This is a genomic window from Micromonospora sp. WMMD967 (assembly GCF_029626165.1).
GTDB lineage: Bacteria > Actinomycetota > Actinomycetes > Mycobacteriales > Micromonosporaceae > Micromonospora > Micromonospora taraxaci.
Genome location: NZ_JARUBK010000001.1, coordinates 7,003,198 through 7,060,868, shown reverse-complemented (window position 1 = coordinate 7,060,868; position 57,671 = coordinate 7,003,198). Strand labels below are relative to the sequence as shown.

Here is a 57,671-nt window from a genome sequence, read left to right as displayed (position 1 = left end):
CCGGGGCGGTGGTCCGCGACGCGGACTTCCTCAGCGACGCCCAACGCGACAAGATCCAATCCGGCAACGCCCTGCGTTTCCTGCATGGCTGAAGGGCCGCCGCGCCCCTGCCATGAGCAGATCTTGGACAGTTTCCGTTCTGGCGTAACGGAAACTGTCCAAGATCTGCGGGTAGCGCTGTCCCGAGGTCCGGCTGGTCCGTTTTCGGCAGGCAGCGCGTGTCGGCTGCGCCGAGGGCCGGCGACCGGCAGGATGGCGGGATGGCCGAGCCGCACGACCTGACCGCGTTGGAGCAGGCAGCCGCCGTCGCGCGTGGCGAGTTGTCCAGCGTCGAGCTGGTCGAGCATTGCCTGGGCCGGGTGGCCGCGCTCGGCGACACCGTGGGGGCGTTCGTCACCGTCACCGAGGACCTCGCCCGGCAGGCCGCCCGCGCCGCCGACGCAGTGCCGGTCGAGGCGCGCGGCCCGCTGCACGGCGTGCCGACCGCCATCAAGGACCTGACCCTCACCGCCGGGGTGCGCACCACCTTCGGTTCGGCGGCCTTCCTCGACTTCGTCCCGCCGGTCGACGCCGACGTGGTCCGGTTCATCAAGGCCGCCGGCCTGGTCAGTCTGGGCAAGACGACGACTTCCGAGCTGGGTTGTTCCCTCTACTCGGAGGGTCGGGTCGCCCCGCCCGCCCGCAACCCGTGGCAGTTGGCGTACACCGCTGGCGGGTCCAGCGGCGGCGCCGCGGCGGCGGTGGCCGCCGGGCTGGTCCCGGTCGCCCAGGGCTCCGATGGTGGTGGCTCGCTGCGCATCCCGGCGTCGCTCTGCGGCCTGGTCGGCTACAAACCCAGTCGTGGCCTGGTCTCCGGCGGACCGGTCGGCTCCGGCGCGTTCGGCCTGCCCACCGGTGGCCCGCTCGGGCGGACCGTCACCGACGTCGCCGCGCTGCTCGACGTCATGGCCGTGCCGGTGCCCGGCGAGCCCTACCTGTCGCCGACGGCGCCGCCGGAGGGCTATCTGGGTGTGGCGCGCCGGGCCGAGCCCGGCCCGCTGCGGATCGGCCGGTTCACCACGCCGATGCTCGCCGACGAGCCGGTGCACCCCGACTGCGTGGCCGCCGTGGACACCGCCGCCGCGCTGCTCGCCGCGGCCGGGCACGAGGTGGTCGAGGTGCCGCCGCCGCTCACGCCGACGGTGTGGCCGCTGTTCGAGATCCTCTGGTACGTGTTGGCGCTCGCCCCGGTGCCGCCGCAACGGGAGGCGGAGCTGCTGCCGTTGACGCGGCTGATGCGCGCCCGGGGCGCTGAGATCAGCGCCGGCACGCTCGCCGCCACCCTGGGGGAGTTGCAGGCGCAGGTCCGCCTCGGCACCCGCCGCACGGCCGGGGTCGATCTGCTGCTCTGTCCCACCCTGGCCGCCCCGCAGGCACCGGTGGGCTGGTTCACCGCCGATGGTGACCCGGCGGCCGACTTCGACAGGCAACGCCGCTTCTCGCCCTACTGCGCCGTCTTCAACGTCACCGGCGATCCCTCCGTCTCCCTGCCGGTGGGCAGCACGACCGACGGACTGCCCGTCGGGGTGCTGCTCACGGGCCGGTACGGTGACGACGCGCTGCTGATCGCGACCGCTGCGCAACTGGAGAACTCCAGTGACGGATGGGATCGGCACCCCGCAATCTGGCGGGCCGCCGACTCCGCTAACGTGAATGGTGACGGCGTCGGGTGGTCGGCATCATGATCGTCCATTCGACCCGGCTGTTCGAGGTCGTCCTTCTTCCGCCTGGGGGCGTTGGGATTGTCTGTTACCGAGACGTTGCTGGTCTTCGTCGGCATCCCGCTGGCCGCGGTGCTGGTCATCACCGGTCTCACCTACGCCGGCAGCCGTGGTGGTGCCACCACCGGCGGGGGTGGCCACAAGCGCTACCGCCCGGGCCGGCCCTTCGACTTCACTCCGGTCTGGTTCCTGGGCCGCCCGGAGCAGCTGGCCGACTCGGCCGGCACCGCGCTGACGGCGGGGGCGCAGGCGCCCGCGCTGACCAGCCGCAAGCTTGAGCAGGCCAGCGTCGAGGCGCCGGCCGGTGGAACCGGAGGCGCAAGTGACCGTTGGTGAGAAGCAGACCGGGTCGGAGAATCCGCCCGAGGTGCTGGACGGGCCTTTCTCGACCCGCCAGTTGCTGCGCATCGACGAGGCGTTGCGCCTCGCCGACCAGGGCACCGGCCTGGTCTTCTCGGTCTTCGTCGGTGGTCTCGACGAGCCCGTGCGGGAGCACGCCCAGCGGCTGCACCGCCAGCTCGCCGACCCCGACAAGTCCGTGCTGATCGCGGTGTCGCCCAACCAGCGGCAGCTGGAGATCATCACCGGGCGGTACGCCCGCAAGCGCATCCCGGACACGTACGCGAAGCTGGCCGCGCTCTCCATGGCCGGCGCGTTCAGCGGGGGCGACCTGGCCGGCGGCATCATCAACGGCCTCGACCAGCTCGCCAGCCACGCCGGCAAGGGCTGATCCAGACATACGACGAAGCCCGGCCCGCTGGAAAGCGGGCCGGGCTTCTCGCGTTCAGCGGGGCCAGGCGGAGGGATCGAGGCGCATCGGCCACGGCTCGTCGATTTGCACCGGGTCGTCCGGGCCGACCGTGCCGAGCAGGTTGTAGTGAACGCCCTTCACCAGCTCGTAGCGGTATACGACGGGGCCGAAGTCGCCGCGCTCGACCCGCCAGTAGGCGGGGATGCCGGCCTCAGCGTAGAGCGACGGTTTGGTGAACCGGTCATGCCGACGGCTGCTCGGTGACTCCACCTCGACGACAAGTGCGACGTCCGCTGCTTCGATCCAGGTGCCGTCCCTCGGGGCTGTCGGCTTCAGCACCGTGACATCGGGGATGAGGTTGCCCTCGACGGCTCGAAGCCCCGCTTCCCGGATAACCCGCCAACCGGCCGGCGCCGCCGATCGAAGGGCCGCCCGTAGCTCATCCGCCAGTTCCTGATGCCCATAACCCGGGGGTGGTGTCACGTGCAGGCTCCCGTCGATGATCTCGTAGCGGTTCCCGTCCTCGGGCAGGTCGGACAGGTCCTGCTCGCGCCAGCCCCGCTCCGGGGGTTGCCACTGGTAGGTCGGCTGTGCCATCGCGTCCACCTCCTTCCGCAACCATAACGGCCCGGGCCGGCGTGAGCTCTCAGCCCACACCGGCCCGGGCCATGTACTCGCTGGTCAGCTCTGCTGGGCGTCCTTCGCGCGGGCCTTCAACGCCCGCACCACACCGTCGCGACCCTCCGCGACCAACCGGCGCAGCGGGCCGGGGTGCCCGTCGCCGGCCAGCCACGCGTCGGTGGCCGCCACAGTGTCGTCCTCCACCAGATAGGTCGGGTACGCCAACTGCGCGAACTCCTGCGCCGGCTCGCTGTCCCGAGTGGCCCACACCTGGGCGACGTTCGCGAAGTACCGCTCCCGGTACGGGGCGACCAGCTCCACCTGCGTCGGGTGCGCGAAGCCCTGCAACAGAGCCCGGTGCCGCCAGTTCGGCAACGCGTCGGGGCCGGTCAGCAGCGCCCACAGGGCGGCCTTGTTCTCCGCCGTCGGCACCAGAGCCTGGGCGTACGCGGCCTCCCGCTCACCGCTGGCGGTGCGGTCGCCGGCCAACTCCGCCTCGATCTCGGCGGCACCCGCCGCGCCGTTCGCCACCAGAGCGGCGAGGACCGACCACCGCAACTCGGTGTCCACGGTCAGCCCGGCCGGGATGCCGGTGCCGTCCAACCAGCCCCGCAACGTGGCCAGGTCCTCGTCGGAGCGCGCCGCCGAGGTGAACGCACGAGCCCAGGCGATCTGGAAACCGCTGCCCGGCTCGGCGTTGGCGAGCGCGTCCCGGGCGGTCCGGGCCAGGTCGGCCCAGCCGGTCGGCGCCCACGCCGGGTCGGCGTACACGGTGAGCGTGGTGGTCGCCTGCCGCAGGGTGGCGGTGACCAGGTTGATGTCGGTCTCGGCCGGCAGCCCGCTCAGGGTCAGCGCCACGTAGTCGCGGGCGGACAACTCCGCGTCGCGGGTCATGTCCCACGCGGCCGTCCAGCACAGCGCCCGGGCCAGCGACGACTCGAAGCCACCGATGTGCTGCACCACGTTGGCCATCGACCGCTCGTCGAGGCGCAGCTTGGTGTAGCTCAGGTCGTCGTCGTTGAGCAGCAGCACGTCGGCGGCGCGCACACCGCGCAGCTCGGCGAGGTCGGTCCGCTCGCCGGTCACGTCCACCTCGTACCGCTCACGGCGGACCAGCCGCCCGTCGGTCAGGTCGTAGAGACCCACACCGATCCGGTGCGTCCGCAGCGTCGGGTACGCGGTCGGCGCCTCCTGCAGGACCGCCACCTGCTCGTACGTGCCGTCCGCGCCGATGGTCACCTCGGGGCGCAACGTGTTGACCTGCGCGGTCTCCAGCCACTGTGCCGCGAACTTGCGCAGCTCCCGGCCGGAGGCCGCCTCCAACTCGGTGAGCAGGTCGTCGAAGGTGGCGTTGCCCCAGGCGTGCTTGCCGAAGTAGGCCCGCAACCCGGCGACGAACGGCTCCTCACCCACGTACGCGACGAGCTGCTTGAGCACGCTCGCGCCCTTGGCGTACGTGATGCCGTCGAAGTTGACCTCGACGGCCTCCATGTCCGGCATCTCGGTGTAGACCGGGTGGGTGGAGGAGAGCTGGTCCTGCCGGTAGCCCCAGTTCTTCCGGATGGACAGGAACGTCGTCCACGCCTCGGTGAACCGGGTGGCGTTGGTGTTGCACCAGTGGCTGGCCCACTCGGCGAACGACTCGTTGAGCCACAGGTCGTTCCACCAGCGCATGGTGACCAGGTCACCGAACCACATGTGGGCCAGCTCGTGCAGGATCGTGTTGGCCCGCTGCTCGTACTCGAAGTCGGTGACCTGCGAGCGGAACAGGTAGTGCGACTCGGCGTGCGTGACGCAGCCGAAGTTCTCCATCGCGCCGGCGTTGAAGTCGGGCACCCAGAGCTGGTCGTACTTCGGCAGCGGGTAGCGCACACCGAACTTCTCGTGGAAGAAGTCGAAGCCCTGCTTCGTGATCAGGAACAGGTCGTCGGAGTCGAGGTAGCGCGCCATCGACGCGCGGCAGAACACCCCCAGGTCGATGCCGTCGTGGCTGTCCCGCACCTCGTGGTACGGCCCGGCGCACATCGCCGTGATGTAGGTGCTCATCCGCGGCGACTCGGCGAAGTGCAGCGTCTTGAGCGCCTCACCCGCCGGCTCCTCCCGCTGCACCGGCATGTTGGACACCGCCCGCCAGTGCGCCGGCACCGTGGCGTGCCAGGTGTAGACGCTCTTGAGGTCGGGCTGGTCGAAGCAGGCGAACACCCGCTGCGCGTCGGCGGTCTCGAACTGGCTGTAGAGGTACGTCTCGCCGTCCACCGGGTCGACGGTGCGGTGCAGCCCCTGACCACTGTTGGAGTAGGCGAAGTCGGCGTCGACCACCAGCGTGTTGTCGCTGTCCAATCCGGACAGCACCAGGCCCTTCTCGGCCGACCACTCGGAGAGGTCGACCGGGGTGCCGTTCAGCGTCGCGGACCGTACCGAGTCGGCGGCCAACTCGATGAACGTGCTCGCACCTGGTTCTGAACAGCGGAAACGAACCTCGGTGACGGACCGGAACGTACGGCCGTCCGCCGCCAGCACGGCGCTCGACAGGTCCAGCCTGATGTCGTACCCCGTCACGTTGAGCAGGCGGGCCCGCTCGGTCGCCTCGACCTGCGTCAGGTTGCGCACTCCCGGCACTGTTCGTCTCCATCCCACATCACGCCAACGCCCGGCGGCGTCCGTCTCCCAGCCACTCGTGGCGGCCGGCCCGATTCGAGTCTTCCACGTGCGGGCAGCCCGCGGTGGCCGAGGTCACGCTCTCATTCAGGTGCCGCTCGACGTGCCGTGGGGTGAAGATTCCGGTGAGACGCCGGAGCGCCGGCGCCCCTGTTGAGAAGGGACCTCACCGTGACCGATCGCGTCACCGCCGACATGTGGTTCGACCCGGCCTGCCCGTGGGCGTGGATCACGTCACGCTGGCTCCTCGAGGTCGAGCAGGTCCGGGACGTGGACATCCGTTTCCACGTGATGAGCCTCGCTGTGCTCAACGACGGCCGGGACGAGCTGCCCGAGGAGTACAAGTCGTTCCTTCGCACCGCCTGGGGCCCGGTCCGGGTCTGCATCGCCGCCGAGCAGCGGTACGGCAACGACGCCCTGCGCCCGCTCTACACCGCGCTCGGCACCCGGATCCACCTCGGCAAGGAGGAGCGGCAGCGTGAGCTCTACGTCGCCGCGCTGACCGACGCCGGCCTGGACCCGGCCCTGGCCGACGCCGCCGACAGCACCGACTTCGACGAGGCGTTGCGGGCCAGCCACGAGGCCGGCATGCGACCGGTCGGCCAGGACGTCGGCACCCCGGTCGTGCACGCGCCCGGCCCGGACGGCAGCCCGGTCGCGTTCTTCGGCCCGGTGATCACCCCGGCCCCGAAGGGGGAGGCCGCCGGTCGGCTCTGGGACGGCGTCCTGCTGGTCGCCGGCACGCCCGGTTTCTACGAGCTGAAGCGCACCCGCGAGGAGGGTCCGATCTTCGACTGAGCGGTGCGGAAGGGCCCCGGTACGGACCGGGGCCCTTCGTGTACGCCGCACGGCGTGTCGGGTCGCGGCCCTGCCCGTGCCGTCACCGGGACACCGCTGCGCTCGTTGGCCTGCATGTCCGCCGCAGCGACCCGCAGGGTCGCAAGCCGCAGTCCGTGGAGGCAATCCCGATGGCCAAGCACCGTGCGTCCGGTGACGATCAGCTGACCCGGCCGGGGGTGATCGACAATTCCGGAGCGGCCTACTGGTCGGTCGACGACTCCCGCTGGCCGGCGGTCCGTCCGGACCTGCCCGCCCACCTGGTCGATCTGCTCGCACCGCCCATCGTGGTGGGTGTGGCCCGGGTGCCGGTGACCTCCCGGCTCACACCGCCCGCCCCGGCCGACCCGCTGTCGGCGGCCGCCGACTCGGATCGGCCGGCCCTGCCGGATCTGCCGGCACTGGCGGCGCCCGCGGAACCCGCGCCTCCACCCCCGGCGCCGGCCGCGCCGCGCCCGGTGCCGACGCCGCCGCTGAACCCGCGGCCCGTCCCGTCGCCGCCCCCGGACCGTCCCGTGCCGGGGCCGCCCGCCTCGCCGCGCCGCAGCGTGAACAGCGGCCCCGTCGGTACCGTCCGACGGGGCAACAACGGGCCGGTGAGCGCGGGTCGACACCGTCGGGGCGTGTCCGACCGCGCCGGCTGACCGCCGCGCCGGGCCTGGTGCTTTCATCTGGTGGACGCCCTGCGGGTCCCCGTCGGCGGCGACATCGTCGCCGGTAGCGTCACGGGTATGACGGTCGTGCATCCGATCTCCCGGGCGTGGGTCACCACTGGTGGCACCGGCGCGCAGAACTACGACGAGTTCGCCGACGACGCGGAGATCACCGCGATCATCGAGTCGAACCCGCACAGTGCCCTCGGCATCGAGATGCCGCACCGCGCTCCGCAGAGCCTGGGAAAGCCGTTCCTCGACGCGCTGCCGGACGCGGTCGCCCGCCTCGCCGAGGCCAAGGCGGACGGCAGCTACACCCCCGCCGAGCAGGTGGTGGTTCTCTACCGGATCACCGCAGCGGGCGAGGCGCCCGCCTACGGGCTCTTCGCGATGGTGGACACCGACCAGATCTCCACCCGGGCCGACGAGCCGGGCCTGGTCATCCGTAACGAGGACGTGTTCATCGCCAAGGTGCGCGAGCGGGTGGCACTGGCCGAGGCGCTGGGTCACCTGCTCTCACCCGTACTCCTGCTGCAGACCGGGCGTGGCGACGAGCTGCACGCGGCGCTCGCGACGGCGACCGAGACGGCCGGCGCGCCCGCCGCGACGGACACCGACCAGGCCGGCCGCACGCACGCCATCTGGTTGCTCGGCCCCGGCCCGGAGCAGACGGCGTTGACCGCTCTCGCCGGTGGCGGAGAGCTGGTCGTCGCCGACGGCAACCACCGCAGCCTGGCCGCCCAGACCGGCGGGCTGTCCCGCTTCCTGGCCGTGGTCACCACCCCCGCGTCGGTGGCCATCCAGCCGTACAACCGGCTGATCAGCGAGCTGACCACGACGCCGGCCGAGCTGCTCGACCGGCTGCGGGCCGCGGGCGCCGCTGTCGACACGATCGACGGCCCGGTCGAGGTCCCGACGGGCGGCGGCACCGTGCACCTCCGCCTCGACGGCCAGGGGTACGCGGTGCGCCTGCCGGCCACGGCCTCCGCCCGTCTGGATAACCTCGACCACGCCCTGGTCGAGCGGCTGCTGCTGCGCGACGCGCTCGGTCTGGACCCGGGCGACAAGCGGATCACCTACGTCGGCGGTGACTACCCGGCGAGCTGGCTCACCGGTGAGGTCGACGCCGGCCGGGCCGAGCTGGCCATCCTGATCGCGCCGGTGACCGTGGAGGACTTCGTCGCGGTGAACCTGGCCCGGGAGAAGATGCCGCGCAAGAGCACCTGGTTCACCCCGAAGGCGCGCGGCGGTCTGGTCGTCGCCGAACTGCCCCACTGAGTGGTCCACCGCACGACCGTGTGACGAACCCGGCTCTCCGACGCCGCCGCTGCGACGTCGGAGAGCGCGGCCTGACAGACTGCCCGGTATGCGCGTCTACCTGGGATCCGATCACGCCGGTTTCGAGTTGAAGGTGCACCTGGCCAATCACCTGGCCAAGCAGGGGTACGAGGTGATCGACGTCGGGCCGCACGCCTACGACCCGGACGACGACTACCCGACGTTCTGCCTGCACACGGGCACCCAGGTGGTGGCCGACGAGACGGGCCTCGGCGTGGTCATCGGCGGGTCCGGCAACGGTGAGCAGATCGCCGCGAACAAGGTCGCCGGGGTTCGGGCCGCGCTGGCCTGGAGCGTGGAGACCGCTCAGCTGGCCCGCCAGCACAACGACGCCAACGTGGTGGCGGTCGGCGCCCGGCAGCACACGCTGGACGAGGCCACCGGCATCGTCGAGGCGTTCCTGAACACGCCGTTCTCGGGCAACGAGCGGCACGCCCGTCGGATCGCCCAGATGGCCGAGTACGAGCAGACCCGGCAGCTGCCCGACCTGCCCTGAGCCGGGCGGTCAGCGCGGCGAGCGGGGCAACTCCTCGCGGGGCACCCAGTTACGTCGGACGACCACCACCCGGGCCTCCGCCTCGGCCAGGTCGTCCTCGGTCGGTCGGGCCGCGTCCCGGGCTCGTAGGGCGGCGCTCAGCCCCACCTGGGACGAGCCGGACCCGACCAGCCCGCGTAGCCCTCGCTCGCCGTCACGCTCGTCGCCGCCCGGGCCCCTGCGGCGCGGCGGCGGGTCGTCCCCGTCGTGCACCCCGGCGGTGCTTGCCGTCGGGGTGTCCGTGCCGCGTCCGGCCGTGTCGGAGTCGGGGTGGTGGCGTAGCCGTCGCCGCCGTCGGTCCGGGTCACCCATCAGCCGACCGTACCCTGCCCGCTGTCGGTTCCGGCACCGTCGGGCCGTCCCGTGTCTCGGGCGGGGTCGGCGACCGATTTGCCGGGTGGCTACCCTCGGAATCAGGCGGTGGTGATGCCGTCGGTCAGGGGGAGGACAAGATGGCAGACCAGACGCAGCCGTGGGCGGAGCGGACCGTGGAGGTGCCGCCGCAGGCCGGTGTCGGGGTGCCGCAGCAGCGGGACGGGTTCCGCCGCGGCGTGGCGCCGGTCGGTCAGCCGCGCACCCCGCGGACCGAGCCGTTCCCGGTGGTCGAGCAGGAGCCGACCGGCACCGGCTGGCCCGGTGGGCCGGTCCCTCGCCAGTCGCTGAGCTCCCGGATGGCGCAGCTGCGTCGCGGCGGTGAGTGGAGTGCGGCGGCCGGGCTCTTCGCGTTCGTCTGCTGGGGGATCTGGGCGCTCTCCGGCCAGGGTGACCTCAGCGGCCCGCTGCTGGTGCTGGTGCTCAGCGGGCTGGTGGCCGTCGGCCTGTTCTCCCTGTCGCGGTTGGTCGGCCGGGTGGTGCTGGAACGGCAGATGGGTCGGGTCCGGCGCAGCGCCCGAGGGGCGCACCTGGCGACCGCGGTGTTCCTCGCCGGCCTCGGCGTGGCCTGGCTCCAGCAGACGGCGTGGGTCGTCTCCGCCTGGAACTGGATCTCCTCGAACTGATCCGGAGCGCGTACGGGCGGGTCGACCCGAGGGCCGACCCGCCCGTACGCCCGGTCGCGGCACCCCGCGACGTCGGTCGTCTCCCCACCAGGCAGTGTCGGTGCTTACCCGGCCGGCCACGGTTCATCCGTGGCCGGCCGGTCCGTCTGATACCCCGTTCGGGCCGCCGCCGGTGCGGCGGTCAGTGGGTGCCGCCGTGTCCCTCGGCATCGGCGTAGTCGCGGGCCACCCGCACCATCTCGACAAGCCCGCCGGCGTACTCCTGCGACTCGCCGTGCGCCTCGTCGAACGGCGGTTGGAAGCCGACGCCCTCCCACTGGCCGGTGGCCGGGTTCCACCGGTCGTTGCCGACCTCGAAGTCCCAGGCGAAGATGCCCAACTCGTAGTAGAGCTGGTCGGCCGAGTTGCCGGCGGCGGAGTAGAGCACGTCGGCCACCGGCCCGGTCTGGGACGGCCAGGTGACGGTGCCGCGCTCCTGGGCGATGGCGCCGACGATCCGCCGGGCGCTGTCGAGGAACAGCGTCGACTCGTCGATCGACGGTCGGGGCAGTGTGACCCGGCCGTCGGCCCGGTACGCCCCCGGCGGCCACATGAAGTACCCGCCGTAGGAGTGCACGTTCATCGCGAACTTGATGTTCGGGTGGTCCTGCGCGAGCGCGATCACGTTGCGGCTCTCCGCCTCGGACAGCTCGGCCGTGCCCGCGTAGTTGCCGGACAGACAGTTGGCGCTGGCGCCGACGTAGCCGTCGAAGTACGAGCCGACCGTGTAGTTGCGGTTGATGTCGACGCCCCACGACGTGCGGTTCTTCGGGTCGCGGGCCGGCCCGGTGCAGTGGTTGACCAGGTTCTTGCGCTGGAAGTTGTAGTCGTTGAACGAGTAGTTCGCGCCGTCGGGGTTGACCGTCGGGATGACGAAGATGTCGACCTGCTCCAGCAACTCACGGGTGGCCGGGTCGGTCCGGGCGTTGGCCAGCATCCGCTCGGCGAACTCCAACGTCACCAGCGGGGTGGCCCACTCCCGGGCATGCTCCTGGGAGTACGCGAGCACACCCACCCGGGAGCCGTCGCGGTGTACGCCGAGGCGCAGCGCCTGCACCGTCCACGGCCGGGCCGGCACCTCGGTGCCCTGCAGACCGTCGTCGAGTCGGACCGGCCCGGCGACGGGCATCGGCAGCCCGGTCGAGCCGTCCTCGACGGTGGCCCGGAACCGGTCCGGTTGGCGCGCGTTGATCGCCGCGGCGACCTCGTCGGTGGTGCTCACCGTCTTGCCCCCGGTATCGGTGGCCAGCGACACGGTCAGGACGCGGTCGCGGTAACCGACGGTCAGCGGTCGGTTCGGACGACCCGGGTCGACGGTGCGTACCTGCACACCGTTCATGCCCTGGTCGCCGAAGCGCACCGAGTCCACGACCACGGCGGCGACGGTCGGGTCACCGAGGTACGCGGCGGCGGTGCGTCGGTAGCCCTGGGTTTTGTTCGGCAGGTCGATCACGTCGACCAGGTCCCGGTACTGGCGGGCCAGCCGCTTGATCCGTGACTGGATGTCCACCGGCGTCAGGTACGCGTCGATGAAGTCCTTCTGGTAGCCGGTCGGCAGCGGTGGCGGGGCGGCGTTGGGCCAGAGCGTCGGCGTGATCGCCCGACTGACCCCGCCGAGGCTGGAGGTGGCGGTCAGCTGCACCGGTCGACCGGGCACCGGCTGGGGGAGCGCGTAGTGGTACTGGTACTCACCGGAGTCCTCGAAGCGGTAGAGCGGGAACGAGCCGGTCGCCCCGTCCGCCGTCCGCCAGCTGACGGTGATCTCCACGTCCGGGTCGTCGGTGGCGGTGGTGGCCACCTGCGCCTGGAGGAACGTCTGGCCGGTCGTGGTCCACCAGTACGCCTGCTGGACGTGGAGGGTGTCGGTGTTGGTGGCGGTGCGCTGGCCGGCCGGAGCGCGCAGTCCGGTGGCGGTGCGGGCCTGCGCCGCGCGGACGCTCTCGGCGTAGTTCCGGCTGCCGTCCCCGGCACGCTGCACGATCTGCACGGCCGTGGCGCCCTGTGCGGTCAGGTCGGCGAGTTGTGCGCCGTTCAGCACGAGGTCGGCGAGGATCCGCCCGTCCCGCGTGCGGGGCCGGTTGGCCAGGTCCGCGCCGGTGGCGACCAGCCGGTCGAGCTGCGCCTGATCGCGTAGCTGCACCCGGACCACTGCGGTTTCGGTGGCGCTCAGTGTGATCTGTGGGGCGGGGTCGGCTGGTGCCGCGGTTCCCGGTGCGGGGTGGGACAGCACTGCGCTGAACAGGATTACTGTGCTGGCGGCAGCTGTCCACCGTCGTCGGACGATCATGTGCCCTCCTGACGGATGTCGATGTCTCTGGTCCTCACACCAGTCCATAGATCGACACCTGTCAAGGTTGTGCCTGCCGCACCCCAGGCTTGACCCGCTCCGAGCTGCTGAACGCGGCAGTCGGTCGTTGACTCCCCTGAAACGAGTGCGAGTTCTGGAGCAACCCGCTGCGCCCGACCCCGCGTGACTACCTCGAAACGGGGATCGGAGGCCTGAATGAGCGATCGCGACACGGCGTTCGCCGAGTACTTCGCGGCTCGGTCCGGTGCCATGCGCGGCACCGCGTACCTGCTGTGCGGCGACTGGCACCGTGCCGAGGACCTGGTCCAGACCGCGTTCGTCAAGCTCTACCGGGTCTGGAACCGGATCTCCCGGCACGAGGTGCTTGACAGCTACGTGCGCCAGATCCTGGTCCGCACATTCCTCGACGAGCGACGGCGTGGCTGGTGGCGGCGCGAACGGGTGGTAGGCGAGGACGCCGAGCAGGTGGCCCCGCCGGACGCACCGGAGAGCCGGCTGCTGCTGCTCCAGGCACTGGCCCGCGTGGCACCACGCCAACGTGCCGTGCTGGTCCTCCGCTATTGGGAGGACCTGTCGGTCGAGGACGTCGCGGCGTTGCTGGAGTGCTCTCCGGGGACGGTGAAGAGCCAGGCGGCACGCGGTCTCGACACGTTGCGTGGCCTCCTGGCACCCACCTACAACGAGATCGGTATGGGGGAGCGATGAACGAGGACGAGTTGCGCGCGGGGTTGCGCGGGGAGATGGCGAGCCTCACCCCGCCACCACCATTGAGTACGGCAGCCACGCTTGGCGTGGCCCGGCGGGCGAACGTCCGCCACCGTGCGGTGTGGGCGTCGGTCGGGACTGCGGCCGTCGTGTTGGCGGTCACCGGCTTCGCCGCCGTCGCCACACCGGACGGCCGTGTCTACCAACCCGCGGGTCCTGGTCCGCAGGTCGCGCCGGATGCGTCGGGCGACACCGCGAAGCCGTGGCCGACCGGTCCCGACGGTCGACCCCAGGAGGACCGGACGGCACGGGCCGGCACCAGGTACGACCAGGGGGCCAAACTGCTCCGAGATGTCGTCGCGATCGTGCCCGCCGGCTACAGCACCCCGGACGACCCGCCGAACACCCTCTACGACCAGCGGACCCTGCGGACGCACCAGGCGCAGTTCGAGGACACTGTGAACGGTGTCGACAGGTGGAGTTACATGACCTCCGTGGCCGTGGCGCAGGGCGAGGCCACCGGGCGTGTCATCGTCGAGGTGCACGAGGCGGGCGCCCGCGAACTGCCCACCGAACCGTGTGCCCTGGCCCAGACGTTCTGGGGCATGGAGGGCGAATGTCAGGTCGAGACAGTAGGAGCGGCGCAGGTCGGCGTGGTGGTTCGACCCGGCAGGGACGAGCGGCTGGACCAGTGGTCGGCGTACCGGCACCCGGATGGCGTGGTGGTGTACGTGGCGCAGGGCAAGACGCTCGACGAGCTTCGGCCAGGGCTGACGAAGCTGCCGTTCTCCGTGCCGCAACTGGCGGCCCTCGCGATCGACGAGCGGTTCCACCTGAAGTGACACGGTGATCCCGGCCGCACCGGGTGGGCCCAGGTGCCGCGACCACGCGGTCCACCTGGGCCTTCGTCGTCCCGGTTGACGGGCACCCGTTCGTGGGCCACGGGGACTACGCTCAGCTGCACCGAGCCAGAGGAGGGCCAGTGCGGCGTCGGCTGCGGGGCGTTGCCATGGTGTTGCTCGGCGCGGTGCTGCTGGGCACGCCGGGTCTCGCTCTCGGCTCCTGGTACGGCGGTCGGGGCACCGTGCCGCTCAGCTTCGAACGGGCGACGGGTATCGCGGCGGAGCTTCTCCCGCAGGCCGAGTCGGCCGGCATGCGGTTCGAACGCGGCTTCGGGTACGGCGTTTTCCTCGCTCCGGACGACTTCGGTTCGTCGCGCGCGACATTCCAGTACGGCATCCCCCGCGCCGACTGCGCGCTCTCCGATCAACTGCGCAGCAACGCCGCGGCGAAGGGGTGGCCGACCCTGCACCGGGTCTCGGGCGGCCCGTGCGACGGATGGCGCACCGAGGCGGACGGACTGAACGTCACGCTCAGCCACCGCGACACCGTCTCGACGCTGACCATCGCCCCGGCCGCGCCGGACGGTTTCCTCGCCACCGCCCTTGCCGGCGCCCTGCTCGGCGCAACCGCCGGCGCGGCGCTGTTCTGGTGGGTGGCGCGACGACGTCCACCCGTACCCCGGGTGACGCGCACACTGCTGACCGTCGCCCTGCTGCCGGGCACTCTGCTCACCTGCCAGGGCCTCGCCTCGCACGGGCTCGCCGACCCGGTCTGGCCTCTCTGGCGGGCACTTGCGCCACTGCTGTGGCCGCTGTCGCTCGCGACAGTGCTGGCCGTGTTGATCATCGGCGTGCGACGACGCAGGCAGCCGGATACCGCAGCCCCGTCGGCAGTCGCTCCGGACGGGGTCGGCCCACCCGTAAGCACCACGTGACAGGGGAGTGGTCGACCGGCCAGGGGCCGGGGATGAAGCCTCCGACCTGGGTCGGTGGCCGTTGGAGCGGGCGACGAGAATCGAACTCGCGTAGTCAGTTTGGAAGACTGAAGCTCTACCATTGAGCTACGCCCGCGTGCGCCTCGCCGAAACAAGGTGCACCCACATCGTACCCAATGTCGAAGCCCGACGCGTAACCGCGCCACCGCCTCGCGGTGCCCGGGCACGTCGTGAGGCCCGCCCATCGGCGACGGCGCCGTCTTGATCCACTCGGGTTCGCCGATATCGCGGTATCCGAGCGCCCGGGATACCCCGACTTCGCCGACACGGAGTGGATCAACCCGCAGCGCGGCAGCGTGCGGTTCACAAGTGGGCGGTCTGCGCCCTTTCGGGAGATCTGTCCGGGTGGCGGATGCCCCGGCACCGCCTGGGGCGCGACGACGGCATAGACTGCTCGTCGCCACGGGGTGTGGCGCAGCTTGGTAGCGCACTCGCTTTGGGAGCGAGGGGCCGTGGGTTCAAATCCCGCCACCCCGACTGTCGTCCGCGGCCGGGCCGACCCGGGTGCCGCCCAGTGCGGTCCCCGGGCGATGCCGGAGCGTCAGGCCGGCTCGCCTACACTCGATGGGCTGAATCACGCCCAGACTCAACTGAGATCCGTCAAGGAGTACGCCTGTGAAGAGCACCGTCGAGACTCTGAGCCCGACGCGCGTGCGGCTCGCCATCGAGGTGCCGTTCGTCGAGCTCGAGCCGAGCCTCAAGAAGGCGTACCGGGAGATCGGTTCGCAGGTCCAGGTTCCGGGCTTCCGCCGGGGCAAGGTGCCGACCGCCGTGATCGACCAGCGGGTCGGCCGGGGCACCGTCCTCAACGAGGCGGTCCAGGAGGCCATCCCGGAGAACATCCTCGCCGCGGTGCGTGAGCACGACCTCAAGACGCTGGGGCGCCCCGAGGTCGAGATCACCGAGTTCAACGACGGTGACTCGCTGAACTTCACCGCCGAGGTCGACGTTCGCCCGGAGATCACCATCCCGGACGCGTCGACCATCGAGGTGGTCGTCGACGAGCTGCAGATCGACGAGAGCGAGATCGACGAGCAGGTGAAGAACCTGCGGGAGCGGTTCGCCACCCTCAAGACGGTCGAGCGGGCCGCCGCCGAGGGTGACTACGTCCAGATCGACCTCAACGCCACCGTCGACGGCGAGGACGTGCCGGGCGGCCAGGCCAGCAACATCTCCCACGAGGTGGGCAGCAAGCAGCTCCTCCCGGGCCTCGACGAGGCAGTGGTCGGCCTCGCCGCCGGCGACGACACCACCTTCACCACCCAGCTGGTCGGCGGCGACTTCGCCGGTCGCGACGCCGAGGTGGCGGTGACCGTGCGCACGGTCAAGGAGAAGGAGCTGCCCGAGCTGAACGACGAGTTCGCCCAGATGGCGAGCGAGTTCGACACGATCGAGGAGCTGCGCGGCGACCTGCGTTCGCGGGTCACCCAGGGCAAGCAGGTCGAGCAGATCTACGCCGCTCGGGACAAGGCCCTGGCGCAGCTGGTCGAGGCCGCCGAGATCCCGGCCCCGGAGGGTGTCGTCCGCGAGGAGGTCGAGAGCCGCAAGCAGGCGATGGTCGACCAGCTGGAGCGGATCGGCGCCTCGATGGAGGAGTACCTCGCGGCCGAGGACAAGACCGAGGAGCAGATCGACGCCGAGCTGACCGAGGCGGCGACCGAGGGCGTCAAGGTCCAGCTCCTGCTGGACACGCTGGCCGACGCCGAGGACGTGCAGGTCTCCGACGACGAGTTCGGGCACGAGATCGTGCACCGGGCGCAGCGCGCCGGCATGGCCCCGCAGCAGTACTACGACCAGCTGGTGCGCTCCGGCGCGGCCGCCGCCGTCTTCGGCGACGTGCGGCGGGGCAAGGCGCTCGCGTCCGTCATGGAGCGGATCACGATCAAGGACGCGGCCGGCAACGGCATCACCCTTGACGCGCTGCGCGCCGCCAACGAGGCCGAGCACAACCACCAGCACTGATCGTCGGGTGCGGCCGCCGTCCGCCGCTGTGCGGTGGACGGCGGCCGAATCCTTTCCCCGGGTACGCCGGGAGCCCGCGCCGCGGGTGTGCCCGACACAGCTGCGCTGAGAGCGAACAGTGCCCCGACCGGGACTCTGCCGCCCCGCACACCGGTTAGTGTCGGGAAAGACGGTACGGAGAGCGAAGGGCTGCCATGACCGACATGCACATCCCCAAGAAGTCGCTCCGGGCGATTGACGCGCGCGGTGGCGACTCCATTGGCAACCTCGACGACTCGGTCTACAACCGGTTGCTCAAGGAACGCATCATCTTCCTGGGCAGTGAGGTGACCGACCAGGTCGCCAACCGCATCTGCGCGCAGCTGCTGCTGCTCGCCGCGGAGGACCCGGACCGCGACATCAACCTGTGGATCAACTCGCCGGGTGGCTCGGTCTACTCCGGCATGGCGATCTACGACACCATGCAGTTCATCGACAACGACGTGTCGACCGTGGCGATGGGCATGGCGGCCTCGATGGGCCAGCTGCTGCTCTGCGCGGGCACCAAGGGCAAGCGTTACGCCCTGCCGCACGCCCGGATCATGATGCACCAGCCGTCCGGCGGCCTGGGCGGCACGGCGTCCGACATCGCCATCCAGGCGGAGCAGATGCTCTACACGAAGCGGATGTTCCAGGAGCGGGTCGCGCACCACACCGGCCAAGACCAGTCGCAGATCGAGGCGGACTCGGACCGGGACCGTTGGTTCACCGCCCAGGAGGCCATGGACTACGGCTTCATCGACAAGGTGATCATCGGGGCCGCTCAGGTTCCGGATGGCGCCGGGACCCTGAGCTGAGGAGCTGACGATGACTGATCTGAGCCTGCCGCCCCAGTTCGCGGCCGTGCACAACCGTTATGTGTTGCCGTCGTTCGTGGAGCGCACGTCGTACGGGGTCAAGGAGTCCAACCCGTACAACAAGCTCTTCGAGGACCGGATCATCTTCCTCGGCGTCCAGGTGGACGATGCGTCGGCCAACGACGTGATGGCCCAGCTGCTGACGCTCGAGGGCACCGACCCGGACCGCGACATCATCATGTACATCAACTCGCCGGGTGGCTCGTTCACCGCCATGACGGCGATCTACGACACCATGCAGTACGTCCGTCCGGACATCCAGACGGTCTGCCTCGGGCAGGCCGCCAGTGCGGCGGCGGTGCTGCTGTCGGCGGGCACCCCGGGTAAGCGGATGGCGCTTCCGAACTCGCGGATCATCATCCACCAGCCGGCCACCGAGGGCGGCTACGGGCAGGGCTCGGACATCGAGATCCAGGCTCGGGAGATCCTGCGGATGCGGACGCAGCTGGAGGACATGCTGTCCCGCCACTGCAACCGGCCGATCGAGCAGGTTCGCAAGGACATCGACCGTGACAAGATCATGACGGCCGAGGAGTCCAAGGAGTACGGGCTGGTCGACACGATCCTGACCAGCCGCAAGAAGGGTTTGCTGGCCGCGCAGGCCGCCAGCTGAGCAGTACCGGGTCAGAGGTTGGCCGGGGCGTGAAGTTCCCGGCCGACCTCTGACACACCCGTTTTGGGGGTCGGAGATTGCCCCGGCAGCGGGTAACGTCGGGTCCGTACCGCTTCGCCGGTCGGGCCGGTGGGGTGAACCAGCCGGGCGGCGCGCAGCGTCAGCAGGTCAGGGGCCGGGGTTCCGGCCGATGAGTGCAGGGAGAACGTAGGTGGCACGGATCGGTGACGGCGGCGACCTACTGAAATGCTCCTTCTGCGGCAAGTCGCAGAAGCAGGTCAAGAAGCTCATCGCGGGCCCAGGGGTCTACATCTGCGACGAGTGCATCGATCTCTGCAACGAGATCATCGAAGAGGAGCTGGCCGAGTCCGGCGAGGTGAAGTGGGAAGAGCTTCCCAAGCCGATGGAGATCTGCCAGTTCCTCGACAACTACGTCGTCGGGCAGGATCAGGCCAAGAAGGCCCTCGCGGTGGCGGTCTACAACCACTACAAGCGGATCCAGGCCGAGGCGGCCAACGCTCCCGGCTCCGGCAGTGATGCCGTCGAGCTGGCCAAGTCCAACATCCTGCTGCTCGGCCCGACCGGGTGCGGCAAGACCCACCTGGCGCAGACCCTCGCCCGGATGTTGAACGTCCCGTTCGCCATCGCCGACGCCACGGCGCTGACCGAGGCGGGCTATGTGGGCGAGGACGTCGAGAACATCCTGCTCAAGCTGATCCAGGCCGCGGACTACGACATCAAGCGCGCCGAGACCGGCATCATCTACATCGACGAGGTCGACAAGATCGCCCGTAAGTCGGAGAACCCGTCGATCACGCGCGACGTCTCCGGCGAGGGCGTGCAGCAGGCGCTGCTCAAGATGCTCGAGGGCACCGTGGCCAACGTGCCACCGCAGGGTGGGCGCAAGCACCCGCACCAGGAGTTCATCCAGATCGACACGACCAACGTGCTGTTCATCTGCGGTGGTGCGTTCGCCGGTCTGGATCAGATCATCGAGTCCCGCACCGGGCAGGGCGGCACCGGCTTCGGTGCCCGGCTCCGGTCGGTGTCCGAGCGGTCGACCGATGACATCTTCAGCCAGGTCATGCCGGAAGACATGCTCAAGTTCGGGTTGATCCCGGAGTTCGTCGGCCGGCTCCCGGTGATCACCAACGTGCGCAGCCTGGACCGTAGCGCCCTGGTGCGCATCCTCACCGAGCCGCGCAACGCGCTGGTCCGGCAATATCAGCGCCTGTTCGAGCTGGACGGGGTGGAGCTGGAGTTCGACGAGCCGGCGTTGGAGGCGATCGCCGACCAGGCCATGCTGCGGGGCACCGGTGCCCGTGGTCTGCGGGCCATCATCGAAGAGGTCCTGCTCTCCGCGATGTACGAGGTGCCGAGCAACCCGGACGCCGCCCGGGTGCTGATCACCCGCGAGGTCGTGCTGGAAAACGTCAACCCGACGATCGTGCCGCGCGAGTTCACCGGGCGACGGGCCCGGCGCGAGCGCGAGGAGAAGTCGGCCTGATCCTCCCCGTCACACGCCACACGCCGGCCGCTCAGTCCTGACGCGGCCGGCGTGATCGCGTTCGGCGGTCCCACTCGCCCGACGGGGTGACGGTCACCATCATCAGCCGAGCCGGTTCGGTGGTGTCGTTGCGATAGCCGTGTTCCCGGTCGGCGTGGAACTCAATGGTCTCCCCGGCCCGTACGCCGTGGTCCTGGCCGTCGACGCGGACGACCACAGCGCCGGTGAGGACGTGCAGCACCTCCCGTGTGCCGCGCGGGTGGTCGGCGGACCGGTGATCCTCGCCCGGCGCGAGCTGCCAGTCCCACAGTTCGACGAGGTCCGGCTCGCCCAGGCCGCTCAGCAGGCGGGCGGTGCCGCCGTGCTCACCCTGCCAGAGGACCGGCGCCTGGGCCGCTGAGGTGATCTTCACGGCCTGTTCCTCGGCCGGCTCCAGAAGTTGGGCGATGTTGACGCCGAAGGCGTCCGCGACCCGGCACAGCGTGCCGACGCTCGGGTTGGTGCGCGCGCCCTCGATCTGCACGAGCATTCCCTTGCTCACCCCGGACCGGCCGGCCAACTCCTCGAAGGACCAGCCTCGGGCGGCCCGTAGGTCGCGTACCTGTCGGGCCACCGCGGCGGTCACCGCGCCCACCCGATCCGTTCCCGCCTCGGTCATTAAACTATCCCTCACGGTCACTATTATGGTACGACAATGGCATGCTCCCCATTGTCCTGGCAACGGTGGCCGCCGTCGCGTTCGGCATCGCCGACTTCTCCGGCGGCAAGGCGTCCCGTCGTGCCAACCCGATCGCCGTCACCGTCGTCTCCCAACTCCTGAGCGTCCCACTGCTGGTCATCCTCGTCGTGGCGGTGCCCGGCACCCCGACCGCAGGTGACATCGCCTGGGGTCTGCTCGCCGGGGTGGCCGGCGCCGGCGGGGTCATGCTGCTCTACCGAGCCCTCGCGGGCGGGATGATGGCCGTCGTGGCGCCGGTCACCGCCATCACCGCCGCCGTGGTACCGATCATCGCCGGCCTGTTCACCGCGTCCTTCCCCGGTGCCCTGGCGCTCGCCGGTGCGGGTCTCGCGGTGCTGGCGATCGCCCTGGTCAGCCTGGGGGAGAGTGGGGGAGGGAAGGGTGTCCCGGCACGCCTCGTCGGGCTCGCCCTCGCCGCCGGCGCGCTCTTCGGTGTCTTCTTCACCCTCCTCGGCCAGGCCGACGAGAGCGCCGGGATGTGGCCGGTGGCGGCGGTACGGGCCAGCTCGATCGCCGTCGGCCTCGCGCTGGCCGCCGGCGCCGGCGTGCGCCTGCGACTCGAACGACGGGTGCTGGGTTGGGCGGCGGTCGCCGGTCTGCTGGACAGTGCCGCCAACGGGCTGTTCCTGGCCGCGGCTGCCCGGGGTCACCTGAGCATCGTCGCGGCGATCGCCGCGCTCTACCCGGCCAGCACCGTCCTGCTGGCGTTGGCCGTCGACCGGGAGCGACTGCGCCCGGTCCAGGTCGCCGGGCTCGGGTTCGCCGCCGGGGCTCTGGTGTTGGCCAGCCTCTGACGCTGTCCACGCCGGCCCCTCCGGTCGTACCCTGTGCTCATGCGTGTCGCCGTCTGCCAGCTGAACGCCCGGGACGACCGCAAGGCCAACCTGGCCGCCGCGGAGGTCCTGCTGGAACGTGCCGCGGCGGGTGGCGCCGACCTGGCCGTCCTACCCGAGTACGTCGACTACCTCGGCCCGGCCGCCGGGTTGCCCGACCCGGAGCCCGTGGACGGAGAGGTCGGCAGCTTCTTCGCCGGAATCGCCCGGCGGCTCGGGATCTGGTTGGTGGCCGGCTCGTTCCACGAGGCCGGTCCCGACCCGGAGCGCACCTGGAACACGTCGCTGGTCTTCGACCGCACCGGCAGCCTGGCCGCGAGCTACCGAAAGATCCATCTGTACGACGTCGAGATCCCCGGTCGGGTCTCCTATCTGGAGTCCGCAACCGTCGCGCCCGGGGTCCAACCGGTGGTGGTGGACGTCGAGGGTCTGCGGGTCGGTCTGTCGATCTGCTACGACCTGCGCTTCCCGGAGCTGTACCGGCTGCTCGCCACCGATGGTGGAGCGCACCTGCTGGTGGTGCCGGCGGCATTCATGATGCACACCGGGCGGGACCACTGGGAGGTCCTGCTGCGGGCCCGGGCGATCGAGAACCAGTGCTTCGTGGCAGCGGCAGGTCAGACCGGCGACCACGAGCCAGGCCGTACCTGCTTCGGTCACAGCATGGTGGTCGACCCGTGGGGGACGGTCCTCACGCAGCTACCGGACGGCCCTGGTGTGTCGGTCGTCGACCTGGACCTCGACCGCCTCGCCACGATCCGGGCCGAGCTGCCCAGCCTGGCGAACCGTCGGCTGTAGAGCCTCAGCCCTCCAGCAGGACGCCGATCACCGCGAAGCCGACGATCGCCGCAGCGGTGACCAACAGCGCCGTGGTCATCCGGGACCTGCCCCGCCGGGCGAGCCGTCCGACCGACAGCACAAGGACGACGAGCACGACCGCGCCGATCACCACCTGCCAGAACGGCAGGAGGAGACCGAGCAGCGCCTCCTCGGCGAACACCCTGGCCCCGCGCCCGGACTCATCCATGCCTGACACTCTGGCACGTCGGCGCAGCCTGCGTCCCCCGGCTGGCCAGGGCCTGTCGCCCGAGCTGCGTCCGAGGCCGCGTGAGCCGCTCGGCCAAACCAGTGATGAACCCTGATTTGCCTTCTCCGGGCCGTCCGCGTAACTTTCTCTCTGCACGGGGGAGGCCGGACAAACCGGCTGAGAACGGGCGCCGGGCTCGTGGCGGCGACGCCGAGCGAGACCGAGGATCGGGCGGTGCGGAACACTCCGGATACGGAGTTGCGAACGCGAAGCCGACCGGGTAGAGTTCTGAAGCCGGTAGGAGCCGGGCGGAGAGCCGCGAAGCGGCGATCGGCCGGTCTGCGGCTTCCCACGACAGTAGCGACCGCCGGATACGGCGTGCGTCATCGTGGAATCGGACGAGCCACATTGATCGCCTCGAACATGAGGTTGACAATGAAAGTTCGACCAAGTAAGTTTGAGCGGTTGCCCCGGTTGGGGTTCCACTGAGTGTGGGGCTTCTGGTCGGTGTGTGGTTGTTCTTTGAGAACTCAACAGGGTGCTTGTAAAGCCAGTGCCAATTATGATTTATACCCCGGACTGGTCAGGCCTTTGGTTTGGCTGGTTGGGATTCCTTTGGCAACAATTTGTTTGTTGCCGGGATTGCTGTTCAACTAATTTTTTGTTGGAGAGTTTGATCCTGGCTCAGGACGAACGCTGGCGGCGTGCTTAACACATGCAAGTCGAGCGGAAAGGCCCTTCGGGGTACTCGAGCGGCGAACGGGTGAGTAACACGTGAGCAACCTGCCCCAAGCTTTGGGATAACCCTCGGAAACGGGGGCTAATACCGAATAGGACCTGGCCCCGCATGGGGTTGGGTGGAAAGTTTTTCGGCTTGGGATGGGCTCGCGGCCTATCAGCTTGTTGGTGGGGTGATGGCCTACCAAGGCGACGACGGGTAGCCGGCCTGAGAGGGCGACCGGCCACACTGGGACTGAGACACGGCCCAGACTCCTACGGGAGGCAGCAGTGGGGAATATTGCACAATGGGCGGAAGCCTGATGCAGCGACGCCGCGTGAGGGATGACGGCCTTCGGGTTGTAAACCTCTTTCAGCAGGGACGAAGCGAGAGTGACGGTACCTGCAGAAGAAGCACCGGCCAACTACGTGCCAGCAGCCGCGGTAAGACGTAGGGTGCGAGCGTTGTCCGGATTTATTGGGCGTAAAGAGCTCGTAGGCGGCTTGTCGCGTCGACCGTGAAAACTTGGGGCTCAACCCCAAGCCTGCGGTCGATACGGGCAGGCTAGAGTTCGGTAGGGGAGACTGGAATTCCTGGTGTAGCGGTGAAATGCGCAGATATCAGGAGGAACACCGGTGGCGAAGGCGGGTCTCTGGGCCGATACTGACGCTGAGGAGCGAAAGCGTGGGGAGCGAACAGGATTAGATACCCTGGTAGTCCACGCTGTAAACGTTGGGCGCTAGGTGTGGGGGGCCTCTCCGGTTCCCTGTGCCGCAGCTAACGCATTAAGCGCCCCGCCTGGGGAGTACGGCCGCAAGGCTAAAACTCAAAGGAATTGACGGGGGCCCGCACAAGCGGCGGAGCATGCGGATTAATTCGATGCAACGCGAAGAACCTTACCTGGGTTTGACATGGCCGCAAAACCTCCAGAGATGGGGGGTCCTTCGGGGGCGGTCACAGGTGGTGCATGGCTGTCGTCAGCTCGTGTCGTGAGATGTTGGGTTAAGTCCCGCAACGAGCGCAACCCTCGTTCGATGTTGCCAGCGCGTTATGGCGGGGACTCATCGAAGACTGCCGGGGTCAACTCGGAGGAAGGTGGGGATGACGTCAAGTCATCATGCCCCTTATGTCCAGGGCTTCACGCATGCTACAATGGCCGGTACAATGGGCTGCGATACCGTGAGGTGGAGCGAATCCCAAAAAGCCGGTCTCAGTTCGGATCGGGGTCTGCAACTCGACCCCGTGAAGTCGGAGTCGCTAGTAATCGCAGATCAGCAACGCTGCGGTGAATACGTTCCCGGGCCTTGTACACACCGCCCGTCACGTCACGAAAGTCGGCAACACCCGAAGCCGGTGGCCCAACCCTTGTGGAGGGAGCCGTCGAAGGTGGGGCTGGCGATTGGGACGAAGTCGTAACAAGGTAGCCGTACCGGAAGGTGCGGCTGGATCACCTCCTTTCTAAGGAGCACCTTCCACCGAAAGGTGGTAAGGAGCCCGCGGCCTACGAATGTTGGGTCGGGGTGCTCGAATGGCGGAGACACTGGCAAGTTTTGCCCTGGCAACGGCCGGCGGCGCCTAGTACAGCCACCCTCGGGTGGTGGGAACGGATGCTTCTGGTGCGGCTGAGGGAGAATGTAAGCACCCTGTTGGGTCCTGAAAGAACAACCATCGTGTTGTTGTTTCAGAGACGTCGCTGGCCCTCCGTGGTGGGGGCTGGGAGTCTGCCAGGCATGGCCTGGCCTCACATACCGCTAACCGTTGGTGTTGGGTTTGGTGTGGGGCTGTTGGGGTTGTGGGTTGGTCGTTTGTTGAGAATTGCACAGTGGACGCGAGCATCTTTGTGGTCAAGTTGTCAAGGGCGAACGGTGAATGCCTTGGCACCAGGAGCCGATGAAGGACGTGGGAGGCCGCGATAGGCCTGGGGGAGCTGTCAACCAAGCTGTGATCCCAGGGTGTCCGAATGGGGAAACCTGGCACCAGTCATGTGGTGTCACCCACACCTGAACACATAGGGTGTGTGGAGGGAACGCGGGGAAGTGAAACATCTCAGTACCCGTAGGAAGAGAAAACAAATAGTGATTCCGTGAGTAGTGGCGAGCGAAAGCGGATTGAGGCTAAACCGGCTGCGTGTGATACCTGTCAGGGGTTGCGTGGTCGGGGTTGTGGGACCCTGCTGAACAAGCTGACACTTGTTCGAGGAGTTACAAAGTTGGTGGCTAGTCGAACAGTCTGGAATGGCTGACCGTAGACGGTGAAAGTCCGGTAGGTGAAAGTTGCTGACCTTCTGTGGGTGTTCCCGAGTAGCGGCGGACCCCTGAAATCTGCCGTGAATCTGCCAGGACCACCTGGTAAGCCTAAATACTTCCTGGTGACCGATAGCGGACGAGTACCGTGAGGGAATGGTGAAAAGTACCCCGGGAGGGGAGTGAAATAGTACCTGAAACCGTTCGCCTACAATCCGTCGGAGCCTTGCGGGGTGACGGCGTGCCTTTTGAAGAATGAGCCTGCGAGTTAGTGGCATGTGGCGAGGTTAACCCGTGTGGGGGAGCCGTAGCGAAAGCGAGTCTGAATAGGGCGATTCAGTCGCGTGTCCTAGACCCGAAGCGGAGTGATCTAGCCATGGGCAGGCTGAAGCGCGGGTAAGACCGCGTGGAGGGCCGAACCCACCAATGTTGAAAAATTGGGGGATGACCTGTGGTTAGGGGTGAAAGGCCAATCAAACTCCGTGATAGCTGGTTCTCCCCGAAATGCATTTAGGTGCAGCGTCGCGTGTTTCTTGCCGGAGGTAGAGCACTGGATGGTCTAGGGGGCCCACAAGCTTACCGAAATCAGCCAAACTCCGAATGCCGGTAAGTGAGAGCGCGGCAGTGAGACTGCGGGGGATAAGCTTCGTAGTCGAGAGGGAAACAGCCCAGATCACCAGCTAAGGCCCCTAAGCGTGTGCTAAGTGGAAAAGGATGTGGGGTCGCATAGACAACCAGGAGGTTGGCTTAGAAGCAGCCACCCTTTAAAGAGTGCGTAATAGCTCACTGGTCAAGTGGTTCCGCGCCGACAATGTAGCGGGGCTCAAGCACACCGCCGAAGCTGTGGCATTCACATTTTAACCACGCGTGCCCTTGATGGTGCGTGCAGGTGTGTGGATGGGTAGGGGAGCGTCGTGCCGCGAGTGAAGCAGCGGGGTGACCCAGTTGTGGACGCGGCACGAGTGAGAATGCAGGCATGAGTAGCGAAAGAAGGGTGAGAAACCCTTCCGCCGGATGACCAAGGGTTCCAGGGCCAGGCTAATCCGCCCTGGGTGAGTCGGGACCTAAGGCGAGGCCGAGAGGCGTAGTCGATGGACAACGGGTTGATATTCCCGTACCCGCGAAAGAGCGACCCTGACGAACCTCGTTGTGCTAACCACCCAAACTGACGGAGACCTTCGGGTTGATGTTGGGGAGCGTGGGAACCTGGCGGGTAGTAGTCAAGCGATGGGGTGACGCAGGAAGGTAGCTGAGCCCGGCCGGTGGTTGTGCCGGGGTAAGCGTGTAGGCCGTGGTGTAGGCAAATCCGCACCGCATGAAGGCTGAGACGTGATGCCGAGCCGATTCAGGTGAAGTCAGTGATCCTATGCTGCCGAGAAAAGCCTCTAGCGAGTTCTTAGCGGCCCGTACCCCAAACCGACACAGGTGGTCAGGTAGAGAATACCGAGGCGATCGGGCGAACTGTGGTTAAGGAACTCGGCAAATTGCCCCCGTAACTTAGGGAGAAGGGGGGCCGGAGACGTGAAGCCCCGCGCGGGTGGAGCGTTGTATGGCCGCAGAGAGCAGGGGGAAGCGACTGTTTACTAAAAACACAGGTCCATGCGAAGAAGTAATTCGATGTATATGGACTGACGCCTGCCCGGTGCTGGAACGTTAAGGGGACCTGTTAGCTCTTCGGGGCGAAGCGGAGAACTTAAGCGCCAGTAAACGGCGGTGGTAACTATAACCATCCTAAGGTAGCGAAATTCCTTGTCGGGTAAGTTCCGACCTGCACGAATGGCGTAACGACTTCCCCACTGTCTCAACCACAGGCCCGGCGAAATTGCAGTACGAGTAAAGATGCTCGTTACGCGCGGCAGGACGGAAAGACCCCGGGACCTTTACTATAGCTTGACATTGGTACTCGAATTAGCTTGTGTAGGATAGGTGGGAGCCGGTGAAGTCCATACGCCAGTATGGGTGGAGGCAATCTTGAAATACCACTCTGGTTGATTTGGGTATCTAACTTCGGACCGTTATCCGGTTCAGGGACAGTGTCTGGTGGGTAGTTTAACTGGGGCGGTTGCCTCCTAAAAGGTAACGGAGGCGCCCAAAGGTTCCCTCAGCCTGGTTGGCAATCAGGTGTTGAGTGCAAGTACACAAGGGAGCTTGACTGTGAGACTGACAGGTCGAGCAGGGACGAAAGTCGGGACTAGTGATCCGGCACTTGCGAGTGGAAGCGGTGTCGCTCAACGGATAAAAGGTACCCCGGGGATAACAGGCTGATCTTCCCCAAGAGTCCATATCGACGGGATGGTTTGGCACCTCGATGTCGGCTCGTCGCATCCTGGGGCTGTAGCAGGTCCCAAGGGTTGGGCTGTTCGCCCATTAAAGCGGTACGCGAGCTGGGTTTAGAACGTCGTGAGACAGTTCGGTCCCTATCCGCCGTGCGCGTAGGATACTTGAGAAGGGCTGTCCCTAGTACGAGAGGACCGGGACGGACGAACCTCTGGTGTGCCAGTTGTCCTGCCAAGGGCACGGCTGGTTAGCTACGTTCGGAAGGGATAACCGCTGAAAGCATCTAAGCGGGAAGCCTGCTTCAAGATGAGGTATCCCACCCACTTTGGTGGGGTAAGGCCCCCAGCTAGACGACTGGGTTGATAGGCCGGAAATGTAAGCCCGGTAACGGGTTCAGTTGACCGGTACTAATAGGCCGAGGACTTGACTACTAAGCTGCTACGCGTCCACTGTGCAACTCTGAACAAGCGAACACCCACGTGTGTGTGCCGGGGTTGTTTGATATGTTCATAGAGTTACGGCGGTCATGGCGGAGGGGAAACGCCCGGTTACATTCCGAACCCGGAAGCTAAGCCCTCCAGCGCCGATGGTACTGCACTCGTGAGGGTGTGGGAGAGTAGGACGCCGCCGGACAATCTTCCAGAAAAGGCCACCCCCGTTCGGGGGTGGCCTTTTCTGCGTTCCCGCACCCTTGTGCAGGCGGTCGACACCCCGCCGGGGGCGTACCCTCGACGTGATCCACTCCAGGTCGCCGGTATGGCGGTATCTCCCGCGGTGGATACCGCCGTATCGGCGAAACGAAGTCGATCACCGCGACGCGAGCTCGGCCACCGCGCGCGAGGCTCGGCCACCGGGCGTGAGGTTTGGCCACCGGGCGTGAGGTTTGGCCACCGCGTGTGAGGCTCGGCGCCGCTAGGTTGGACGCGTGGACGACGTTCTGATCGCTCTGGTGGTCGCAGCCTGCGTGGCGGCGATCCTGGGGGTCCTCACGTGGCTGGGAGTGCGGGTACGCCGTCGTGGCATCGGTGGTGAGGTCATGGGCCCGTTCGAGGAGATGTGGCATCCCGCCGCGCGCCGGTTCCGCGCCGAGATCCGCGTGCAGGAGGCGCGTACGGTGCCGATGCCACCGCAGGGTGCCAGGAAGCGCCCGGGTCAGGGCGGTGACCTGACGGGCACTGGGGCTCGGATCAGCCCCGGGTCTGCATCTCGCTGCGGAGGTTGCGCATCAGGCCGCCGGCGTCGCTGACCGACCGACCCGGGAACATGGCCATCACGACGCTGCCGTGGTCCGCCCAACCGCACACCGCGAAGTCGCCACCCTCGCCACTGGTGCTGCCGCACTTCATCACGCCACCGAGATCGCCGGCGGGTGACTCGCGCAGGCCGTCCACCGAGCCGGTCTCGTCCGACATGAGGCGGAAGAGGCTGTCGAGGTCTCGCTCCGGCTGCCACAGCAGTGTGGTGCCCCCGAAGATGAGCACCGAGCGCTTGTCGTCGGCCGGGTCGCGGTAGACGGTGCCGAAACTGCGGTCCAGCTCGATGTTCGCGGCCAGGCCACTGCGCAGGTAGTCGGCGGTGCTCTTGGCTCGCTCGCTGTCGTCGCGGGTCAGACCCGCCACCCGATCGGGTGAGGTCAGTTGGGTGTCCTTCTGCTGCGCCACCCGCCACCCGCCGACGCCCAGCACACCGGCGCCCGCGAGGCCGACCACCAGCGCGATCGCCCAGCCGATCTTGCGGCGCCGGGACCAGCCGCCGGACCGCTCGTCGGGGTCGCCCCCGGAGTCCCGGGTGCTGAGCTGGATCGGCTCCTCGCTCAGCTCGACCGGCTCGTGACTGCCGTCGAGCGAGCGGTCGGTGAGATGTGCGTCGGACATAGCCGACACCGTACGCGAACGAGAGGTGGCGCACGTCAGGTCCGGAGAAGCCCTCCGTAGACTTGTCAGGTGACCGAGAGACTGGATGCCCACCGCCCCGACGCCCCGACCCTTGCCGGCCAGTACCAGCCGGGTGAGGTAGAGCAGCGACGGTACGAGCAGTGGGTAGCCGGCGGGCACTTCCGGGCCTCCGCCGACAGCGACAAGCCCCCCTTCACCATCGTCATTCCGCCGCCGAACGTCACCGGCTCGCTGCACATGGGCCACGCGTTCGAGCACACCCTCATGGACGCGTTGACCCGGCGTAAGCGGATGCAGGGCTTCGAGGCGCTGTGGCTGCCCGGCATGGACCACGCCGGCATCGCCACCCAGAACCTGGTCGAGCGTCAGCTCGCCGCCGAGGGGTTGTCCCGGCACGACCTCGGCCGGGAAAAGTTCGTCGAGCGGGTCTGGCAGTGGAAGGCCGAGTCCGGCGGCAAGATCCTCGGCCAGATGCGCCGCCTGGGAGACTCCGTCGACTGGGACCGGGAGCGCTTCACCATGGACGCCGGCCTGAGCCGTGCCGTCCAGACGATCTTCAAGAAGCTCTTCGACGACGGCCTCATCTACCGGGCCAACCGGATCATCAACTGGTGCCCACGCTGCCTGACCGCGCTTTCGGACATCGAGGTCGAGCACACCGACGACGACGGCGAGCTGATCTCGATCCGCTACAGCGACGAGGTCGTGGTGGCCACCACCCGGGCCGAGACGATGCTCGGGGACACCGCCGTGGCGGTGCACCCCGACGACGAGCGCTACCAGCACCTGATCGGCACCGAGGTCGAGCTTCCGCTCACCGGCCGACGGATCCCGATCGTCGCCGACGCGCACGTCGACCCGTCCTTCGGCACCGGCATGGTCAAGGTGACGCCCGCGCACGACCCGAACGACTTCGAGATCGGGCAGCGGCACGACCTGCCCTCGCTGACCGTCATGGACGAGCGCGGCGTCATCACCGTTCCCGGCCCGTTCGAGGGGCTGGACCGCTTCGAGGCGCGGCCTGCGATCGTCGCGGCGTTGCGTGAGCAGGGTCTGATCGTCGCCGAGAAGCGGCCGTACGTGCACGCGGTGGGTCACTGTTCGCGCTGCAAGACGACCGTGGAGCCGCGGCTGTCGTTGCAGTGGTTCGTCAACACCGCCCCGCTGGCGCAGGCCGCCGGTGACGCGGTGCGCGACGGTCGGGTCCGTATCGAGCCGGCCGAGTTGGCCAAGCGTTACTTCGCCTGGGTCGACAACATGCACGACTGGTGCATCTCCCGCCAGCTCTGGTGGGGGCACCGCATCCCGGTCTGGTACGGCCCGGCGGGTGAGATCGTCTGCGTCGGCCCGGACGAGGCGCCGCCGACCGGCGAGGGCTGGCACCAGGACGAGGACGTCCTGGACACCTGGTTCTCCAGCGGCCTGTGGCCGTTCTCCACCCTGGGCTGGCCCGAGCAGACCCCGGACCTGGCGAAGTTCTACCCGACCAGTGTGCTGGTCACCGGGTACGACATCCTGTTCTTCTGGGTCGCCCGGATGATGATGTTCGGCCTCTACGCGATGGACGGCCGGCCGCCCTTCGACGTGGTCGCGCTGCACGGGATGGTCCGCGACCAGTTCGGCAAGAAGATGTCGAAGTCGTTCGGCAACGTGGTCGACCCGCTGGACTGGATCGACCGCTACGGTGCCGACGCCACCAGGTTCACCCTGGCGCGGGGCGCGAACCCCGGCCAGGACGTCCCGGTCAGCGAGGAGTGGTGCCAGGGCTCCCGTAACTTCTGCAACAAGCTCTGGAACGCCACCCGGTTCGCGCTGATGAACGGCGCGCACACCACCGGTGACCTGCCGCCCGTCGAGCAGCTCTCCACCGTCGACCGGTGGATCCTGTCCCGGCTGGCGCACGTCACCGCCGAGGTCGACGAACAGTTCGAGGCGTACGAGTTCGCGAAGGTGTGCGACCTGCTCTACCACTTCGCCTGGGACGACGTCTGCGACTGGTACGTGGAGCTGAGCAAGCCGGTGCTCGCCGAGGGCGGCGAGCGGGCGGACGTCAGCCGCCGGGTGCTCGGGCACGTGCTCGACCAGCTGCTGCGGCTGCTGCATCCGGTCATCCCGTTCGTCACCGAGGAGCTGTGGCTCGCGCTGACCGGCGGCGAGACGGTGCAGGCCGCCTCCTGGCCGGTGGCCGACCGAGCGCTCATCGACGATGCCGCCGAGGCCGAGCTGGTGAGCGTGCAGCGGGTGGTCACCGAAATCCGCCGGTTCCGCTCCGACCAGGGGCTGCGTCCGACGCAGCGGGTGGCAGCCCGACTCGACGGGCTGGCCGGTGCGGGCATCGCCGCCCACGAGCCGCTGATCCGTTCGCTGGTCCGGCTGGACCCGGCCGGTGACGACTTCCAGGCCAGCGCCACGCTGGCCATGCCCGGCGCGGTAGGTGTCGCGTTGGACACCCGGGGGTCGATCGACGTGGCCGCCGAGCGGGCCCGGCTGACCAAGGACCGCGCGGCGGCCGAGAAGGAGGCGGCGCAGGCGCGGGCGAAGCTCGACAACCCCGCCTTCATCGGTAAGGCCCCCGAGCCGGTGGTCGCGAAGATCCGCGACCGGCTCGCCACCGCCGAGGCCGACCTGGTCCGGATCGACGCTGCTCTGGAGACACTGTCCTCGTGACCGACCGTACCGATTTCGCCGCCGTCGAGGCGGAGCTGAACGCCCGTGGTTTCACCCGCATGGTCTTCGAGCTGGACCGGATCGAGTCGCTGCTGGACCTGCTCGGCAGCCCACAGCGGGCGTACCCGGCGATCCACCTGACCGGCACCAACGGCAAGACCTCCACCGCGCGGATGATCGACTCGCTGCTGCGGGCGTTCGGGCTGCACACCGGCCGCTACACCAGCCCGCACCTGGAGACCGTGCGGGAGCGGATCAGCCTGGACGGGGAGCCGGTCAGCGAGGACCGGTTCGCGTCGGTATACCAGGAGATCAAGCCGCTGGCCGAGTTGGTCGACGCGCGGTCGGACGAGCCGCTGACGTACTTCGACATGACCACGGCGCTGGCGTTCGCCACGTTCGCCGACGCGCCTGTCGACATCGCTGTGGTCGAGGTGGGGCTCGGCGGCGCCGAGGACGCCACCAACGTGATCCAGGCGGGCGTCTGCGTGATCACCCCGATCGGGCTGGACCACACGGAGTGGCTCGGCGACACGATCCAGGACATCGCGCTGGCCAAGGCCGGCATCATCCACCCGGGCGCCACCGTGATCGCGGCCGCCCAGGAGGAGGAGGCGGCGCGTCCACTTCTGGATCGTTGTGCCGAGGTCGGGGCCACCATCGCTCGGGAAGGCGCCGAGTTCGGCGTCCTGAGTCGCGCGGTCGCGGTCGGCGGCCAGGTGCTCAGCATCCAGGGCCTCGGCGGTGTGTACGACGACGTGTTCGTTCCGCTGCACGGCGCCCACCAGGCACAGAACGCCGCGGTGGCGCTCGCGGCGGTGGAGGCGTTCCTGGGCGCCGGGGCTCGCCGGCAGCTCGACATCGAGGCCGTCCGGGAGGGCTTCGCCTCGGCCAGTTCCCCGGGGCGGCTGGAGCGGGTTCGTAGCGCCCCGACCGTCCTGCTGGACGGCGCGCACAACCCGCACGGCATGGCCGCGACCGTCAACGCCCTGCAGGAGGAGTTCGCGTTCAGCAAACTGGTGGCGGTGGTCGGCGTCCTCGCCGACAAGGACGCGGAGGCCCTGCTCGAGCTGCTGGAGCCGGTGGCCGACCTGGTGGTGGTCACCCGCAACAGCTCGCCACGGGCGATGCCGGTGGCGGAACTCGCCGCGCTGGCCGCCGAGGTGTTCGGCGAGGAGCGGGTGGAGTCGGCCGAGGAGATACCGGACGCGATCGAGCTCGCGGTGGCATTGGCCGAGGAGGACGTCCCCGGTGAGCTCAGCGGCGTCGGGGTCCTCGTCACCGGGTCGGTGGTCACTGTCGCGGACGCCCGCCGGTTGCTGAAGCGATGAGCGGTCCGGAGCGGGACCCGCACGCCACCGACGACCCGGCCGGGGCGGGCGTGCCGGCTGACCAGCCGGTGGAGGAGCCCGTCGCGGGGCAGCCGCGCCGCTCCGGGTTGCGCAACCCGGAGGCGGCGGTACGTGGGCTGGGCGCGGGGACCCTCGCCCTGGAGGCGCTGGTGCTGTTGCTGGCGATCCAGCCGGTACGAGTGGTCGGCGGTGACCTGAGCGGCGCCGCGATCGGTGTGGTGGTGGCACTGGCGGTGGCCGCCGTCGTGCTCGCCGGCATGATGCGGCGTCCGTGGGCCTGGAACGCCGGCACCGTGCTCCAGGGCCTGCTGATCCTGGGAGGTCTGCTGCACTGGTCGCTGTTCGGGCTGGGCATCATCTTCGCCCTGGTCTGGGCGTACGCGCTGCACGTTCGTCGGGTCATCCTCGGCTGACGCGGGCCGCGTCAGCCGAGGCGAGCGCGGGCGGGTCAGGCGTCGGCGCGTTCGCGCCACTGGGTGAGGGCGATGCCGTGGCCGTCGGGGTCACGGAACGCCGCCGCCCACACCTCCAGCTTGGTGCCCCGGTTGACCACCCGGGGCGCGTAGGTGAAGCGGACGCCCGACTCACGGAGGCGCTCGTACGCCGCTTCGATGTCGTTCACCTCGAGGTTGACGTGTACCAGCCGGCGGCTGATCGGCGCCGCCCCGGTCACCTCGCGGAGGACGAGCCGGGTCGTGCCGGAGGCGAGTACGGCGTTGTGGGCGCCCTGGTCGACCTCACTGAAGCCGAGCATGTCGCGGTAGAAGCCGAGCGACCGGGACAGGTCGGTCACCAGCAGGGTGAGCCCGACCCCGCTGATCGGCGCGGTCGGATCCGTGGCCGACGCCGTGTCGAACCCGAAGATCGCCCGGTCGAGGTCCTCGTCGCTCACGGTCTCGCGGCCCGCCCGAGCTGTGGAGGGGTCGTCCAGCGGCAGATCGAGTGGATCCAACGGGTCGGTGGTGCCCGTACCGGACCGCTGCGCCGGCGGCGGATCGGCGTGCTGGGCACCGAGTGGGTCGGTGCGCTGCGCGGGCGGCGGGTCCCCGGGATCCGGGGACGAGAGGTTGTCCCGCGGGGGGCCGTAACGGTCGGCGTCGGGCTCGTCGAAGCGCTCCTCGGGGGCGGTGCGTGGTGCCGGGGTGGCCCTCCGGGGCAGACCGCTGGCCTGGGGTTCGACGAGGACACCCTCCAACACCGGGCCGCCCGGGGTCTGGTGCACGACCACCGGCTCGCGCTCCTCGGATGCGACGGCCGGGTCGTCCCGCAGGGGATCGGCGCGCAGGGGATCGGCGCGTACCGGGTCGCCGTGCGGATCACGGAAAGGGTCGCCGTGCGGATCGCGGAAGGGATCTCCGTGCGGGTCGCGGAAGTCGTCCCGGAAGTCGTCGTCCGGCGCGCGGTCGGCCCACGGCGGGGCGTCCTGCTGGATCAACACCTCGTCCACCGCGTCGACGTCGGCGAACTCCGGCGGGAGGTCGGCGACGGCGGCGGCGGTCTCGGCGTGGGTCGGCACCTCGTCCCAGAGGACCTTGACGTGCCGCTGGTCGTCCAACGCGACCCGGATCGGCAGGGTCTGGCCCAGCGACGGCCACTTGGAGACCGGCACCCGAGGTTCGATGATCTTCTTGGATCGCGGTGGCAGGCCGGGCGCGTCGATGACCAGTTGGAGTTCGCAGCGGCCGAACGCGTACTGGGTGGGTGGTTCGGAGGCGCTGTGCACGTGCCCGACGCCGACCACCCAGGTGCGCCCGCCGCCGCGCACGGTCGCCAGGGCGATGGCCAGCACCAGCAGGGCGACCCCGAGAGCCACGATGGCCCAGCTGGTCATGCCCAGCCCGAAGAGGACGACGAAGGTGGCCACGGTGCCCAGCACCGTGCCGATCAGTTTGCGTACCGGCGCGATGGGCCGGTTCCCGCCATTCGCCACAGTGGACCTCCCGGGGGTCAGGGCCAGGCTAGGCCGGATCGGCCACCGGGGGAAAGACCGGCCGCCGCGCCGGCGCCGGGACCGGGTCGCTAGGCTGACCGTACCGATCTCGAGCGTTCAACGCGTACAGGAGGAACCCAGCGTGTCCAGCAACAGCCCGGATGAGCGCAGCCTCGTTCTGATCAAGCCCGACGCGGTACGCCGCGGCCTGGTCGGCGAGGTCCTCTCCCGCTTCGAGCGCAAGGGGCTGCGGATCGACGCGATGGCGCACCGGACGATGGACGCGGCGCTCGCCGACGACCACTACGCCGAGCACGTGGACAAGGCGTTCTACCCGCCGTTGAAGGACTTCATGACCGGCGGCCCGCTGGTCGCCCTGGTGCTCTCCGGCGACCAGGTCATCGACGTGGTCCGCGGGCTGGTCGGCGCGACCGACGGCCGGAAGGCCGCCGCCGGCACCATCCGGGGCGACCTGTCGCTGTCGAACCGGGAGAACCTGGTGCACGCCTCCGACTCGACGGACAGCGCCAAGCGCGAGATCGCCCTCTGGTTCCCCGAGCTGGGCTGACGCTCACCGTCAGCCGGTCGGCGGCAGCTTCGCCGGGTTGCCCACCACGTAGATGCCGGTGATCCGGCCGTCGGCCGCGGCGACGGTCAGCGCGTAACGGCTGCCGTCGGCGCGGGTGAGCAGGGCGGCGGGTTCGCCATTCAGCTCCAGCCGGCGAAACGACCATTCCCGGGCGGGGCCGTAGATCCCGGCGAAGAAGCGGGCGATCCGCTCCGCCCCGTTGACCGGGTTGCGGGCGGCCCGCGCCCGGCCGCCGCCGTCGTTCCACGCGGTGGCGTCCGCGGCGACCAGGCTGGTCAACGTCGCCAGGTCACCGTCGCGGGCGGCGGCGAGGAACGCGTCCAACAGGCGCTCCCGCTCCGAGCGGCTGGCGGTGAACCGTCGTTGCTCCTGGCGTACCCGGGAAGCCGCCCGGTGGTGCAGCTGCCGGCAGTCCTCCGGGGTCCGGCCCAGGATCTCGGCGATCTCCGCGTACGGCAGGTCGAAGGCGGTGTGCAGGACGTACACGGCACGCTCCGGCGGGGTGAGCCGTTCCAGGACGTGCAGCAGCGCGGTGGAGAGCGAGTCGCGCAGCTCGGCGCGGTCCAGCGGCCCGAACGGCGAGGGCTCGGTCGGTACCGGCTCGGGCAGCCACGGCCCGACGTACGTCTCGCGGCTCGCCTGCCGCGCCCGCAGTCGGTCCAGGGCCAGCCGGGTGACGACCCGGGACAGGTAGCGGCGTGGCTCGGCCACCGTCGAGCGGTCCACGCCCAACCAGCGCAGGTACGCCTCCTGGAGCACGTCCTCGGCGTCGTGACGGCTGCCGAGGAGGCGGTAAGCGAGCCCGAGCAGCATCGGCCGGTGCGCCTGGAGCGCACCGGCCGCCTGCCCCGCTTCGGTCGTCACACCTGCGCCGGAGGCTCCGAGCGCGTCGTCACGGCGATTCGGTTCCACACGTTGATTGTGGCAATGGCCAGGATCAGGTCGGCGAGTTCCTTCTCCGACCAGACCTTCGCGGCGGAGTCCCACACGTCGTCCGGCACGCCGTGCTCACCGAGCTTGGTGACCGCGTCGGTGAGTGCCAATGCGGCCCGCTCCCGCTCGTCGAAGAACGGCGCCTCCCGCCAGGCGGCCACCGCGAAGAGCCGTCGGCTCGACTCGCCGGCGCCGAGCGCGTCCCGGCTGTGCATGTCGACACAGAACGCACAGCCGTTGATCATCGACGCCCGCAGCTTGACCAGCTCCAGCACGGTGTGGTCGACGTTCGCCCGGACGTACTTCTCCAGCCCCAGGACGGCCTGGTACCCCTGTGGCGCGACCTCGGCCGCGTTCATCCGCTGCATAGCTACCTCCCTGATCGGTCCGACACCGTCACGACGTTCGGCCGGGGCGCGCCGTGACAGTCGCGGGTGTGACCCCGCTCATGCCGGGCGGAGCGAGGGAGGGTCAGCCGCGGGCGGCCGGCACGGTGTCGGGCAGCACCTCGCGGGGACGGGGGATCTGGACGTTCTCGACGGGCGCCTGCGCCGGGGCCGGCGTCGTTTCGCCGCCGTCGCGCGGGCCGGGCCGGCTCACCCGGGCGGCCAGCCGGCGGCCCACCTCGATCATGGGCAGCTCGACCCAGCGGTAGAACACGTCCGCGATGACCAGCCCCACCACAGTCACCGCCAGGAAGAACGCGGTGCTCTTGCCCGGGATCGCGGGCACCAGCCCGGCCGCCGCCCGCGCCGCGATGGCCTGGACGAGATACAGCGAGTACGAGCGTTCGCCGACGAAGACCAGTGGCCGCACCCCGAGCCCGCGGGCGAGCGGGCTGCGGGAGAGCAGGGCCGGTAGCAGTACCGCCGTCGCGGCGGCGTAGCTGCCGATCAGCGCCTCCTGGCCGAAGCGGGTGGGCCAGAACTGCACGCCCACCTGGACCACGACGAACGCCAGGATGACGACGGTGGCGACCACCGGATGGGTCAGTGGCCGGACCAGGGCGAAGCCCCGGGGGTTGTGCATGACGATCGCGGTCAGGCAGCCGAGCAGGATCGCCACGTAGTGGATCGGCCAGCTCAGCCAGGCGATGTCCGGCGGAATCATCGCAATGAAGAGCACCAGGAGGCAGAGCGTCACCAGCAGGCGGCGACGGAACAGGCCCGCGACCGCCACGAAGGCGATGGCCGGCCAGAACAGGTAGAACTTCTGCTCGATGCCGATCGTCCAGGAGTGCAGGAACGGTGCGTTCGGCTCCAGCAGCTCGTTGAGGAACAGCAGGTAGTACTTCATGCCGCGCTCGATCGACCCGGCGGTGCCGTTGATCCGGGCCAGCCCCCAGTACAGGAACAGCACCAGGAAGTAGACCGGCAGAATCCGGAAGAACCGCCGCAGATAGAAGGCGCGCAGCGAGACCCGGCCGTAACGGTGCTCCTCGCGCAGCAGCAACGTCGTGATCAGAAAGCCGGAGAGCACGAAGAACAGGTGTACGCCGATCCAGCCGGTCAGCCACTTCCAGGACGGGCCGCCGTAATGGAAGGCGATGACCATGACAGCGGCCAGCGCCCGCAGCCCGTCCAGGGCGGGGAATCGACGCATGGCTTGGAATTCGTCGTACCGAAGCGAACGCACCGGCGAAGTTTGCGCGAGCGCGCCATTCGGGTCAAGCCAGCGGATCCCGGGTTGGTGAGGGGATTACTCGGCGGCGGGCCGGCCGATGGGTCTTGTATCGTGGACAGCCGTAAGGCGTTGACCCGGCCATCACCGGTGAGCCTCCGGAAGAACGGCCGGGCTACCGGCTCAGTAGAACCGGACGGGTGCGGCCCGTCACAGCCGGTAATGAGCGGGCGGTCGATCCTGACCGCCAAGCGGGGTGGTACCGCGGGCCACCCGGGGAGCGTCGTTCGAGGCGTACCCCGGAAGGTTTCGTCCTCGCAGACCCACGAAGAGTGAGCTGCGAGGAGAGCGACAGCCGATGGCCTATCCGTTGCACGACCCGACCGCCGCCGGTGTCCCGGCGAGCCCGGACCTGCCCGCGGTCGAGCGCCGGGTGCTGGAGCACTGGACGGCCGACAAGACCTTCGAAGCCAGCGTCGAGGCCCGTCCCGCCGGAACCGACGGCAAGAACGAGTACGTCTTCTACGACGGCCCGCCGTTCGCCAACGGCCTGCCGCACTACGGCCACCTCTTCACCGGGTACGTCAAGGACGTGGTGCCGCGCTACCAGACCATGCGTGGGCGGCACGTCGAGCGGCGCTTCGGGTGGGACTGCCACGGCCTGCCCGCCGAGGTGGTGGCGGAGAAGCAGCTCGGCATCACCAGCAAGGCGGAGATCATCGACCTGGGCGTGGCCCGGTTCAACGAGGCCTGCCGCACCTCGGTGCTGGAGTTCACCCAGGACTGGGAGCGGTACATCAACCGCCAGGCCCGCTGGGTCGACTTCGCCAACGACTACAAGACCCTCGACCTGGACTACATGGAAAGCGTCATGTGGGCCTTCAAGACCCTGCACGACAAGGGTCTGATCTACGAGGGCTTCCGGGTGCTGGCGTACTGCTGGCGGTGCGAGACGCCGCTGTCGAACACCGAGACCCGGATGGACGACGTCTACCGGGACCGGCACGACCCGACGCTGTCGGTGTGGTTCGGGCTGACCGCCGACGAGTCCGCCCCGGAGCTGGTGCGCGGGCCGGTCAAGCTGGGTGTCTGGACCACCACGCCGTGGACCCTGCCGTCGAACCTGGCGCTCGCCGTGGGCCCCGACATCGAGTACGCGGTGCTGGAGCGCGACGGGGACCGTTTCGTGGTCGGTGCCGCGCGGCTGGCCGCGTACGCCAAGGAGCTGGACGGGTACGAGCAGGTCGGCACGGTGTACGGCCGGGACCTGGTCGGACGCCGCTACACGCCGCTGTTCGACTTCCTCGTCGAGCAGGCCGGCGACAACGCCTACCAGGTGCTCGGCGCGGAGTTCGTCACCACCGAGGACGGCACCGGGATCGTGCACCTGGCCCCGGCGTTCGGCGAGGACGACCAGAACGTCTGCAACGCCGCCGGCATCCCCACCATCGTCACCGTCGACGACCACACCCGGTTCACCGCGCTGGTGCCGCCGTACCAGGGTGAGCAGGTCTTCGACGTCAACAAGCCGGTGATCCGGGAGCTGAAGGACCGGGGGGTGGTGCTCAAGCAGGACACCTACACCCACTCGTACCCGCACTGCTGGCGTTGCGACACCCCGCTGGTCTACAAGGCGGTGTCGTCGTGGTTCGTCGCGGTGACCCAGTTCCGGGACCGGATGGTCGAGCTGAACCAGGAGATCAACTGGACGCCGGGGCACATCAAGGACGGCTCGTTCGGCAAGTGGCTGGCCAACGCCCGCGACTGGTCGATCAGCCGCAACCGGTTCTGGGGCTCCCCGATCCCGGTGTGGAAGTCCGACGACCCGAACTATCCGCGCCTGGACGTCTACGGCTCGCTCGCCGACATCGAGAAGGACTTCGGCGTACGCCTGACCGACCTGCACCGGCCGGTGGTGGACGAGTTGGTCCGCCCCAACCCGGACGACCCCACCGGTCAGTCGATGATGCGTCGGGTGCCGGAGGTGCTGGACTGCTGGTTCGAGTCCGGGTCGATGCCGTTCGCCCAGGTGCACTACCCGTTCGAGAACGCGGACTGGTTCGAGCACCACTACCCGGGTGACTTCATCGTCGAGTACATCGGGCAGACCCGTGGCTGGTTCTACACGATGCACGTGCTGGCCACCGCGCTGTTCGACCGGCCGGCGTTCCGCAACTGCCTCAGCCACGGCATCCTGCTCGGCTCGGACGGGCGCAAGATGTCCAAGAGCCTGCGCAACTACCCGGACGTCTACCACGTGTTCGACTCGTACGGGTCGGACGCGATGCGGTGGATGCTGATGTCCTCACCGGTGCTGCGCGGCGGCGACATGGCGGTGACCGAGACGCTCATCCGCGACGCGGTCCGGCAGGTGCTGCTGCCGCTGTGGAACGTCTGGTACTTCTTCACGCTCTACGCCAACGCCGACGGGCACCAGGCGCGGCGTCGGACCGACTCGACGCACCTGCTGGACCGGTACATCCTGGCGAAGACGAACGAGCTGGTGTCGACCGTCAGCGCGCAGATGGACGCGTACGACATCTCCGGCGCCTGCGCCACCGTCCGCTCCTACCTGGACGCGCTCACCAACTGGTACGTGCGCCGCTCCCGGGACCGGTTCTGGTCCGGTGACGTCAACGCGTTCGACACGCTCTGGACGGTGCTGGAGACGCTCTGCCGGGTGGTGGCGCCGCTCGCGCCGCTGACCGCGGAGGAGATCTGGCGCGGCCTGACCGGCGAGCGGTCGGTGCACCTGACCGACTGGCCTTCGGCGGAGGAGTTCCCCGCCGACCACGATCTCGTGGCGGCGATGGACAACGTCCGGGCGGTCGCGTCGGCGGCGCTGTCGTTGCGCAAGGCCAAGGGGCTGCGGGTGCGGCTGCCGCTGTCGACGTTGACAGTGGCCTCGCCGGCGGCGGACCAGCTGCGCCCGTTCGCCGACCTGGTCGCCGACGAGGTCAACGTGAAGGCGGTGGAGTTCAGCGCGGAGTTGTCCGCGTACTGCGAGCAGGTGCTGACAGTGGTGCCCCGGGCGCTCGGCCCGCGGGTCGGCAAGCAGGTGCAGCAGGTGATCAAGGCGGTCAAGGCGGGCGACTGGGAGCTGGTCGACGGCGCCCCGGTGGCCGCCGGCGTCACCCTCGCCGAGGGCGAGTACGAGCTGCGGCTGGTCGCCGCCGACGCCGAGCATTCCGCCCCCCTGCCGGGCGGTGAGGGTGTGGTGGTGCTGGACACCGAGGTGACGCCGGAGTTGGCTGCCGAGGGATTGGCCCGCGACGTGGTGCGGGTGGTGCAGCAGGCCCGTCGGGACGCCGACCTGGACGTGTCGGACCGGATCGTGGTGTCGGTGTCGGCCTCCGACGAGGTGCGCGCGGCCGTGTCGGCGTACGTCGACTTCGTCTCCGGCGAGGTGCTGGCCGACTCGGTGGACTTCGCCGAGGGCCTCGACGGCTTCGCCGGTGAGGTCGGCGAGGGTGAGCAGATCACGGTCACCGTCCGCCGGTCGTAGCGCGCGGACGCGGACGCCTCCTTACCTCCGTCTGCGGGGTGTGGAGGCGTCCGCTACGGTGACACCGCCTGCTCGCATTTCATCTGCCGGAGGACCAGTGCCGCTGCTCTACACCATCGGCAAGCTGACCGTGGGCCCCACGCTGCGGGTGGCGTTCCGCCCGACCGTGGAGGGTCTGGAACACGTGCCGGAGACCGGCGGCGCGATCTTCGCCGGCAACCACCTCTCGGTGGCCGACGAGTTGTTCCTCGGCACGGTCGTGCCCCGACACCTGGCGTTCTGGGCCAAGTCGGAGTATTTCAACGGCACCGGAGTGAAGGGCGCGATCTCCAAGTTCGTCCTCACCGGCCTCGGCGCCATTCCCGTCGAGCGGGCCGGCGGCCGTGCCGCGCTGTCCGCGTTCGACGCGGCGATCCCGGCGCTCAAGGGCGGTGACCTGGTGGTGGTCTACCCGGAGGGCACCCGTTCGCCGGACGGCAAGCTCTATCGGGGACGCACCGGCGCGGCGCGGCTGGCGATCGCCGCCGGTGTGCCGATCATCCCGGTCGGCATGATCGGCACGGACAAGGCGCAGCCGATCGGCGCCCGGGTGCCCCGCCCCGGCGCTGCCAAGATCACCGTCCGGTTCGGCAAGCCGTTGGACTTCACGGGCCGGCCGGACGACCGCACCTCGCTGCGGCAGATGACCGACGAGATGATGAGCGAGATCCAGAAGCTCACCGGCCAGGAGTACGTACCCCGCTACGCCCCGCCCCGCGCCCACCCGGACCCGACCCGCGACGCCTGACCCGTCGGCGGCCCGACCACCTGCGGTCGGCCGTTCGTGCTCGGCCGCCAGCGTTCGGCCCACACCCGGTCCAGAAGGCGATATACCTCTGAGTCATAAATATGACTCAGAGGTATATCGCTCGATGAGGTCTGTCGTTCCGGCGCGGCGTCACGCGGCGTCACGGACATCACCGCCGGAACCCCGGCGGCCCTGGTCGACCGCCCGTGGTGTGGCTCAGCCTCGCTCGGGTTGGACGATCTGGATACGCAGAGTGTTCAGCAGGGTGGCGCTGTCCGTGACGGACAGCCGGGTGAACACCCCGGTGGCGATGCTGCCGTGGTCGACCGAGGTGCAGACCACCACGTCGCTGCCGTCGGCCCGGCCGACGGCGCAACGCTCGTGCCGGCCCCGGACACCGGTGTCGACGGTCTCGGCCGTCGCCAGCGCATACCGGTCGGCGAGTCGGCTGATCTCGGCCTCCGCGTCCGCCTCCGGGGTCAGCCGGAACCCGGTGCCGCCGAAGAGGGTCACCCGCTTGCCGTTCGTCGTGGAGTAGACGCCGGCGAACGTGTCCTCCGCCAGCAGGTGCTCGTTGCGTACCTCGTTCTCCAGTTGCTTCGCGGTCTCCGCGCTCCGGCTGTCCTGACGCAGGGTGAGGTCCTCGATCTGCTCCGGCAGCGCGGCGCGGGCCGGGTACTGGGCCGAGATCGGGAAGCCGTAGTAGGCGGGGCAACCACAGCAGCAGGCCAGGGTGAGCAGCAGCAGCCACGGCCAGCGGCGGCGCCGGCGGGTCGGCGCGTACCCCTTGGGGGTCTGCCGTCCCGGCGGGGGCGCCGCCGGTGGGGTGCTGGGCCGGCCGCCGCGGCGCTGCTTCGGAGGTCTGGCCGGTGCGGGCGGCGGCGGAGGCGGCGACATCGGCCGGCTCGGCATCGTGGGCCGGGCAGCCGGCGGCGACACCGGGGCGACCGGCGGCGGCAACGGGGCGACCGGCGGCGGCACCGGGTGCGACCCGACCGGGGGAGCGGGCGGACCGGACCACTGCCGAGTCGCGGGCGGCACCGGGTAGGGCGTCGTCGGGGGCAGCGGAGGTAACTCGGCGGAGGGTAGGTCCCAGCCGCCGGTGTCCACCCCGGCCCACGGGTCGACCGGGGTCTGGTGCTCCGGCAGCCCGACGGGCACGGCTTGCGGCGGCGTCGGCTCGGCCGACTCACCCCAGGCGGGTCGGCGCGGCAACGGGGGCGGCACCGCGGCCGAGCCGCTCCACCGGGGCGCGGGGACGTCCTCGGTGGCGGTGGCCTCCGGCTGGTCCGACGGCTCCGGTTGGTCGGCAGCCGCGGGCTGCGTCGAGGGTTCAGGCTGGTCCGACGGTACGGGTGGGGAGGTCGGCTTGTCAGCGGCCACCGGATCGCGGTCCGGCGGTGTGCCCGGGGTGCTCCCGTCGGCCGGCCGTGCTCCCGGCTGAGGCTCGGGCATCGCGGCAATCTCCTCTCGCGCCGGTCCGAGGTTAGTACCGCGTCGCCACCGCCGGACGGGCGCGTACCCTTGGGCATCATGAGTGCCCCGTCCTTGACGCCGCGCGCGGCCGCGACCAATTCGGTCTGGCCCCAGCTCGAGCCGCTGCTGCCCCAGGTCTCCAAGCCCATCCAGTACGTCGGGGGCGAGTTGGGCGCGGTCACCAAGGACTGGGATGCGGCAGCCGTGCGCTGGGCGTTGATGTATCCCGACGCGTACGAGGTGGGCCTGCCCAACCAGGGCGTGCAGATCCTCTACGAGGTGCTCAACGAACTGCCCGACACCCTCGCCGAGCGGACGTACGCGGTCTGGCCGGACCTGGAGAACCTGATGCGTACGCACGGGGTGCCCCAGTTCACCGTCGACGCGCACCGGTCGGTACGGAACTTCGACGTGTTCGGCCTCTCCTTCTCGACCGAGCTGGGCTACACCAACATGCTCACCGCGATCGACCTGGCCGGCATTCCGCTGCTGGCCGCCGACCGCACCGACGCCGACCCGGTGATCGTGGCCGGTGGGCACGCGGCGTTCAACCCGGAGCCGATCGCCGACTTCATCGACGCCGCCGTCCTCGGTGACGGCGAGGAAGCGGTTCTGGAGATCACCGCGATCGTCCGGGAGTGGAAGGCCGAGGGCTCCCCGGGTGGGCGTGACGAGCTGTTGCTGCGGCTCGCCCGCACCGAGAGCGTCTACGTGCCGCGCTTCTACGACGTCGACTACCTGCCGGACGGGCGGATCCAGCGGGTCGTGCCGAACCGGGCGGACGTGCCGTTCCGGGTGCACAAGCGCACGACGATGGACCTGGACGCCTGGCCGTACCCGAAGAAGCCCCTCGTGCCGCTGGCCGAGACGGTGCACGAGCGGTACGCGGTGGAGATCTTCCGGGGCTGCACCCGGGGCTGCCGGTTCTGCCAAGCGGGCATGATCACCCGTCCGGTGCGGGAGCGGTCGATCACCACGGTCGGGCAGATGGTCCGCGAGGGCTTGGAGTTCTCCGGCTTCTCCGAGGTGGGCCTGCTGTCACTCTCCTCGGCGGACCACTCGGAGATCGGCGACATGTGCTCGGGCCTCGCCCAGCAGTACGAGGGCACCAACGTCTCGTTGTCGCTGCCCTCGACCCGGGTGGACGCCTTCAACATCGACCTCGCGCAGGAGCTGTCCCGCAACGGGCGGCGTACCGGTCTGACCTTCGCCCCGGAGGGCGGGTCCGAGCGGATCCGCAAGGTCATCAACAAGATGGTGTCGAAGGAAGACCTGATCCGCACCGTCGTCACCGCCTACAGCAACGGCTGGCGGCAGGTGAAGCTCTACTTCATGTGCGGCCTGCCCACCGAGACCGACGAGGACGTCCTCGAGATCGCGGAGATGGCGCACGAGGTGATCAGGGCCGGTCGGGCCGCCACCGGTTCCAAGGACATCCGCTGCACGGTCTCGATCGGCGGTTTCGTGCCGAAGCCGCACACCCCGTTCCAGTGGGCCGCCATGGAGCGTCCCGAGGTCATCGACCACCGGCTCAAGATCCTCAAGCAGGCGATCAACTCGGACCGCTCGTTGGGCCGCGCCATCGGCTACCGCTACCACGACGGCGAGCCGTCGCTGATCGAAGGGCTGCTGTCCCGGGGCGACCGACGGGTCGGCTCGGTCATCCGCAAGGTGTGGGAGAACGGCGGCCGGTTCGACGGGTGGAGCGAGCACTTCTCCTACCAGCGTTGGGTGGACGCGGCAGCCGAGACGCTGCCCGCGTTCGGGGTGGACCTCGACTGGTACACCACCCGGCAGCGCGAGGAACTGGAGGTCCTGCCCTGGGACCACCTCGACTCGGGGCTGGACAAGGACTGGCTCTGGCAGGACTGGCAGGACTCGGTCAGCGGGTTCGAGCAGGACGACTGCCGGTGGACGCCCTGCTTCGACTGTGGCGTCTGCCCGTCGATGGACACCGAGATCCAGATCGGCCCCACCGGTAGGAAGCTGCTGCCGCTCACCCCGCTGGGCGGCAACGGCATGAAGGTGCCGGCCAGCGACCACTCCGCCTGACCTCGCCATCGGGGCTGCGCCCGGTGGCGTTGCCCACTACTCTCCACTTCCGATGTCACCCGACGGGTCCGCGTCTCGCGGGCCCGTTGGCGTTGGTCGGGTTCCACCTCACGTCGCGGTTCCGTCGCATCGACATCTGTCGGTGTGCGCCGACGGCGAACGGGGGCTGCCCCGACGTGGTCAGACTTCGATACGCTGCGTCCGACATGGACCGACCCGGCGGGTCGGGAACGGGGGAGGAATCGCATGGGGAGCATCCCGCCGCCGAGCACCGGCGATCTGCACGTCAGCGTCGAGGACCTGGACGCCGCAGCTGAGTACGTCGAACGGCTGAAGCAGTACGTCGAGGACACCCTCAAGTACGAGATGGAGCGCATCAAGGAACGGATGAAGGGCGACAGCAACAACGCCCAGACCGTTCCGAACGGCACCCCGTTCGGCGCGTACGAGGACGCCCGCATGCAGTGGGCGGCACTGACCACCTCCACCGGCAACATGGAGGCGCACCTCACGACGCTCGCGCAGAAGCTCGCCGCGCTGAAGCAGGGCACCGAGGAGATCGCCAAGGCCTTCCGCGACACCGAGGCGCGTAACGCCGCCAACGGCAAGGAGATCGAGCGACTGCTGGAGTCCGCCGCGCCGCCGCCCACCGCCGGCGGCACGCCCACCTACCCGTACACGGCCTGAGGGGGACGGTCATGGCTGGAGGAACCTGGGAGCGGTGCGTCCGTGAGGTGACGCTGTCCGCGGACCCGGAAACCGTCGGTTCGGTCGGAGCGGGGTGGAACAACCTCTCCACCGGCCTGCAACACCTGCGCGACGCGCTGGTCGGCCGATCGTTCGTCGGGCCGGTCGCCACGGGTCAGGAACGCCCGCACGTCGGCGGTCTGCCCGGGATGCTCGCCGGTTGGAAGGGCAGCGGTGGTGACGCTTACCGCGAGCATCTGAGCACGATCGGTAAGCAGATCGAGGATCTGATCACCGACGCGACCAACGTCAGTGGTGCCCTGATCCGGATCGAGGGCGACATCCGCAAGTCGGTCACCACCATCCCGATCCCGCTGATGGACGATTTCGGCATCAACGAGTGGAGCCTGCCCAACGGCACCGAGCTCGACGACGCCCGCGACGGTGAGAGCTCGTCGGGGTTCCTCGCCGCCCTGCGCCAGGACTACCAGAACAACCCGGCGTCGTACGCCGACGGCGCGTTCCGCGACAAGGCCGACGACCTCGAAGCGACGATGAAGATCGACGGCCAGGCCGGCGACCAGAAGCGCGGCGGGTGGTGGGACACCAAGTCCCACCTGGACAACTGGTACCGGGACAACCAGCAGGCGGCCCACGCGGCCATGTCGCCGCTGCCCGCAGCCGTGTACGCAGAGCGTCCGAAGCTCACCGTTGTCGCACCCGACAACGACACGAGGGGCGACGACCTCCGTCGCGACACCCGGATTCCGCCGACCGGGCGGCCCGACATCGGTGGAGGCGAGTTCGGCGGTAAGCCCGACATCGGTGGTGGCGGCCCGTCGATCGGCAGCCGGCCACCGGGCATCGGCGAGGTGGGGGGTCCGACGTCCGGCGTCGACCCGTTCTCGCCGACCAAGCCCGGCGGGATCGGCGACGGTCCGGTCCCCGGCACCGGTCAGTTCACGCCCCCGTCGACCGGCTCCGGCTATCCGGATGGCGACGACGGCTACAGCAGCGGCCTGGCCGGTGCAAGCCCGAGCAGCATCGGCGGCCTCGGTGGCGGCCTCGGTGGCACCGGGGTCGGTAGCGCCGGTCTCGGTGGCGCCGGCGGTGGTTTCGGAGGCGGGCCCGGCGTGGGCTCGGCCGGTGGAATCGGCGCCGGTGGCGGGCTGGGCGCGGGCGGGATCGGCGTCGGCGGCATCCCCGGCATGGTGGGTGGCGGCAACGGCAAGGTGCCACCGATGACCAGTGCGGCGAACGCACTCCGCACCGCTGCCGGCGCGAGCGGCGCCGGGATGCCGGGCGGCGCGCGTGGCGCCGGCGGCATCGGCGGTGCCGGGATGATGGGCGGCGGCATGATGGGCGGCGCGGGCGGGGCCGGGCACGGCGGCGGTGGCGGTTCCGAGCACTCGTCGTGGTTGACTGAGGACGACGATCCGTGGGGTCCCGGTGACGGGGCGTCCCCGGGTGTCCTTCGTTGAGGACGGACTGATGACTGTGAACGTCGGAAGCCTCCGACCGGTGATCGCCAGCCTGCTGGCCGGGTTCCTGGTGGTGGGGGCCGCCCAGCCGGCGGCCGCCGCCCCGCGGCGGGCCGAGCAGTGGTATCTGGACGAGCTCCGCATCGACCGGGCGCACGACATCTCGACCGGGCAGGGTGTGGTCGTGGCCGTGCTCGACACCGGCGTCGAGGCCAGCCACCCGGACCTGCGTGGTCGGGTGCTGGCCGGTGGTCGCAGCTACGGCGCTTCCGGCGACGCCCGATCCGACGAGAACGGCCACGGCACGCACATGGCCGGCATCATCGCCGCGAAGGCCAGCCAGGACGGTGTGGACGGCATTGCCCCCGGGGCGAAGATCCTGCCCATCAAACTGAGCAAGGACGGCGGGTCGAACACCGACGCGGCGATCGCTCTCGGCATCCGGATGGCCGTCGACGGCGGCGCCAAGGTGATCAACATGTCGATCGGCCGCGCCGGCGCCGCCAGCGCGGAGGAGAAGAGCGCGATCCAGTACGCGCTGGATCGCGACGTCGTCCTGGTCGCCTCCGCCGGCAACACGGCCAAGGGCGACACCACCGTCATCAGCCCGGCCAATAACCCCGGTGTGATCGCGGTGACCGGTACGACCCGGGGCGGCTCGTTCTGGTCCGGCTCCGTCAAGGGGCCGGAGGCGGTGGTCGCCGCTCCAGGCGACGGCATCTACAACGTCGCCAACGAGGGCGGGTACGGCTGGGGCGACGGCACCTCCGACTCCAGCGCGATCGTCTCCGGTCTCGCCGCGCTGATCCGGGCGAAGTACCCGGACCTGAATGCTCCGAGCGTGATAAACCGGATCATCCGGACGGCGCGGGACGCCGGCCCGGCCGGGCGGGACCCGCAGTACGGCTTCGGGGTGATCGACCCGGTGAAGGCGCTGACCGCGGACGTGCCGCCGGTCACCGCCAACCCGCTGCTCGCCCCGGCCGCGGCTACCGACCCGGGTCCGGCTCGCACCGGCGGCGCGGACGAGGAGTTCGACGTCACCCAGCACGGCGACCGCGGTGGCCCCACCGACCAGCAGGTCATGGTGGTGGGTATCGGGATCGCCGTGGTGCTGGTGTTGCTGCTGGGGCTGGCGGTGTTCCTGATCTGGAACCGCCGTCGCTACCGTCGGGACGCCGCACGGGCGGCCGACATCCCGGACCACCTGCTCGACCAGGCGGCTCCGGGCGCGTACCCGTCACCGGAGACCGGTTACGCTCCTCCGCCCGGTTACGCCCCTCCGCCCTCCGGGTACGCGCCCCCGCCGGGGTATGCCCCGCCCTCGAACTACGGCCCGCCGGGCGGTCCGCCGCCCCCGCCGCCGCCACGGCGGTAACCACGTGACGGCCGGCTGGTGACCTCCGCGTCGCTGGCCGGCCATCGGCCTTCGTGGGGGCGGTAACGTCCCTGGCGACCGGTCTGCCCCAGTCCGTCGACGCCAACCGACCGCCCCGGTCGCGTACCGTCACGACGCCTGCGCCAGGATGGGTGGACACGCAGGTACCCCCGAGGAGCACACGATCGCCAGAAAGCCTCAACCCGAGGGCGGCCAGGCGCCGGTCGTCCAGCGCGTCCGCATCCGCTACGCCAAGCGCGGGCCGCTGCGGTTCACGTCGCACCGGGACTTCGCCCGGGCGTTCGAACGCGCGCTCCGCCGGGCCGCCGTGCCGATCGCCTTCTCCCAGGGTTTCACCCCGCACCCGAAGATCTCCTACGCCAGCGCCGCGCCCACCGGGGTGGCGAGCGAGGCGGAGTACCTGGAGATCGGCCTCCAGGCGCCGGTCGACCCGGAGGCGCTGCGGGCCGCGCTGGACGCCGCCCTCTCGCCGGGGCTGGACGTCCTGGACGCCGTGATCGCCGAGGGTGGCAATCTCCCGGACCGGATCGAGGCGTCCCTCTGGCACATCGAGATGCCCGAGGTGGAACCGGCGGTGCTGCGCGCCGCCGTGGATGCCTTCGTCGCCGCCGACGAGGTGTTGGTGGAGCGGATGACCAAGCAGGGCCGACGGACGTTCGACGCCCGCGCGGCCGTGATATCGATCGATGCCTCGGCGCCGACGCCGACGCCTTCCGGGGCACCGGACGTCCCGTGTGCGATACTCGAACTGGTCGTGCGGCAGGTCACCCCGTCCGTACGGCCCGATGACGTCCTTTCCGGCCTCCGCGTGGTGGCCGACCTGGAGCCGCCGGTTTCGCCGAGGGTGACCCGGCTGGCTCAGGGCACGTTGACCGCGCAGGGTGCGATCGTGGATCCGTTGGATGCGGACCGCGACGGGGCAGCCATCGTTGGGCACTGACCGACGGTCGGTGCTCTGGCAGGCAGACTTCGGCGGTCGCGCACCTCGCGCGCCCGGCGGAAACACTTTTGCGGCGACCCTGCGTGGCAGCGCTCACCCGCGCCCGGGGTAGCCAGAACTGGAGAACGTCCATGCTCGAGAACGAGCCCGAGGGCGGCGAACGGACCGGTTCACAGCCGGCCGGCGAGACCGCCGATGACAGCACCACGGCAGTCGGTTCGGCTCCGGTGGGGCCGCAGGACGCCGCCGGCGCGGAGAGCGTCGAGCCCGCCGCCCCGGTGCGGCGCACACGGGCGGCCCGCCGCCGGGCCGCCCCGCTCAACCAGCCGGAGCAGACCGACGCGCCGGTCGAGGCGACCACCGGTGGGGCCGGCAGTGTCGAGTCACCGCAGGCGGAGGTGTTCGCTCCGGTCTCCGGTGACCTGGACGTCGCCCCGAAGACCCCCCGACGCCGCCGCAAGGCCACTCCCGTCGAGACCACCGCCGACGAGCCGCTGGTCGCCGCCTCGGCGGAGACGGCGTCGGCCGAGGTGGTTCCGCCGGTCAAGGTGACCCGGACGCGGCGTAAGAAGGCCACACCGGCCGCCGTCGAGGAGCCGCCCGCGACCGAGCAGCCGGCCGCCGTCGAGGAGCCGGCCGCCGTCGAGGAGCCGCCGGCGACCGAGGAGCCGGTCGTCGCCGAGGAGCCCGCCGAGTCCGACCTGCGCGAGGCCGAGGCCGAGCTGGACGACACGGACACCCTTCCCAGTGCGACCGCCGCCGAGGCGGCCTGGACCAGCGGTGCTCAGGACCGCTCGGGCGAGGTTCCGCCGGGTGTGGCAGTTCCCGGTGTCGGCGACGAGCCGAACGAGCCGGCCGAGGTAGAGCCGGAGCAGCCGCGTACCCGTCGTCGGAGGGCTGCCCTCTCCGCGCCCACCGTGCTGTTCATGGCGCCCCAGCCCGACGCCGTGCCGGTGACCCGGCCGGTGGAGCCCGCTCCGGTCGCCGAGGAGCCGGCCGTCGAGGAGGCCGCCGAGCCGTCCCGGCGCCGCCGGCGCGGTCGCCGGGACGCCGAGCCGGTTGAGCCGATCGAGGCGGTCGAGGCCGAGGAGGCGCCGGTCGAGGAGGCCGAGGAGGCCACCGAGGCGGATGAGGACGACGAGGACAGCGCCGCCGCGCGCCGTCGCCGCCGGCGTGGTCGCCGTGGCCGTGGTCGGGGCAAGGGCGGGGCCGACGACGCCGAGGACGAGGAGTCCGAGGAGGCGGCGCAGGCCGACGAGGAAGAGACCGCCGAGGCCGAGTCCGAGGGCGACGAGGACGAGGAGGCCGAGGGTGGCGACGGCCTGACCCGTCGCCGCCGGCGGCGTCGTCGTCGCGGCGCGGGCGACACGGAGGGCGCCGCCGACGACGGTGTCCCGACCGTGGTGAAGATCCGCGAGCCGCGCCGCACTGTCGACGAGGTGCAGGGCGTCTCCGGCTCGACCCGCCTGGAGGCCAAGCGTCAGCGCCGCCGGGACGGCCGGGAGCAGCGGCGTACCCGGCCGCCGATCCTGAGCGAGTCGGAGTTCCTGGCGCGCCGGGAAGCCGTCGACCGGGTGATGGCGGTCCGCCAGCGCGGTGACCGCACCCAGATCGCGGTCCTGGAGGACGGCGTCCTGGTCGAGCACTACGTCACCCGTAACTCCTCCGGCACGATGGCCGGCAACGTGTACCTGGGCAAGGTGCAGAACGTGCTGCCGAGCATGGAGGCGGCGTTCGTCGACGTCGGCCGGGGCCGCAACGCGGTGCTGTACGCCGGCGAGGTCAACTGGGACACGTCCGGCCTGGAAGGGCGGGCCCGCTCGATCGAGCAGGCGCTGCGCTCCGGCGACTCGGTGCTGGTCCAGGTCACCAAGGACCCGATCGGGCACAAGGGTGCCCGGTTGACGAGCCACATCGCGCTCTCCGGCCGGCACCTGGTCTACGTGCCCAACGGCAACGCGTCGGGGATCAGCCGCAAGCTGCCGGACAACGAGCGCAAGCGGCTGCGGGACGTGCTCAAGAAGCTGGTTCCGGACGGCGCGGGCGTGATCGTCCGTACGGCCGCCGAGGGCGCCACCGAGGACGAGCTGGCCCGTGACGTCAAGCGTTTGCAGGCGCAGTGGGAGGACATCCAGGCCAAGGCCGCCGAGGGTGGCGCTCCGGTGCTGCTCTACGGTGAGCCCGACCTGGTCATCCGGGTGGTCCGCGACCTGTTCAACGAGGACTTCCGCGAGCTGGTCATCGAGGGCGAGCAGTCGTACGAGATGGTCGAGTCGTACCTGTCGCACGTCTCTCCGGACCTGGTGGACCGGGTGCGTCGGCACGTCGGCACGAGCGACGTCTTCGCCGAGTACCGGATCGACGAGCAGATCATCAAGGGTCTGGACCGTAAGGTCTTCCTGCCCTCCGGTGGCTCGTTGGTGATCGACCGCACCGAGGCGATGACTGTCGTCGACGTCAACACCGGTAAGTACACCGGCTCCGGGGGCAACCTGGAGGAGACCGTCACCCGTAACAACCTGGAGGCGGCGGAGGAGATCGTCCGTCAGCTCCGGCTCCGCGACATCGGCGGCATCGTGGTGATCGACTTCATCGACATGGTGTTGGAGTCGAACCGGGAGCTGGTGTTGCGCCGACTCACCGAGTGCCTCGGCCGGGACCGCACCAAGCACCAGGTCACCGAGATCACCTCGCTCGGCCTGGTGCAGATGACCCGTAAGCGGATCGGCGCGGGCCTGCTGGAGGCGTTCAGCGAGACCTGCGAGTGCTGCAAGGGTCGGGGAGTGATCATCCACACCGAGCCGGTGCCGGAGAAGCCGCGCGCCGCCGGGGCGGGGGAGAAGGTCAAGGCTGTCGCCTCGTCGGCGCCCGCCGCTCCGGCCGCCGAGCAGGGCACGACCTCGTCCCGCCGTCGGGCGCGCAAGAACGCCCCGGCCGAGCGGACCGTCGTCGAGGTCGTCGACACCGACACCAGCGCCGAAGCGGACGCCGACTACCAGGACACCATGGGGTACGACCTGTCCCGGTACGAGTCGGACACCGCTGCCGCTCCGGCGGTCTCCGACAGCCAGCAGGGTGAGTCGGCCCGGCTGGCCGCGGCGGACGACCCGGACGCGCTCGCCGACGGTGACGGCGACGAGGAGACCAACGAGGGTGGCGGCGGCCGACGTCGTTCACGCCGGGGTGGCACCCGTCGCCGGACGCGCCCCTGACCGCCTGACCGGCACAGTGTTTGACGAGGTCCCTTCCCCGGCAAAGTGACGGGGGAGGGACCTCGCCGTTCCGGCCACCCCGGCCTGGGACCGGTCGACCCGCGTCAGGAGAAGAAGATGCGTCGTCTGCTCGCCGTCACCGCGGTGGTCACCGTGCTCTCTGGCGCGGTCGGATGCTCCACCGACCGGTCTGGGAACGTCGGGCCGGATGTGACGAGGGTGGCCACCCAGAGCCCGGCGTCCGGGCCGGCCAGTAGCGCGGCGGCGGGCGACGCCGAACAGGTCTGCGCCGCCGCCCAGCGGGCCAGCACCACCGCCGTCCGGACGTACGTGGCGGAGCTGGGCCGGATGGTCGCGGCCGTGGGCGCCGGCGACAGCACCGCGGCCGAGGTTGCCCGGGGGCGGGCCGAGGCGGCTCTGGACGGCTGGCGGACCGAGCTACGGGAGCAGGCGGAGCGGGCCACCGATCCGCAGCTCAAGACCATGCTGACCGACCTCGGCACTGAGGTGGCCGCGCTCCGCGCCGACGTGGAGTCGATCGACGAGACCGAGCTGGACCGGCTCCAGCAGCGTCTCGACCAGCTCTGCGCACGCTGACCAGGGCGGGCCGGTTTGGGGTCCGGGCCGGCAATGGCGTACTCTTGCCTGCGGCGCACTTTTGGTGTGCCGAGTTCCCGTGTGCCCGCGCTGCCGTGCACTGCTACCCGGCGAGCCGCCGCGGGAACGACCGCCAGCAGCCTCAACGACAGGGAGTCCGCCTCCGATGTACGCGATCGTCAAGACCGGCGGCAAGCAGTACAAGGTCGCCGAGGGCGACGTGATCGAGGTCGAGAAGCTCACCGGTGCTCCCGGTGACGCGGTGAAGCTCACCGCGGTGCTCCTCGTCGACGGTGACGACCTGGTGACCGACGCGGCAAAGCTTGCCGAGGTCGCGGTGTCCGGCGAAATCGCCGCGCACACCAAGGGCCCGAAGATTCGGATCCACAAGTTCAAGAACAAGACTGGCTACCACAAGCGCCAGGGTCACCGTCAGCCGTTGACCCAGGTCAAGGTGACCGGCATCTCCAGCGGGAAGTAGGTCGTCCTCCAATGGCTCACAAAAAGGGTGCGTCCAGCTCGCGTAACGGTCGTGACTCCGCGGCCCAGCGACTCGGCGTGAAGCGCTTCGGTGGTCAGGTCGTCAGCGCCGGTGAGATCATCATCCGGCAGCGTGGCACCAAGTTCCACCCCGGTGACCTGGTCGGCCGTGGCGGCGACGACACGCTGTTCGCGCTGTCCGCCGGTGCGGTCCTGTTCGGCACGAAGCGTGGTCGCAAGACCGTCAGCATCGTTCCGCAGCAGTAGTTCTCTTCGCTCAAGCGGGCCGCGGACCTACGGGTCCCGGCCCGCTTAGCCTTTTTCGAAGTGCGGGGTCGGACCTCGCTGGAAGGATTGACACCGTGGCAACGTTCGTTGACCGGGTCGTCTTGCATCTGCAGGCCGGCGATGGTGGGCACGGTTGTGTCTCGATCCACCGCGAGAAGTTCAAGCCCTTCGGTGGGCCGGACGGCGGCAACGGCGGGCACGGCGGCAGCGTCTCGCTGGTGGTGGACCCGCAGGTGACCACGCTGCTCGACTTCCACTTCCACCCGCACGTCAAGGCCGACAACGGCAAGGGCGGCGCCGGCTCGAACCGGGACGGGGCCAACGGCCACAACCTGGTGCTGAAGGTGCCCAACGGCACTGTCGTGCAGAGCACGGACGGCACAGTGCTCGCCGACATGGTCGGTGCCGGCACCACCTTCGAGATCGCGCGCGGCGGGCGCGGCGGGCGGGGCAACGCCTCGCTGGCCAACGCCAAGCGCAAGGCTCCGGGCTTCGCCGAGTTGGGCGAGCCCGGCGACCAGCTCGACATCGTGCTGGAGCTGAAGAGCGTCGCCGACGTCGGTCTGGTGGGCTTCCCGTCGGCCGGCAAGTCGTCGCTGATCTCGGTGATCTCCGCGGCCAAGCCGAAGATCGCCGACTACCCGTTCACCACCCTCGTGCCGAACCTCGGCGTGGTCCGACTGGACAACCACACCTTCACCGTCGCCGACGTGCCGGGTCTGATCCCCGGCGCGGCCACCGGCAAGGGGCTGGGTCTGGAGTTCCTCCGGCACATCGAGCGCTGCGCGGTGCTGGTGCACGTCATCGACTCGGCGACCCTGGAACCCGGACGCGACCCGGTCGCCGACATCGACGCCATCGAGGCCGAGCTGACCCAGTACGGCGGGCTGACCGAGCGCCCCCGACTGGTGGCCGTGAACAAGGTCGACGTGCCGGACGGCCGGGACCTCGCCGAGATCGTGCGCCCGGATCTGGAGGAGCGCGGTTACCGGGTGTTCGAGGTCTCCGCGGCCACCCGGGAAGGGCTCAAGGAGCTGACCTACGCGATGGCCGAGCTGGTCGAGGCGGAGCGCAAGGCCGCGCCGCCCGCCGAGCCGACCCGGGTCGTGATCCGCCCGATGGCGGTGGACGACGCCGGGTTCACCATCACCGCCGAGGCGGACGGCTCGTTCACCGTGCACGGCGTCCGGCCGGAGCGCTGGGTCAAGCAGACCAACTTCGACAACGACGAGGCGGTCGGCTACCTGGCCGACCGGCTGGCCCGGCTCGGGGTGGAGGACAAGCTGGCCAAGGCCGGCGCGCAGCCCGGTGACCTGGTCCGGATCGGTCAGCGCGAGTTCGACTGGCAGCCGACGCTCTTCGCCGGCGTGGAGTTCGTACCCGGTAACCGGGGCACCGACGTCCGCCTGGAGGAGAAGTCGAACCGGGCCTCCGCGGCGGAGCGGCTCGCCGCTCGGAAGGCCCGCCGGGTGCGGTCCGAGGACGAGGTGGGCGCGGACGCGTCCGACGACATCGACGAGGACGACGCCGAGTAGTCCGTTGCGCTCCGTGATCGGGTTGATTTCCGGAAACCTCCGCGAAATCCACCGGTCCTAGCGTGGGGTGATGCTGATCGAAGCCCGGCCTGCCACCGATCCGGAGATCGCCGCCCTCGTCGTCGCGCAGCAGCGTGAGCTGCGCGAGGCCGACGGCGGGTTGGACGGGCAGGTCTTCATGCCGCACGACGACGTCCGCTACCTGGCGGTGGTGGTCAACGGTCGGGCGGTCGCCTGCGGAGGGCTCCAGGCGCTCGACGCCGAGACCGGCGAGGTCAAGCGGATGTACGTCCGGCCCGCGTACCGGGGGCGGGGCATCGCCCGCCAGTTGCTGGCCGCGCTGGAGGAGTGCGCGTTCCGGCAGGGGCATTCGGTGGTCTGCCTGGAGACC

Annotated in this window: 47 protein-coding genes, 2 tRNA genes and 3 rRNA genes (2 of these 52 only partly in view); 39 read left to right on the top strand and 13 right to left on the bottom strand. The window is 69.8% G+C overall.

Features of this window, described 5'->3' with window-relative positions:
* From O7631_RS31820 to O7631_RS31805, 4 genes are all read left to right on the top strand, one after another.
* A protein-coding gene (locus tag O7631_RS31820; protein WP_278147611.1) for an amidohydrolase family protein crosses the window boundary here: on the top strand, positions 1-92 show its end. 910 nt of this gene lie to the left of the window's left edge; only the last 92 of its 1,002 coding nucleotides appear in the window; its start codon lies off the left edge, out of view; its stop codon occupies positions 90-92.
* A gap of 168 nt (positions 93-260) precedes the next feature.
* Positions 261-1,724, top strand: coding sequence for an amidase (locus O7631_RS31815; RefSeq protein WP_278147610.1), 1,464 nt, complete (start codon positions 261-263; stop codon positions 1,722-1,724).
* Positions 1,725-1,799: 75 nt separating this feature from the next.
* Positions 1,800-2,096: a hypothetical protein gene (locus O7631_RS31810; RefSeq protein ID WP_269683788.1), complete on the top strand. Its 297-nt coding sequence runs from the start codon at positions 1,800-1,802 to the stop codon at positions 2,094-2,096.
* Positions 2,083-2,490, top strand: coding sequence for a DUF5130 family protein (locus O7631_RS31805; protein WP_088988018.1), 408 nt, complete (start codon positions 2,083-2,085; stop codon positions 2,488-2,490). Before O7631_RS31810 ends, O7631_RS31805 begins: the two co-directional genes overlap by 14 nt.
* Positions 2,491-2,544: 54 nt before the next feature.
* Here the strand turns inward: O7631_RS31805 and O7631_RS31800 are convergent, their stop codons facing one another.
* Both O7631_RS31800 and pepN read right to left on the bottom strand, forming a co-directional pair.
* Positions 2,545-3,108: a Uma2 family endonuclease gene (locus O7631_RS31800; RefSeq protein ID WP_278147609.1), complete on the bottom strand. Its 564-nt coding sequence runs from the start codon at positions 3,106-3,108 to the stop codon at positions 2,545-2,547.
* Between the two features lie 84 nt (positions 3,109-3,192).
* Positions 3,193-5,742, bottom strand: coding sequence for an aminopeptidase N (pepN, locus tag O7631_RS31795; RefSeq protein WP_278147608.1), 2,550 nt, complete (start codon positions 5,740-5,742; stop codon positions 3,193-3,195).
* A 219-nt stretch (positions 5,743-5,961) separates the two neighbouring features.
* Between pepN and O7631_RS31790 the strand changes: the two genes are divergently transcribed.
* The 4 genes from O7631_RS31790 (at position 5,962) to O7631_RS31775 (ending at position 9,114) form a co-directional block, all read left to right on the top strand.
* Positions 5,962-6,588: a disulfide bond formation protein DsbA gene (locus tag O7631_RS31790; protein WP_278147607.1), complete on the top strand. Its 627-nt coding sequence runs from the start codon at positions 5,962-5,964 to the stop codon at positions 6,586-6,588.
* Between the two features lie 170 nt (positions 6,589-6,758).
* Complete coding sequence (locus O7631_RS31785) at positions 6,759-7,271, top strand: hypothetical protein (RefSeq protein WP_278147606.1); 513 nt, start codon at positions 6,759-6,761, stop codon at positions 7,269-7,271.
* Between the two features lie 87 nt (positions 7,272-7,358).
* Positions 7,359-8,558: a DUF1015 family protein gene (locus O7631_RS31780; protein ID WP_278147605.1), complete on the top strand. Its 1,200-nt coding sequence runs from the start codon at positions 7,359-7,361 to the stop codon at positions 8,556-8,558.
* Between the two features lie 88 nt (positions 8,559-8,646).
* Positions 8,647-9,114 carry a ribose-5-phosphate isomerase gene (locus O7631_RS31775; protein ID WP_278147604.1) on the top strand — a complete coding sequence of 156 codons (468 nt, stop codon included), beginning with the start codon at positions 8,647-8,649 and terminating at the stop codon, positions 9,112-9,114.
* Between the two features lie 9 nt (positions 9,115-9,123).
* On the opposite strand, the gene O7631_RS31770 is transcribed toward O7631_RS31775, so the two are convergent.
* The gene (locus O7631_RS31770) at positions 9,124-9,465 is read right to left on the bottom strand and encodes a hypothetical protein (RefSeq protein ID WP_278147603.1); all 342 of its coding nucleotides are present in this window, start codon (positions 9,463-9,465) and stop codon (positions 9,124-9,126) included.
* 140 nt (positions 9,466-9,605) lie between these two features.
* On the opposite strand from O7631_RS31770, the gene O7631_RS31765 reads away from it, so the two are divergent.
* Positions 9,606-10,151, top strand: coding sequence for a hypothetical protein (locus O7631_RS31765; RefSeq protein ID WP_278147602.1), 546 nt, complete (start codon positions 9,606-9,608; stop codon positions 10,149-10,151).
* A gap of 181 nt (positions 10,152-10,332) precedes the next feature.
* On the opposite strand, the gene O7631_RS31760 is transcribed toward O7631_RS31765, so the two are convergent.
* Positions 10,333-12,477, bottom strand: coding sequence for a M14 family zinc carboxypeptidase (locus O7631_RS31760; protein ID WP_278147601.1), 2,145 nt, complete (start codon positions 12,475-12,477; stop codon positions 10,333-10,335).
* Between the two features lie 216 nt (positions 12,478-12,693).
* Here O7631_RS31760 and O7631_RS31755 point away from each other — a divergent pair, with 216 nt between their 5' ends.
* From O7631_RS31755 to O7631_RS31745, 3 genes are all read left to right on the top strand, one after another.
* Positions 12,694-13,203, top strand: coding sequence for a SigE family RNA polymerase sigma factor (locus tag O7631_RS31755; RefSeq protein ID WP_278147600.1), 510 nt, complete (start codon positions 12,694-12,696; stop codon positions 13,201-13,203).
* Positions 13,200-14,045, top strand: a complete 846-nt coding sequence (locus O7631_RS31750) for a hypothetical protein (RefSeq protein WP_278147599.1) — start codon at positions 13,200-13,202, stop codon at positions 14,043-14,045. The genes O7631_RS31755 and O7631_RS31750 overlap by 4 nt, the downstream gene beginning before the upstream one ends.
* Positions 14,046-14,185: 140 nt before the next feature.
* The gene (locus O7631_RS31745) at positions 14,186-14,980 is read left to right on the top strand and encodes a hypothetical protein (protein ID WP_278147598.1); all 795 of its coding nucleotides are present in this window, start codon (positions 14,186-14,188) and stop codon (positions 14,978-14,980) included.
* A 62-nt stretch (positions 14,981-15,042) separates the two neighbouring features.
* Here the strand turns inward: O7631_RS31745 and O7631_RS31740 are convergent.
* A tRNA-Gly gene (locus tag O7631_RS31740) sits at positions 15,043-15,116 on the bottom strand.
* Positions 15,117-15,443: 327 nt separating this feature from the next.
* Here O7631_RS31740 and O7631_RS31735 point away from each other — a divergent pair.
* From O7631_RS31735 to clpX, 5 genes are all read left to right on the top strand, one after another.
* Positions 15,444-15,517: transfer RNA gene (locus tag O7631_RS31735), tRNA-Pro, on the top strand.
* A 138-nt stretch (positions 15,518-15,655) separates the two neighbouring features.
* Entirely contained in the window at positions 15,656-17,002 is a 1,347-nt protein-coding gene (tig, locus tag O7631_RS31730; protein ID WP_278147597.1) for a trigger factor, read from the top strand.
* 194 nt (positions 17,003-17,196) lie between these two features.
* Positions 17,197-17,838, top strand: a complete 642-nt coding sequence (locus tag O7631_RS31725; protein ID WP_088988027.1) for an ATP-dependent Clp protease proteolytic subunit — start codon at positions 17,197-17,199, stop codon at positions 17,836-17,838.
* Positions 17,839-17,848: 10 nt separating this feature from the next.
* On the top strand, positions 17,849-18,511 hold the full coding sequence (locus O7631_RS31720) for an ATP-dependent Clp protease proteolytic subunit (RefSeq protein ID WP_088988028.1): 663 nt from the start codon (positions 17,849-17,851) through the stop codon (positions 18,509-18,511).
* A gap of 211 nt (positions 18,512-18,722) precedes the next feature.
* Positions 18,723-20,018, top strand: a complete 1,296-nt coding sequence (gene clpX / locus O7631_RS31715; protein ID WP_088988029.1) for an ATP-dependent Clp protease ATP-binding subunit ClpX — start codon at positions 18,723-18,725, stop codon at positions 20,016-20,018.
* A 31-nt stretch (positions 20,019-20,049) separates the two neighbouring features.
* Here clpX and O7631_RS31710 read toward each other — a convergent pair whose 3' ends face one another.
* A complete protein-coding gene (locus O7631_RS31710) occupies positions 20,050-20,676 on the bottom strand; it encodes an XRE family transcriptional regulator (protein WP_278147596.1) in 627 nt (208 codons plus the stop codon).
* A gap of 41 nt (positions 20,677-20,717) precedes the next feature.
* Here O7631_RS31710 and O7631_RS31705 point away from each other — a divergent pair, with 41 nt between their 5' ends.
* Together O7631_RS31705 and O7631_RS31700 are read left to right on the top strand one after the other, a co-directional pair.
* A complete protein-coding gene (locus O7631_RS31705) occupies positions 20,718-21,551 on the top strand; it encodes a DMT family transporter (protein WP_278147595.1) in 834 nt (277 codons plus the stop codon).
* A 39-nt stretch (positions 21,552-21,590) separates the two neighbouring features.
* Complete coding sequence (locus tag O7631_RS31700) at positions 21,591-22,388, top strand: carbon-nitrogen hydrolase family protein (RefSeq protein WP_278147594.1); 798 nt, start codon at positions 21,591-21,593, stop codon at positions 22,386-22,388.
* A 4-nt stretch (positions 22,389-22,392) separates the two neighbouring features.
* Here the strand turns inward: O7631_RS31700 and O7631_RS31695 are convergent, their stop codons facing one another.
* Positions 22,393-22,617 (bottom strand): hypothetical protein, encoded by a 225-nt coding sequence (locus O7631_RS31695; RefSeq protein WP_278147593.1) that lies wholly within the window; start codon positions 22,615-22,617, stop codon positions 22,393-22,395.
* Between the two features lie 661 nt (positions 22,618-23,278).
* Between O7631_RS31695 and O7631_RS31690 the strand changes: the two genes are divergently transcribed.
* The 3 genes from O7631_RS31690 (at position 23,279) to rrf (ending at position 28,488) form a co-directional block, all read left to right on the top strand.
* Positions 23,279-24,793: ribosomal RNA gene (locus tag O7631_RS31690) — 16S ribosomal RNA — on the top strand.
* A 384-nt stretch (positions 24,794-25,177) separates the two neighbouring features.
* A 23S ribosomal RNA gene (locus O7631_RS31685) occupies positions 25,178-28,286 on the top strand.
* 85 nt (positions 28,287-28,371) lie between these two features.
* Positions 28,372-28,488, top strand: a 5S ribosomal RNA gene (gene rrf, locus O7631_RS31680).
* Together the 16S, 23S and 5S rRNA genes form the textbook arrangement of a ribosomal RNA operon.
* 554 nt (positions 28,489-29,042) lie before the next feature.
* Here rrf and O7631_RS31675 read toward each other — a convergent pair.
* Positions 29,043-29,729, bottom strand: a complete 687-nt coding sequence (locus O7631_RS31675; protein WP_278147592.1) for a hypothetical protein — start codon at positions 29,727-29,729, stop codon at positions 29,043-29,045.
* A 69-nt stretch (positions 29,730-29,798) separates the two neighbouring features.
* On the opposite strand from O7631_RS31675, the gene O7631_RS31670 reads away from it, so the two are divergent.
* Genes O7631_RS31670 through O7631_RS31660 form a run of 3 tightly spaced genes read left to right on the top strand, consistent with a single transcriptional unit; the run spans position 29,799 to position 34,182 of the window.
* Positions 29,799-32,417, top strand: a complete 2,619-nt coding sequence (locus O7631_RS31670) for a valine--tRNA ligase (protein ID WP_278147591.1) — start codon at positions 29,799-29,801, stop codon at positions 32,415-32,417.
* A complete protein-coding gene (locus O7631_RS31665; protein WP_278147590.1) occupies positions 32,414-33,748 on the top strand; it encodes a folylpolyglutamate synthase/dihydrofolate synthase family protein in 1,335 nt (444 codons plus the stop codon). Before O7631_RS31670 ends, O7631_RS31665 begins: the two co-directional genes overlap by 4 nt.
* Positions 33,745-34,182, top strand: coding sequence for a DUF4233 domain-containing protein (locus tag O7631_RS31660; RefSeq protein ID WP_278147589.1), 438 nt, complete (start codon positions 33,745-33,747; stop codon positions 34,180-34,182). The genes O7631_RS31665 and O7631_RS31660 overlap by 4 nt, the downstream gene beginning before the upstream one ends.
* A 35-nt stretch (positions 34,183-34,217) precedes the next feature.
* On the opposite strand, the gene O7631_RS31655 is transcribed toward O7631_RS31660, so the two are convergent.
* On the bottom strand, positions 34,218-35,699 hold the full coding sequence (locus tag O7631_RS31655) for a VOC family protein (RefSeq protein ID WP_278147588.1): 1,482 nt from the start codon (positions 35,697-35,699) through the stop codon (positions 34,218-34,220).
* 142 nt (positions 35,700-35,841) lie between these two features.
* Between O7631_RS31655 and ndk the strand changes: the two genes are divergently transcribed.
* The gene (gene ndk / locus O7631_RS31650) at positions 35,842-36,267 is read left to right on the top strand and encodes a nucleoside-diphosphate kinase (protein WP_278147587.1); all 426 of its coding nucleotides are present in this window, start codon (positions 35,842-35,844) and stop codon (positions 36,265-36,267) included.
* A gap of 9 nt (positions 36,268-36,276) precedes the next feature.
* Here ndk and sigJ read toward each other — a convergent pair whose 3' ends face one another.
* From sigJ to O7631_RS31635, 3 genes are all read right to left on the bottom strand, one after another.
* The gene (gene sigJ, locus O7631_RS31645) at positions 36,277-37,152 is read right to left on the bottom strand and encodes an RNA polymerase sigma factor SigJ (protein ID WP_278147586.1); all 876 of its coding nucleotides are present in this window, start codon (positions 37,150-37,152) and stop codon (positions 36,277-36,279) included.
* Positions 37,149-37,589 (bottom strand): carboxymuconolactone decarboxylase family protein, encoded by a 441-nt coding sequence (locus O7631_RS31640; RefSeq protein ID WP_278147585.1) that lies wholly within the window; start codon positions 37,587-37,589, stop codon positions 37,149-37,151. Before O7631_RS31640 ends, sigJ begins: the two co-directional genes overlap by 4 nt.
* A gap of 103 nt (positions 37,590-37,692) precedes the next feature.
* Positions 37,693-38,856, bottom strand: a complete 1,164-nt coding sequence (locus tag O7631_RS31635; protein WP_278147584.1) for an acyltransferase — start codon at positions 38,854-38,856, stop codon at positions 37,693-37,695.
* A 343-nt stretch (positions 38,857-39,199) separates the two neighbouring features.
* Here O7631_RS31635 and ileS point away from each other — a divergent pair, with 343 nt between their 5' ends.
* The gene (gene ileS / locus O7631_RS31630) at positions 39,200-42,346 is read left to right on the top strand and encodes an isoleucine--tRNA ligase (RefSeq protein WP_278147583.1); all 3,147 of its coding nucleotides are present in this window, start codon (positions 39,200-39,202) and stop codon (positions 42,344-42,346) included.
* A gap of 97 nt (positions 42,347-42,443) precedes the next feature.
* Entirely contained in the window at positions 42,444-43,133 is a 690-nt protein-coding gene (locus tag O7631_RS31625; RefSeq protein ID WP_278147582.1) for a lysophospholipid acyltransferase family protein, read from the top strand.
* A 216-nt stretch (positions 43,134-43,349) separates the two neighbouring features.
* On the opposite strand, the gene O7631_RS31620 is transcribed toward O7631_RS31625, so the two are convergent.
* A complete protein-coding gene (locus O7631_RS31620) occupies positions 43,350-44,588 on the bottom strand; it encodes a hypothetical protein (protein WP_278147581.1) in 1,239 nt (412 codons plus the stop codon).
* Between the two features lie 78 nt (positions 44,589-44,666).
* On the opposite strand from O7631_RS31620, the gene O7631_RS31615 reads away from it, so the two are divergent.
* The 11 genes from O7631_RS31615 to O7631_RS31565 all read left to right on the top strand — a co-directional run.
* Positions 44,667-46,661 (top strand): TIGR03960 family B12-binding radical SAM protein, encoded by a 1,995-nt coding sequence (locus O7631_RS31615; protein ID WP_278147580.1) that lies wholly within the window; start codon positions 44,667-44,669, stop codon positions 46,659-46,661.
* Positions 46,662-46,907: 246 nt separating this feature from the next.
* The gene (locus tag O7631_RS31610) at positions 46,908-47,348 is read left to right on the top strand and encodes a hypothetical protein (protein WP_145779373.1); all 441 of its coding nucleotides are present in this window, start codon (positions 46,908-46,910) and stop codon (positions 47,346-47,348) included.
* A gap of 11 nt (positions 47,349-47,359) precedes the next feature.
* Entirely contained in the window at positions 47,360-48,829 is a 1,470-nt protein-coding gene (locus O7631_RS31605) for a hypothetical protein (protein WP_278147579.1), read from the top strand.
* 10 nt (positions 48,830-48,839) lie between these two features.
* Positions 48,840-50,207 carry a type VII secretion-associated serine protease mycosin gene (mycP, locus tag O7631_RS31600; RefSeq protein WP_278147578.1) on the top strand — a complete coding sequence of 456 codons (1,368 nt, stop codon included), beginning with the start codon at positions 48,840-48,842 and terminating at the stop codon, positions 50,205-50,207.
* Positions 50,208-50,355: 148 nt separating this feature from the next.
* On the top strand, positions 50,356-51,168 hold the full coding sequence (locus tag O7631_RS31595; protein ID WP_278147577.1) for a TIGR03936 family radical SAM-associated protein: 813 nt from the start codon (positions 50,356-50,358) through the stop codon (positions 51,166-51,168).
* Positions 51,169-51,299: 131 nt separating this feature from the next.
* On the top strand, positions 51,300-54,380 hold the full coding sequence (locus tag O7631_RS31590; protein WP_278147576.1) for an Rne/Rng family ribonuclease: 3,081 nt from the start codon (positions 51,300-51,302) through the stop codon (positions 54,378-54,380).
* Positions 54,381-54,497: 117 nt separating this feature from the next.
* Entirely contained in the window at positions 54,498-54,977 is a 480-nt protein-coding gene (locus tag O7631_RS31585) for a hypothetical protein (protein WP_278147575.1), read from the top strand.
* Between the two features lie 166 nt (positions 54,978-55,143).
* Entirely contained in the window at positions 55,144-55,458 is a 315-nt protein-coding gene (rplU, locus tag O7631_RS31580; protein WP_007464063.1) for a 50S ribosomal protein L21, read from the top strand.
* An 11-nt stretch (positions 55,459-55,469) separates the two neighbouring features.
* On the top strand, positions 55,470-55,724 hold the full coding sequence (gene rpmA, locus O7631_RS31575; RefSeq protein WP_007464062.1) for a 50S ribosomal protein L27: 255 nt from the start codon (positions 55,470-55,472) through the stop codon (positions 55,722-55,724).
* 95 nt (positions 55,725-55,819) lie between these two features.
* A complete protein-coding gene (gene obgE / locus O7631_RS31570; RefSeq protein WP_269682744.1) occupies positions 55,820-57,280 on the top strand; it encodes a GTPase ObgE in 1,461 nt (486 codons plus the stop codon).
* 70 nt (positions 57,281-57,350) lie between these two features.
* Positions 57,351-57,671, top strand: partial view of a GNAT family N-acetyltransferase gene (locus O7631_RS31565; protein ID WP_278147574.1) — the 5' portion only. It continues 129 nt past the right edge of the window; the window shows 321 of its 450 coding nt (coding positions 1-321); its start codon is at positions 57,351-57,353; its stop codon lies off the right edge, out of view.

What these genes read in the sequence shown, in the direction of transcription:
- O7631_RS31815 (WP_278147610.1), top strand. Translation starts at nt 261, where the DNA reads ATGGCCGAGCCGCACGACCTGACCGCGTTGGAGCAGGCAGCCGCCGTC.
- O7631_RS31800 (WP_278147609.1), bottom strand. Translation starts at nt 3,108, where the DNA reads ATGGCACAGCCGACCTACCAGTGGCAACCCCCGGAGCGGGGCTGGCGC.
- O7631_RS31785 (WP_278147606.1), top strand. Translation starts at nt 6,759, where the DNA reads ATGGCCAAGCACCGTGCGTCCGGTGACGATCAGCTGACCCGGCCGGGG.
- O7631_RS31780 (WP_278147605.1), top strand. Translation starts at nt 7,359, where the DNA reads ATGACGGTCGTGCATCCGATCTCCCGGGCGTGGGTCACCACTGGTGGC.
- O7631_RS31775 (WP_278147604.1), top strand. Translation starts at nt 8,647, where the DNA reads ATGCGCGTCTACCTGGGATCCGATCACGCCGGTTTCGAGTTGAAGGTG.
- O7631_RS31770 (WP_278147603.1), bottom strand. Translation starts at nt 9,465, where the DNA reads ATGGGTGACCCGGACCGACGGCGGCGACGGCTACGCCACCACCCCGAC.
- O7631_RS31765 (WP_278147602.1), top strand. Translation starts at nt 9,606, where the DNA reads ATGGCAGACCAGACGCAGCCGTGGGCGGAGCGGACCGTGGAGGTGCCG.
- O7631_RS31760 (WP_278147601.1), bottom strand. Translation starts at nt 12,477, where the DNA reads ATGATCGTCCGACGACGGTGGACAGCTGCCGCCAGCACAGTAATCCTG.
- O7631_RS31755 (WP_278147600.1), top strand. Translation starts at nt 12,694, where the DNA reads ATGAGCGATCGCGACACGGCGTTCGCCGAGTACTTCGCGGCTCGGTCC.
- O7631_RS31750 (WP_278147599.1), top strand. Translation starts at nt 13,200, where the DNA reads ATGAACGAGGACGAGTTGCGCGCGGGGTTGCGCGGGGAGATGGCGAGC.
- O7631_RS31725 (WP_088988027.1), top strand. Translation starts at nt 17,197, where the DNA reads ATGACCGACATGCACATCCCCAAGAAGTCGCTCCGGGCGATTGACGCG.
- O7631_RS31720 (WP_088988028.1), top strand. Translation starts at nt 17,849, where the DNA reads ATGACTGATCTGAGCCTGCCGCCCCAGTTCGCGGCCGTGCACAACCGT.
- O7631_RS31710 (WP_278147596.1), bottom strand. Translation starts at nt 20,676, where the DNA reads ATGACCGAGGCGGGAACGGATCGGGTGGGCGCGGTGACCGCCGCGGTG.
- O7631_RS31705 (WP_278147595.1), top strand. Translation starts at nt 20,718, where the DNA reads ATGCTCCCCATTGTCCTGGCAACGGTGGCCGCCGTCGCGTTCGGCATC.
- O7631_RS31700 (WP_278147594.1), top strand. Translation starts at nt 21,591, where the DNA reads ATGCGTGTCGCCGTCTGCCAGCTGAACGCCCGGGACGACCGCAAGGCC.
- O7631_RS31695 (WP_278147593.1), bottom strand. Translation starts at nt 22,617, where the DNA reads ATGGATGAGTCCGGGCGCGGGGCCAGGGTGTTCGCCGAGGAGGCGCTG.
- O7631_RS31675 (WP_278147592.1), bottom strand. Translation starts at nt 29,729, where the DNA reads ATGTCCGACGCACATCTCACCGACCGCTCGCTCGACGGCAGTCACGAG.
- O7631_RS31660 (WP_278147589.1), top strand. Translation starts at nt 33,745, where the DNA reads ATGAGCGGTCCGGAGCGGGACCCGCACGCCACCGACGACCCGGCCGGG.
- O7631_RS31640 (WP_278147585.1), bottom strand. Translation starts at nt 37,589, where the DNA reads ATGCAGCGGATGAACGCGGCCGAGGTCGCGCCACAGGGGTACCAGGCC.
- ileS (WP_278147583.1), top strand. Translation starts at nt 39,200, where the DNA reads ATGGCCTATCCGTTGCACGACCCGACCGCCGCCGGTGTCCCGGCGAGC.
- O7631_RS31620 (WP_278147581.1), bottom strand. Translation starts at nt 44,588, where the DNA reads ATGCCCGAGCCTCAGCCGGGAGCACGGCCGGCCGACGGGAGCACCCCG.
- O7631_RS31615 (WP_278147580.1), top strand. Translation starts at nt 44,667, where the DNA reads ATGAGTGCCCCGTCCTTGACGCCGCGCGCGGCCGCGACCAATTCGGTC.
- O7631_RS31610 (WP_145779373.1), top strand. Translation starts at nt 46,908, where the DNA reads ATGGGGAGCATCCCGCCGCCGAGCACCGGCGATCTGCACGTCAGCGTC.
- O7631_RS31605 (WP_278147579.1), top strand. Translation starts at nt 47,360, where the DNA reads ATGGCTGGAGGAACCTGGGAGCGGTGCGTCCGTGAGGTGACGCTGTCC.
- mycP (WP_278147578.1), top strand. Translation starts at nt 48,840, where the DNA reads ATGACTGTGAACGTCGGAAGCCTCCGACCGGTGATCGCCAGCCTGCTG.
- O7631_RS31595 (WP_278147577.1), top strand. Translation starts at nt 50,356, where the DNA reads ATGGGTGGACACGCAGGTACCCCCGAGGAGCACACGATCGCCAGAAAG.
- O7631_RS31590 (WP_278147576.1), top strand. Translation starts at nt 51,300, where the DNA reads ATGCTCGAGAACGAGCCCGAGGGCGGCGAACGGACCGGTTCACAGCCG.
- O7631_RS31585 (WP_278147575.1), top strand. Translation starts at nt 54,498, where the DNA reads ATGCGTCGTCTGCTCGCCGTCACCGCGGTGGTCACCGTGCTCTCTGGC.
- rplU (WP_007464063.1), top strand. Translation starts at nt 55,144, where the DNA reads ATGTACGCGATCGTCAAGACCGGCGGCAAGCAGTACAAGGTCGCCGAG.
- rpmA (WP_007464062.1), top strand. Translation starts at nt 55,470, where the DNA reads ATGGCTCACAAAAAGGGTGCGTCCAGCTCGCGTAACGGTCGTGACTCC.